Genomic DNA, 57,671 nt, shown 5'->3' with positions numbered 1-57,671 from the left:
AAAATGGATACTACTTCGACCTCTCTGTCTGAATCTCGAAGTAATGATTTTATGCTAGCTACTAATTGAGCAATATCTTCAACTTTTTTTTCTCTTTCTGCTGTTTGTTTAACACCGCTACTAATTGCTAAAAAAATATTTTTAGTTTGTACACCATAATTTTGGTTTGCTATTCTAAACAAACTAAGCACAGCGGCTAATGTAGCATCATGGCTAGATCCAGAAAATTTTATGAAATCAGTATTAATAGTTGAGTCATAGATAACTTTTTGTGCGAGATAGTTCGCTTTTAAGTCATTGTTTAAAATACACATTTTAACGCCTTTTGAACCTACCTCTATTCCTGCATATAAAGTAGGCTCTGGATTTGCGTTTAGTTCAAGATTGATTAGCGCAACAAAAACCAACACCCCAAAAGTCTTTAAATTCATTAATCTTTATTTTGACTACAAAATTATACTTTTTGAGTAAAATATGTGGATAAAATGTTAAAAACATAAAATTCAAAAGTTAGAGATATCTATAAAAGTTCTCAATAGTATTTCCCTAGCTAATTTTTAATCAGAGTAAATTTTAATTGTTTAATTTCGGCAGGTTTTTGAAATTTTACAATAAATGAAGATAGGTGTATTAAAAGAAACAAAGGAATATGAAAAGCGCGTAGCCCTAACTCCTGAAGTTTGTAAGTTACTGGCTGCAAAAGGCTATGAATGTTTTATAGAAGAAAAGGCTGGAGAAGCATCTTCTTTTACAAATCAAAATTATACTGATGTTGGTGCAAAAGTATCAGACAAAAAAAGTATAAGCTCTTCGTGTGATATTGTACTTAAAGTTAATCCATTTACCAAAGAGGAAATAGCAGATTTGCATGCAAAAGCGACTTGTATTTCTCTTATGTATGCCCAGACGCAACCAGAGATTATATCCGCATTGGCGGCCAAAGGTTGTAGCGCATTCTCCGTAGATGCTATTCCAAGAATTTCACGTGCACAGAAAATGGATGTCTTGAGTTCGCAAGCTAATTTAGCTGGATATAAATCTGTTATCATTGGTGCCTATCATCTAGGAAAAATATTTCCATTATTAATGACAGCAGCCGGAACTATCAAGCCTGCCAAAGTAGTCATCATGGGTGCAGGTGTAGCTGGCCTTCAGGCTATAGCCACTGCTAAGCGTTTAGGTGCTATCGTAGAAGTATCTGATATTCGTCCTGAAACAAAAGAACAAGTAGAATCACTCGGTGGAAAATTTATCGAAATGCCAAAAGATGACTCTGTCAAACTAGAGGGTGGATATGTGAAAGGAGTTTCTGATGATTTTTTGAAAAAACAACAGGAGGTATTGACCAAACATTTTTCTGAAGCAGATCTTGTAATAACAACAGCTTTAATACCTGGAAGAAAGGCTCCCGTATTAATATCAGAAGAACAAGTATCGAAAATGAAGAATGGTGCTGTCATTGTAGATATGGCGGTAGAGCAGGGTGGTAATTGCGCATGCAGCGAATACGGAAAAGTTATCATTAAAAATGGCGTAACAATAGTAGGGGAGCCAAATATCCCTTCTATGTTGCCTTTGAACGCTTCGGATTTATTTGCAAAAAATGTTTTGGATTTTATCACTCATCTTACGACCAAGGATGGATTCAAATGGGAAATGGATGAAGAGATAACAAAAGGTTCGCTGATGGTTCATAATGGAAAAGTAGTTCACCCATCATTGGTTCAAGCTAATGCATAGTATATTTTGATGGCAAAGGACATAGAGTAGCGCACAGCTTGCACAGGGATTTTATTAAAAGTTAAACATTCAAAATTTAAAATTAAAAAATGGAAATATTAAATTTTTTAGCACAACACATAGAAATGGTATATATCGTTATACTCTCAGTTTTCGTAGGAGTAGAATTGATAGAGAAAGTGCCAGCGGTGTTGCATACACCATTGATGTCAGGAGCAAATGCGATACATGGAGTGGTTATTGTAGGAGCTATTATCGTCATGATTCACATGGATGTCAATAATACTTTAGGTATGATACTTGGCTTTTTAGCTGTGATTCTTGGCACCCTCAATGTCGTGGGAGGCTTTGTAGTTACAGACCGAATGCTAGAAATGTTTGGAAAGAAAAAAAAGAAATAGTTTTTAACCTATTATATCCATTAAGAAAAGACAACTCGTCATTATAAATATTCAAAATTCATAATTAGATAGATGAACACACCATTAATATTATCCTACCTCATCGGTTCTATCACATTTGTAGTCGGTCTCAAAATGCTTAGCCATCCCGATACTGCTCGCAGAGGAAATCTGCTAGCTGCCTTTGGTATGGTGGTAGCTATTATCGCTACCATTTTCCTAACAGAGCATCATGGTGAAGGATTTCAAACCAAGTTGATGTGGATATTCGCTGGTATAGCTATAGGCACTGTAGCAGGTTGGATAACGGCGAAGCGAGTAGAAATGACCAAAATGCCAGAATTGGTATGTTTATTTAATGGTATGGGCGGCGCTTGTGCTGCATTGATAGGTTTGATGGAGTATGAGCATAATATCGGCAATACGCTCAATTTAGCTACCATTATAGCTGGTATGATTATTGGTTCTATTTCGTTTTCAGGTTCTATCGTGGCCTTTCTCAAGCTCAATGGCACTATGAATAAGCCAATTCGTTTACCATTTTATAATATTATTAACTCTATTGTCATGATAGCAGTCATAGCTTTCTCAATATGGTTAGTAGCCACAGGTCAATCTATGATTATGGTTTATGCCTTGTTTGCCTTAGCTGTTATTTATGGATTATTGTTTGTTTTCCCTATTGGTGGAGCGGATATGCCTGTCGTTATATCTTTATTAAATTCGTTTACAGGTCTAGCTGCAGCTTTTGGAGGATTCTTATATGGCAATCAAGTCATGTTAACAGGAGGTATTCTTGTAGGTTCAGCAGGTACCATTCTGACTTTTGCTATGTGTAAGGCGATGAATCGTCCTTTGTCCAATGTTATTTTTGGAGCATTTGGTGGCGGTGCAGGTGGTGCTGCACAGGAAATAGATGGCAGTATCAAGGATATTTCCATTTATGATACCGCTGTATTATGCAACTATGCCAGTAAAGTAACGATTGTACCAGGATATGGTCTAGCTGTAGCTCAGGCACAACATATCATTCACGAATTGGAGAAGACCTTGGAGGCAGCTGGAGTAGAGGTGAAATATGCGATTCATCCAGTAGCGGGTCGTATGCCAGGCCACATGAATGTACTACTTGCTGAATCCAATGTAGCTTATGAAAAACTAGTAGAGATGGATGATATCAATCCAGAATTTCCGAATACAGATGTCGTCATCGTAGTAGGTGCAAATGACGTAGTCAATCCTGCGGCTAAGACAGACCCAGCTTCTCCAATATTCGGCATGCCTATTCTCGACGTAGAACAAGCCAAGCATATCATAGTCAATAAGCGCTCAATGAATGCAGGTTATGCGGGTATCGATAATCATCTATTCTATAATCCTAAAACTTCTATGCTCTTCGGAGATGCTAAGGACGTACTGACCAAGCTGGTGGCAGAGTTGAAGGCGATGTAGAAGTTATGAATTAATTAGTCTAATATAATATCATGTTTCAAGAAGACATCTCCGACATCAATACCCGAGCTTATCAGCAGATAGGTAAGCTCTTTTTTGCTGTGGCATTTGCAGATAAGAAAGTGCATCCTAATGAAGTAAAAAAACTCCAAGAGACTTATCGTAAGGCATGGCTGCATAAGGATCATACCGCAGATGAATTTGGTGAAGAAGCCACCCATCAGATAGAAATTGTGTTTGACTATCTTATGGAAGAGCATGAAGATTTTGATGCTATGGATATTTTTGATGAGTTTGAAGAATTCAAGAGCGCACATCCTAGCTTTTTTACCAAAAGTCTTAAAAAAAGAATTTTAGATTCTGCTAAAGCTATTGCTGATTCCTATGCAGGCGTCAATAAATCCGAGTTGGTAACTATTGCTAAGATAAGTGAGTTGCTAAACGGTTAGTCAACCTTTTGATTTAGTTTTTAGTGGGTGGTTTCAAATAAAATGGAAAGAACCCAAAGATTGACTCAAAGAGATAAAAGGTTTTTTCAAGAATACTTCTAAACGAATACCCTCATTTTTAAGATATAATTTTTTAGAGAACTTAGCCTGACTTTGTGACAACCTTAGCGAAACTTTGCGGAACAATAAACGTACAAATTAATAGTAGTCCAACACAAAAAAAGCCCATTCTTTCGAACGGGCTTGTTAACCAAAAACTTAAAATACAGTTATGAAAAATCTATTTCTCCACTGATCTTTTCTCTTTAATTCTCATCGCCTTACCTTTAAGGTCTCTGATATAGTATATTTTAGATCTTCTCACTCTACCTGACTTATTGAGTTCTATTTTTTCAATCATAGGAGAGTTTAAAGGAAATACACGCTCTACACCCACACCATTGCTTAGTTTTCTTACGCAAAATGTTTGGCTAAGACCTGTACCAGACTTATAAATGACATCACCTCTATAAATTTGGATTCTTTCCTTGTTTCCTTCTATAATTTTATAGTGAACACTTATGTTATCACCGATATTGAATTCTGGATTTTCTTTCTTAGGAATCAATATTTCCTTTACTTCTGCTATTATATTGCTCATAATCTCGTTCTTAAAAATTGGACTGCAAAGATAATTATATTTTTTCATTCATGAATTGATTTTTTAAAAACTAATCATTATTCTTTGATTATCAACACAAAATGAATCAAGTGCATAAATAATTTCTCCTTTCTTATCTTTGTCCTAAAGACACGTCTACCTTGAATATCCTGTTTTTATGTAAAAAAGTGCCCTATCCGTCGACCGATGGTGAGAGTATAGTTATTCTAAATGACCTTAAGATGTTAAAATCTTTAGGTCATAGCGTAGGTTTGTACTGCCTTAATACCAATAAACATAAGGTAGACACACATTCCTATGAGGATATTCTATTATGGGATAACTTTTATACTTACGATATAGATACGAATAGTATTAAAACACTATTAAAAGCCGCTATAAGTCCTAAACCATTCCAAATTGCTCGGTTTTATTCAGAAGCAGTCGATCAGGAACTAAGCCGCATTGTGCGGCAAAACAAAATTGATCTAATTTTTTATCAAGGATTAGCCATGACGCAATATCAAAGCAATACCGAGTTTAAAAAACTATATCGCGTGCACAATCTCGAATATAAGGTATGGATATCGCTAGCAAATCATACTAATAATGTTGTAAAAAAGTTAATGTGTTATTGGATGTCGAAATCGTTATTAAAATATGAAACCAGAGAATTGAGTGGTCTTTCATGTGCTGTGACAATTTGTGATAGCGAAGAGGTGCAGCTGAAGCATTGGTATTCAGACTTAAAAATAAGAACAATTCCTATAGCTATTGAGTCGAAAAAAAATTTAAACTACTCATCTTCAAAAGAAGGGATGCTTTTTATTGGTAGCCTTGATTGGCAGCCAAATCGAGAAGGTTTAAATTGGTTTTTGAAATACATATATCCCTCTATCAGCCATATCCCGCTGACAATAGCAGGCAAAGGAGAATTTCAATGCAATTTGAAAAATGTCACAATCATATCAAACTATGAAAGCACAGAAGAGTTATTGGCAAGCCATCGTTTGCTTATAGTTCCTCTGCTATCTGGAGCTGGTATCCGAATAAAAATATTGGAAGCGATGAAGTTCGGCCTGCCTTTTATTTCCACAACTATAGGCGCAGAGGGTATAAGACATGAAAATTGCGGACTTGTTTATGACTATTCCGAGGATTGGATAAATAAATTGGGGGATATATATGAAGATAAAATGACTCTCAATGAAATATCAAAAACATTAAAGCACAATTATCAGTCACACTATTCTGATGATGCTATAGGCCATGATTGGTTCGATCTCATGAATAGTATATAAAAAAACCCGCTCCAAATGAAGCGGGTCTTTATTTATAATTTTATCTTTTTCTTACTTAACTCCAAAGGTATGTAATACTTTAAATAAAGCTACCCTGCCTATTGGTGAGGTCAATGGGAAGAATTGATGTCTGTGATCTAAGACGTTATTTACTGTCAGGGAGAACACAGTATTTTGAGAAGATTTTAATCTGTAGGATAAACCTAGGTCTAGCATATTCATGGCATTGACTCTACCAATATAAACTGCAGAGTTGGCATCAAATTTATCCATCCATCTCCAGCCTACACGAGCCGAAAAGTTGTTGTCAAAAGGCATTTTATAGTCTAAACTAAGCGCAGACTTATATTGTGGAGCGTTTAAGCTCACAAAACCACCTGCTGCCCCTAAAAGAGGAATTCTATCTTTATTGACAAATGAGAAAGCACCTTCTATATTCAATAATTTAGAAGCCATATAGCTAAAGTTCAAATCAGCACCAGCTACATCTACTGTACCTAAATTGAGATAGGTAAGTATGATATCTCTATTGGTATTGGTATTATCAGGAGCAATGACGCCACCCGATACGGTTCCTAATTGACCTATCAAAGTAGCATATCCATTAACTATTTCTGCATTGGTAGGATTTGTTTTTCCTGTTAATAAAGATAATAAGGCAGCTCTACTAGAAGCAGGCATAGGCGTTAACATTACATTTGAAACCATTTGTGCTTGTACCGCAGGATTCGCAAAGTAAGCAGGGTTAAATTGTGTATTGAAGGTGGACATTGTCAATGGAGAAGAGAAATTTTCTATTCTTGTATAGTAGAGATCTATACCTACTGACAATTTATCCATTATGAATCCTTTATACCCAGCTTCAAAAGTTTGGGTTACAGTACTTTTTACAGATTCTTTATTCGTGACTCCATTAATATCCATTACAGAATTATTAACTAAATCCTTTAACTGGACATCAGGATTGATTCCATTGAAAAGCAAACTAACAGTAGACGGAATCATAGGAGCAGGAAGTCTAGATGCTAAAGCAGATGTTAGAGCAGCCATAGCACTAGATCTAGCGACATTACCAGCAATAAACTGATTATAAGGCATATTTGTGCCATTCGGCAAGGTTATTAGAGGTGAACTTACACCATTAAATGTACCCATATTATATTGGATACCTGTAGCATTACCGAATGCTCTCACATTTTGTCCAGTAGGAAGCAATCCATTATTTACGTCTAAGAAAAAGTTAAGGGCAGTAGGTGCTGAGAATGCTCTGTTGTAGGTCAATCGGAAAGTGTGATTTTCTTTTGGCTTATATACCAATGCTGCTCTCGGAGAGAACATAGTTTCATCTATGGCATCTTGATAATCTACGCGAAACGCTCCAGTAAATGACCATTGTTTATTAAACTTATAGTCACCTTGTAAATAACCACCATACTGATTAATATCAGCATTGCCATCAAATCTACCATAAACATTACCTGCGGGTCTAGTCATGAATAAATCTACTCCGTAAACCAAGTTCAATTTCTTGTTAGCTAACTGACTAGAGTGCTGAATCTGCGCAGAATGCAATTCTGAAGATTCTTTCAGATAAGTAAAGATGGAGTCATTTGGATTTTGGGGGATAAGGAAAGTATTCCCAGAGTTAGTCATATTAATGAAGTACTGAGCATAGAATCTGTCTTTTTTGAATTGAGCTTGAAAGTAATTAGATGTCCAACCCACAGCCTGAGCTCCACCAAGACCTGTTAACTCCATATTGGTATTATTGGCATATCCAGTTGAGAAGTTGAACTCGGTATTGACTGCTGGTCTCCAGTCAATACGGGCATCACCTGCTAGTTTGCGGATTCTAAAATCTCTGTTGAATGTCACTGGTGCCGATCCATCAGATGCCCATAGTGCTCCAGATGCTCTATTTCCGAAATAAACCTTCTTCCCATTTGGTTCACGAGCATCGAAGAAAGCAAAATCGGATGCAGACATATAATTTCCTGAAACTTTAATGCCTAAGGTTTTTGACAATTTTCCTGCTATTCTGATTTCTGGGTTCAAGATTCCAAGATTTTCTATTGAATTATTAGCCTTAAAACCAAATGCAGCATTGTCGTCATCGCCAGCTCGCATACCTGTAGTTAATCCAAGAGTAACCTCCATTCTATTTTCCATATCGAGAGGAGATTTAGTATATACCGCCATGACACCATTCGCAGCAAAAGGACCATAAAGCGCTGAGGCAGGTCCTCTCACAAGCTCCATAGAACTGATATCAGTATTAGAAGTCGGGACTAATTGAAAAGCGTTTACCCTTAGTGAAGGTACACTTGCTATTCTATTATCTACCATATAAAGGGTAGCTCCAGAGAAGATATTGTTAAAGCCTCTGATAACCATATTGTTTGATACCAACCCTGTGGGCATAGCATCTACTGCAGCTATTCTGCGTACATTATCTACTACAGATAGTGCAGTGTTTTGTTGAATTCTAGCTTCGGATAGAATAGAAACGGAAGCTGGGGCATTTAAAATTTTCTCTGACTTTTTTGAAGCAGAAACTACCACTTCATTGAGTTGTTTACTTCCAGAGCCAACTGAGGGACTGAATGTAACTGAACTTTCTGATCCATCTACAGTAGTTTCAGTAGAACCGAATCCTACTGACCTCACCATTACCGTCGTAGGTAATCTCTTTGCAGGAATAGTGATAGAATAGGAACCATCTGTTTTTGTTTTTACAGCATTGGTAGTGCCTTTTTCGATGACCAAAGCCCCTGGAAGAGGATTGCCATTCGCATCGCTAACGGTACCAGATACAGTGACATCTTGAGCCAAAGCTACTAGTGAAATACTAGCCATAGCAACAAAAGAAAGTAATTTTTTTAACATAATTATTAAGATTTAGTAAAGCAAATATAGTATTAATTAATAATTAATAATGAAAAATTAATTTAAGATACTTTTGGTTAAGCTAAAAAGAATTTTGGACATGAAAATTGAACTATCAAATTATCAATTTAACCTTACACAGCCCATAGATATTTCTATTGGAATGCATAGTGGTTTTGGTCAGGTTAATGCATGGTACGCTCCTCCATTTCGCATTTCACCAGTCAAGATGGGAGATTTTGTAGGTTCCACTAAACTAGGAGGCTCTGTGAATTTTATGAATTTTCAATGTAACCCCCATGGAAATGGTACGCATACAGAGTGTGTAGGACATATCGCAAAAGAGGATTTTTATGTAAATGAATGTATAAAAGAAAGCTTCTATCTCGCAGAACTCATATCGGTATATCCTACACTAATGGATAATGGCGATAAAATAGTAGATAAGCAGCATATTGAAGCTATGGTGTCATATAGTGGAAAAGCGAAAGGAATTATCATTCGTACCTTGCCAAATGACCTAGAAAAAAAGGAAAGACAATATACAGAAACGAATCCACCTTATATCACGATAGAGGCTATGCAAAAAATATTAGAACTTGGGTTTGATCATTTAATGATAGATACTCCTAGTGTCGACAGAGAAAAAGATGATGGAAAACTAGCTTGTCATCATTTATTTTGGAATTATCCAGAAAATACACAATCGCAAAGATCAATTACAGAGCTTATCTATGTGCCTAATGATGTAAAGGATGGTTTATACCTAGTCCAAAATCAAATTATCAATATAAGAATGGATGCTGTTCCTAGCAGACCATTATTATATGCTCCAATTAACCCAAATTTTAAGAAAACATAGGCCTTGCTCACCGGAGCTATGTTAGCTCTGTTTTGTCAAAAGACGATTGTTTTCTTAAAATTTGGGTTTAACTGACATAAAAAAACCAGCCCGAAGGCTGGTCAATCAAAAAACTTTATTATTATATCTTAGTATACGTTTAAAATTTTGTGAGTGAGGTTTTATTTAGGCTACTCTTTTTACATTGACAGCGTTTAAACCTTTTTTTCCTTGTTGAACATCAAAGGTAACTTCATCTTTTTCTTGTATCTCGTGGATAAGTCCAGATACATGTACGAAGAACTCTTCATTTGATTCAACATCTTTAATAAAACCAAAACCTTTGGTAGAATTAAAGAATTTTACGATTCCTTTTTTCATTGTTGTAATTTAAAAATAATATACAAAGCTACAATTAAATAATTAATAACAGGTAATATTCAAAATTTCGATTATATATTAAACCATTTATTGTTCAAATTGTATCTATTGTTCCTTCAAATCTTCAGCACTAAAGGCTAGCGGTAGCAATGTATCTATTCCATTGAATCCATAAATATCTTTATTCCCTGCTAATAAATAATTAAACTTTTTTTTCATTCTCGTTTCATACTCTTTAAAAGATTGGCGGCAATATCCACAAGGTGAAGCAGGTGTATTTGTTGGTGCATGTATGGCCACCTTTTCGATTTTAATGCCAGCGTACTGAGAGGCCACAGCTGCTAGTGCAGTTCCTTCTGCACACAGACACATAGGATAGGAGGCATTTTCCTGATTAGCACCTAATACGATTTGCTCGTTCTCTAATCTTATCGCACATCCTACTTTAAAATTTGAATAGGGAGAATGCGATAACTCCAGAGCTTTTTTGCTTGCCAAAACAAGCTCTTGGTCATCTAGTTTTAATTCTTCAAAACTACACTGGGTAAGTTCAATCCGTATGTCTAACTTATTCAATAGATTTTATTTCTCACAAATAAATGAAAAAAACCGCTAATAAACTTTAAAAAGTGATTTATTAAAAGAAAATAGTATGATTTTTGTCTAAGATTTAATATAAACAACTTATTGCATAATGAAGGCCTTTGCCGTAATAACTTTTTGCTTTCTAGCTTGTTGGTCTAGCATTTATTCGCAGCGTGGAATTGAAATTCAAGTTAGTGGAAAAAAAGTGGAGGCTGGTGAACCTCTTATGGTAACATATTCTCTTTCTAATTATAATGAAAGAGGTCTTGTTAGAAAAGGTTTTGAACCATTTGAACTTGTTGGAGGTCCTCATATAGGTAGAAGAATGACTTCTACTCTTATTAATGGGTCTATGTCTAGTTCTCAAACAAATTCTTATACGGTATACCTTGTAAGTAAAAAAATAGGGAAGAATATCATACCGAAGCAATCATTCCAGCTTTCGGATGGAAGCTTGATAGAAACTCAACCTATTGAAATTGAAGTAGTAAAACCTGGAACTCTTCCTAAACCTCCAGCACAACAGAGACAACCCGATCCTTATGATCCGTTCGCAGCCTTCAATGACCCCTATGATCCCTTTAGTCCGCCTCCTAGTATGGGAAGACAAGCACCAGCACAAAATCAGCAAGCACCTAGCGGAGTTTATAAGGATGAAAAAGATATAAATCTATCCAAGGATATCTTTGCACGGATACATGTTAACAAAAGCAAAGTATATGTAGGAGAGCCAGTGAGTGCTAGTATTAAGATATACACTTCATTGAACAGTAAAGGATTTGAAGCAGAAAAAGTGCCTAATTTCAATGGTTTTTGGACGCAAGACCTCCCACTGCCAGACAAATTAGAAATGAAGAGAGAAGTAATCAACGGCAAAGAATTCGTGAGTGTTGAAATTAAAAAGATTCTCTTATTTCCAACAAAAGCAGGTACTCTTGAAATTACTCCATTAAAAATGAAGACTATAGCATTAGTTCCTATTATGAGACAAAATCAAAATCAAAATAGGCAACCGAGAGATTTGATGGAAGCAATTTTAATGTCGATGGGAATGACTATGAATACTATGGGAGTGCAGTTCAAGGAAATTCCTTATTCATTTTCATCAGGAACGGAGCGAATAACAGTAATGCCTTTGCCAGAAAATGCTCCTGCTTCTTTTTCCGGAGGAGTTGGCAAATTTTCTTTCAATGCCTATGCGGATAAAAAGACACTTAAAACAGATGAGGCCTTGAATTATAAGGTAGAGCTAACTGGTTCAGGGAATCTTCCCTTAATTGAGCCTCCTAAAAATATTTGGAATGAAGAGTTTGAACTTTACGATCCTATTTTAAAAGAAAACTACAATGTACAACCAATCATGTCTGGAACCAAAACTTGGAATTATGTGGCGATTCCTCATTCACCAGGCAATTATTATACTCCGAATATTGAATTTTCATATTTTGATCTCGAACAAAAAAAGTATGTGACACTAACGGCTCCATCTACTGCTTTAACTATTACAGGTAAGCCTACGAGCGCCAAAGAGAAAGGTAAAAAGTACGGTGAATTTAATTTTGCTAAACAAAAAATTAAAGAGAGTAAAGATTATTCTATAGCTGCTAGTTTGCCTACTAGTTTGTTTTTTGGTGCTGGTCTATTGCCACTTATGTTAGCTTTAGGCCTTGGCTTGATACCTAAGCATGAAAGAATTGAGGATAGATTTATTTCTGGAAAGAAAATTTCTGAGAGAGTCATGCAGCAAATGAAGCAAGCAGAAGTATATCTCAAGGATAACAATAAGCAATCCTTTTATCAGGAGTTAACAAGAACCTATTGGAACTATTTAAGTCATAAGTTGAGGTTAGAAACATCCGATTTGACAAGAAGTAATATTGCAGAGAAACTAAGAGAGAAAGGAGTGAGCTATGAACTTATTACTAAGATGATTCACCTCATAGATAATAGTGAAATGGGACTATATACAAATTATGGTACTCAAGGGATGCAGGAAATTTATGATAATAGTCTGGAAATACTCACAGATATTGATAGACAAATAGTTTAAGGTATGCGATATATTGGATTATTATTTTTGATGTTAGTGACTAATGCAGTGCAGGGTCAATACGCTACGAGTGCAATGAAAGCATATGAAACAGGTGATTATGCCAATGCTATTTTGATGTGGGAAAAAGAATTGAAATCTCCCAACTGCAATAAGGCTAAAGCTTATTTTGCCCTAGGCAATGCTCATTATAGAAATAAAAACTTTGCACAAGCGATAGCTAATTATGAAAAATCACTAAGAGAAAATTATAATCAAGAAGATGTCAAATTTAATGTCAAGGTCGTAAGAGCTAAGTTAGGTTTAGATACAGAAAATAAGATTTTATTTACTAATGATATTCTGAAAAAAATCTGTTTCTTCTTTTCTGAGTTTACCTTGAAGTTAATAGTTATCATTTTTTCATTAGTACTATTAGCCTATGGTATTTTTCGATATTTTAAAGGAGATATCAAGCTGGGTTTTCTTAGACCCTATCTTTTTGTTATCACTTTTATTTTTGCCATCTTGTTTTTCTTGCAGCAGTATTTCAAGAATCAGACTGGTTCTGCGGTCATATCCATAGAATCTACAGGCTTTGAAAATGTAAATTTGAAAGGAGAATCGAAAACACTCAGAGAAGGTGAGCTAGTATATGTACTAGACGAGGTAGGTGAAACTATTCAGGTAGAAACCGAGTCAAAAAAGAATTATTGGATTCAGAAATCTAATGTAATTTACATATAGTATTTTGGTATCATTCAATGAAACAATTCGTTTTATTCGAGTCCTTAGCTTTCGAAAGTTAGCTAATTTTTTTCTCTGCTATTTTTCTTATTATCTTTCTTTAATTCTCAAAAAACCTATTGTACTGCATCGACCATTTACTCTGAGTTTCGAACCGACTACAAAATGCAATCTTTCCTGCCCTGAGTGTCCAAGTGGTCTGAAAAGTTTTACTCGTGAGACGGGAAACGCAGTCTTACAAGATTTTGAAACTGTAGTTCAAAAAGTAAAAAATGATTTAATTTTTCTATATCTTTATTTTCAGGGAGAGCCTTTTATTCATAAAGATTTCACTGAGATGATACGCTTAGCAAAAAAACACAAACTCTATACAATTACGAGTACCAATGCACATTATTTAACTCCAGCTAAATGTGAAGAAACCATTCTTAGTGGACTAGATCGCATATTGATTTCTATTGATGGTACTACCCAGCAAGTCTATGAACAATACCGCAGGGACGGAAATCTTTCAAAAGTGATAGAAGGTACTAAAAATTTGGTAGCAGCAAGGAAGCGTTTAAATAAATCAAATCCAGAAATCGTATTTCAAATGCTGGTTGTGAAACCCAATGAACATCAAATAGAAGAAATTTATCAATTTGCTGATGAGCTGGGTGTAGATAAAGTCGTTTTGAAAACGGCTCAGATTTATGATTTTGAAAACGGAAGTGAATTAATACCGAGTATTGATAAATATTCTAGATATAAAAAGACGAGGGATGGAAAATGGGTGATTAAAAATAATCTAAAGAATCAATGCTGGAAACTTTGGCATTCTGCCGTTTCCACCTGGGATGGAAATCTCCTTCCCTGCTGTTTTGATAAAGATGCCAAGTATAAAATGGGCAATCTTTTAGAACAAGATTTAGATACCATCTGGCATAGCGCTCCTTATATAAGATTTAGAACTTCTATTCTAAAATCTCGCAAAGAAATCGATATCTGTAAAAATTGCAGCGAGGGAACTAAGGTGTGGGAAACGGTCTAAGTTTTCTGTAATCTCTATGAGTTAGTTATTAACTTTGTCTTCAATGAAAAAACTAACTGATATATATTTTGATTCGTATTCCTCGACCCTGAGTGTAGATCTAAGAAAGGAATTTAATGAGCTATCAGAAAGGGAATGGACGAGTAAAAATTTTACTTTTGCTACTGCTGTTTCGGTTATGTCTTCATCGAGGATCGAGGGAGAAACTTTAGAAGTAGATAGCTATGTTAAGCACAAAGTGTTGGATATAGAGTATCTGCCAAATCTAATAGAAAAGCCAAATGATTTATATAGCGCCTATGAATTCGCACGAGATCATCCATTGACAGCAAATAATTTTTTACAAGCACATACTATCGCTACAGAACATTTACTGCCAGCATCTCATAGGGGTGTGGTGCGAAAAGTCAATATGCTGGTGATAGAACAAAAAACAAATCGGGTGCAGTATGAAGCGGCAAATAGTTTTATAGTACACAGCGAATATGAATCGTTTTGGCAAGAACTTTCCGAACTTATAGAACAAGACTTGAGTATCGAAGAAGTTTTTTATTATGCATCATTAATTCATCTTGTTTTTGTAAAAATACATCCATTTAATGATGGAAATGGTAGAACCGCTCGACTATTAGAGAAATGGTTCTTAGCGACTAAACTCGGCAATAAGGCTTGGTTCATCGCCAGTGAAAACTACTATTATCAAAATTTAAGTGACTATTATGCTAACCTAGCGCGTGTTGGATTGTATTATGATGAATTGGATTATGAGAAGGGGTTGCCTTTTTTGTTGATGTTGTCGAAGTCTATTGCACAAATAAACAATAAATAAGATAATGAGCAAGGATATAGTTAAAATGAATTGGAATGAGCATATGCGTTTAAGACCAGGTATGTACAACGGCTCTACAAATTATTATGGATATAATAAAATGCTTGAATTTTTATTAGAGTTTCTATTTTGTAATTGTGCAAAGAATCCAATAATTGAGATATTCCTTTATCCTGAAAATAAACTCATTTTTAAGTTGAAGAAGGTAAATGTTGACAACATAGTTTCTTGCCTTCAGAATCTCCCTTCAATTAATGATGAATTAAAAGGAATGGGACTTTCATTAGTTATTGCATTGAGTTCAAAAGTTGAAATAAGAGTATCTAGTAAATTATCTGAGTTAGTTTTAACAGGAGTCGGGGGAAAATACGAAATTAAGAATAGACCACCAATTGGAGTTAAAGAAAATGTAGTATGTGTTGAGTTTGTAGCTGATAAGAATATTTTTAGTGATTTAAAAACTGACTTTGACAGCTTGAATAGATTTTTGAAAAACTTTGCATTTTTGAATCCAAATTGGCAAATAGTAAGCTATGATAGAATTACTTCCTATAGGCAAAAAATAGTGTTTAATTATCCTGAGGGTGTTCTTAATTTGTTTGAAAATGAATTAAATTATAACAGACTGAATACTCCTAGATTTTTGTTAAAAATTAAGGATAAAGTTGAAGATTATGATATTAAAATAGGACTAGCATTTACATGTGATATTAATCAAACATCGATAACATATGCAGGAAATGATCGAACTTATTTAAATGGCTCTCTTTATGATGGAGTGATTAATGGGTTTAAAAAAGTTATCAAAGAGACATCATCTAAGTTTGAAATAGAACTAAGTTCTAGTAGAAAACAGATCACGGATAATTTGTTTATAGTCGCTTCATTAAAAGGTAATGGATATAATTTTTATGGAGCAACACGAAGTAAATTATATCTGCCAATCATTGAGAAAAAGGTATCTAGATTAGTATATGAACGTTTAAGCAGTTATCTTGAAAATGATTTAGATGCATGGAAGTCATTCGTCCATAATTTTGAGGTTGTAAGGTGAAAATTATTGGTTAACTATAGAAAATATAATTAGCAGTGATTAACCCCTAATCCTCCCAATAAACCCTCTGTACTCGATTCGAAATGGAGGTGAGGATTTCATAGGAAATAGTATTCGCTTTGGCGGCTAGGTCAGCAGCGGAGATATGACTGCCGATGAGTTCTACCTCGTCTCCTTCTTCTATATTTTTACAGTCGGTAATATCTATCATCGTCATGTCCATACATATATTGCCTATAGTAGGTGCATACTGACCTTTGATATAAACCTGCGCTAATCCGTTTCCGAAATTTCTAAAATAACCATCCGCATACCCAATATTGAGTATAGCGATTTTGGTTTCACGACTTACCTTACCTTTTCTGGAATAACCTACTGTCTCGGTTGGTAGAACCGTTTTAATTTGTGCTATGCGAGAAATCAACGAGATTGTATTTTGCAGCTGATGTTGCACAGTCCCCGTACTATCAAATCCAAACAAACCTATCCCTAAACGTACCATACCCATCTGATGAGCATTGTGTTTTATAATACCTCCAGTATTCAGTGCGTGGCGAGAAAAAGTATAGCCGAGTTCTTTTTCAATTTGATTAGCTATAGATTGAAACTTACTTATTTGTTCAATTGTAAAATAATCAAATGTAGTATCATCGCTAGCTGCTAGGTGAGTCATAGCGTACTTGACCACAATTTGTCTATGTTCCTTTAGTAGCGATATTACTTCGGACAATTCTTCTGCTGTAACCCCCAGTCGGTGCATACCAGTTTCTATTTTTAAGTGAATAGAAATTGTTTTAGCATCTGATAGTTGATTCAATTCTTCAATCAATTTTTTCAATATCCCTAAACTATAAACCTCAGGTTCGAGTTGATAATCGATGAGTTTAGATAGCGCTCCTACTTCGGGATTTAAAACCATGATGGGTTTTTGAATGCCTATATTTCTGAGTTCAATAGCCTCATCGGTATAAGCTACCGCATAATAATCCACGCGCTCGTTTTCGAGTTGTCTAGCGAGTTCTATGCTGCCTAGTCCATAGCCTGAGGCTTTGAGCATGAGCATCACTTTCGTTTGTGGCTTTAAAAGACTAGTGAAAACTCGCAAATTATTTTTCAAAGCATTGAGATGTACTTTTAAATAGGTACTATGTGTTTTCTTGCGATACTGCTGCACTATTTTCTCTAATTGAAATTTGCGAGCTCCCTTGATGAGTAGCGTATGTTGCTTAAACTGCGAGGCGTCTTGATAGGTTAAAAATTCTTCTGTAGAGGTATAGAATGAAATTTTTTCAGCAGTCAGTTTTTTAAACGTATCTGCATGATCAAAATATGTCTGCCCAATCAAAGCAAGATAAGCAATATTTTTATCTTTGAGAATTTCATAAATTCGAAGATTAGCATTATCCAATGTCTGCTGTATTTCCGAGAGAATAATCGATTTTTTAGTTTGCGGTGTTTGTGCAAATAAATACTGAACCGCTATCAACAATGAATCCATATCGGCATTATAGGTATCATTAATAATAGTCATATCGTGAATACCTTCTATGAGTTCTAGTCGCATTTCTAGGTCAGAGAGTTTGGAAATTTTTGGTATCAGTGCATTTAAATCTTGCTTCAATACCAAAACTGTCAACGAACAATGAACTAAATTCTCAATGTAAGAGTTCTCCAATCGTTTTAATGGAATTTTGTATTGACAGCCCTCAAATTCTAAAATTAATATTTTTAGTGCGCTGTTTACATTTACCTTAACCTGCGCATTGTCCTCTTCTGACCAACTCACTATTTTCAAATCTTTGTTCTGTGAAGTTAATTCATCAAAAGCTTGAGGATAGCTTATTAATAAGTCATGAGGAAGGATTAAAATCTTGGATTTGACAAATAGCTTTAGTTTTTCTATAAGCTTATCTTCGACACTATTGAAATTAGCCTGATGAGCATCACCTATATTGGTTAATATACCTATTGTTGGAACTATCATTTTCTCAAGCTTCTCCATTTCCTTCGGCTTGGAAATACCTGCTTCGAATATGGCTAAATCATTTTTCTCACTTAGATTCCATACCGAAAGTGGTACGCCAATTTGGGAGTTATAACTCTTAGGGCTTTTACAAATAGAAAAATTGGTTGTTAGAATCTGCGACAACCATTCTTTGACTATCGTTTTACCATTAGAGCCAGTGATGCCTATAACAGGAAGCGCGTATTCTCTTCTTTTAAATTCAACTATAGTTTGCCAAGCGGTTAAGGGGTCGCGAACTAAATAGAAATTTGCTTTTAACTGTTCGCATTTGTCCCTATATTTTTCTTCTACGATAAAATGTCTTACACCTCTTTCGATGAGCTCTGGTATAAAATCAATCCCATTTGATTTAGTTCCATCCAAGGCAACAAACAAAGTAGTATCGGGGAAGACAATATTTCTACTATCGATATCTATGCGCTCTATGACCTGCACAGGAATATTTCCTGCCATACTTAGGTTTAAAATATTTGCTAGCTCGTGATTGCTGGTCTGCATATTTGAGATACAAATTTAGACAATTACTACGAACCTTAGCTGATTATTCATTAGCATTCACGAATAGAGAATAAATAATTTCACCGCAAAGGCGCAAAGGATGCAAAGCCTTTTTAAATCATCTCATCGTCATATTTTCACATTATAAAATCAATTACTCATGATGATAAGGCAAATGGTGCAAAATAGCAAAGCCTCGATATAGCTGTTCAAGGAAAATCAAACGTATCATTTGATGAGAAAAAGTCATTGTTGCAAGTGAAATTTTTTCATTAGCTCTTTTATAGATGGAATCATCAAATCCAAACGAGCCTCCAATGATGAAAACGATGCGCTTTATTCCACTCAGTTGTTTCTTATTGATAAATTCTGAAAAGTCATAACTGGACTTGAATGACTTGCCCCGCTCATCTAGCAGAATGACAAAGTCTGTTTCTTCGATATTGTTTAGCAGCAATTCAGCATCTATTTTTTTAGAAATATCAGCCAGTTCACTTTTCTTTTTCGGTACTAATTCCTGCCATTCAAAATCACAAAAATGTTTGATTTTAGTATGAAAAAAAGTGATGCCTTCTTTTATAAAATCAGGATTAGATTTGCCGATGGTGAGGACTTTGATTTTCATTTAAGAAATTTTCTCAAAGATATTTCGAATATTGACTATGAATTCTAAAAAATGTATAACTTTGTCATTAGATGAAGTTTCTAATTAGTTTCATTTTATTTATTTATGTTTTTGCTTCAACACCCTTTTTGGAATTGGTTAAGTTACCGCAGCTATACACACACTATATAGATCATAAAAAAGAGAACCAGCAAATGACCTTCACAGAGTTTCTATATCTTCACTATGGGGATGAAGCTCATGCAGAAGATCACAATAGTTTACCTTTCAAATCTTGTAATTATATCTATTTTCTTATTCTCGAAATGCCAGCAAATGTTATTATCGTGAAATGTCATGAGATTCAGAAAAAGATTGATACTCCACTGAGATATATTTACGAATCACTGTACATTTTCCAGTATCTAAATACCATTTGGCAGCCTCCTAGGTTATAACATTTTTTGTTTTTAATATTTTTTCATGACTCAAATCTTATGGGTCATGAAGATGCTTAACTAAAAAATTCAAATTGAAAAAATGTTGTATAAAATTATTAATTTTTCTGTTCAAAATAAACTCATCATTGCATTGATGACAATAGGTTTGGTGATTTTTGGATTTTACGAAATGACCAAACTACCTATCGACGCAGTACCTGATATAACCAATAATCAAGTACAGATTATTACCCAAGCACCTTCGCATGGGGCACTCGATATTGAAAGACTTGTCACTTTTCCTATAGAACAAAGCTGCGCTAATATTGATGGAATCAAGGAAATGCGAAGTTTCTCTCGTTTTGGCTTATCCTTAGTTACAATAGTATTTGAAGATAATATTGATGTATATTGGGCACGACAGCAAGTGTCGGAACGTTTGATGAATGCTAAGGGCGTCATTCCTTCTTATATAGGAGTACCTGAATTGGGACCGATAACCACTGGATTAGGGGAAATATATCAATACGTCGTGCGACCTCAAAAAGGATATGAAACAAAATATACCATCACCGATTTACGTTCGGTTCAAGATTGGATAATCCGTCGTCAATTACTGAATGTAAAAGGGGTAGCTGAGGTGAGTAGTTTTGGTGGCAAACTAAAACAATATCAGATAAGCATAGTTCCAGAAAAGTTAACTGCTCTCAATCTCTCGATAGAAGAGGTGTATAAAGCTTTGGAAAATAACAATCAAAATACTGGAGGGGGTTATATAGAGAAAGGCCCCAATGTCATATTTATTCGAACAGAGGGCTTATTGAAAAATCTAGATGATATAAAAAAAGTAGCCATCACTCGCAAAGACGGCAGTCAAATCATGATGCATGATATCGCAGAGATTACCATAGGTTATGCAACACGATATGGAGCTATGTGCTATAACGACCATGGAGAGGTGGCAGGAGCTATCGTCATGATGCTCAAAGGAGCGAATAGCAGTGATGTGATAGAGAGAATAAAGGAGAAAGTAACTCAGATACAGAAAACCTTGCCAGATGGATTGGTTATAGAACCCTTTCTTGATAGAACAAAAATGGTCAATAATGCCATTCATACTGTTCAGACTAACTTGATAGAAGGTGCACTTATAGTATTATTTATACTCGTAATTTTTTTAGGAAATTATAGAGCAGGTCTGGTAGTGGCCTCCGTAATACCTTTATCTCTCCTATTCGCCTTTATCATGATGAATTTATTTGGAGTTAGTGGCAATTTGATGAGTCTCGGAGCCCTTGATTTTGGACTCATAGTAGATGGTGCCGTCATTATTGTCGAAGCAGTACTGCACAAACTTTCCCATTATGTTCCCTCTAATTCTTCAAGAAAGGAATACGTAAACAATACTGTAGTTGCATCTAGTCATAGAATGATGAAGGCAGCCATTTTTGGACAATTAATAATACTTATGGTTTACCTGCCTATCTTTTCATTAGAAGGTATAGAAGGAAAAATGTTCAAACCTATGGCGCAGACTGTAGTATTCGCATTACTAGGTGCATTTATATTGTCACTCACTTATGTACCAGCCATGAGTGCATGGATATTGAAAAAAGAAATTAAACCATTCGCGTTTTCAGAAAAATGGATGACAGAGTTAGAGAATAAATACGAGCAAGCGTTAAAAAACTCTTTTATACATAGCAGAAAGATAATTATTTCTGTCCTTGTTCTCTTTCTCATATCTATTGCTATACTAATGCAACTAGGGGGTGAATTTATTCCGACATTGGAAGAGGGCGACTTTGCTGTGGATACGCGTGTACTGACAGGTAGCAATCTTTCTACAACTATCGAATATACTCAAAAAGCTGCTGGAGTGCTAAAAGAAAAATTTCCCGAAGTGGAAAAAGTTGTTACAAAAATAGGAAGTGGAGAAGTTCCTACAGACCCCATGCCAATGGAAGCGAGTGACATGATGGTCATTTTAAAAGATAAAAGTGAATGGACATCCGCTAAAACTTTTGATGAATTAGCAGAAAAGATGGGCAATGCCTTGCATGATATACCCGGTATCTCATATGGTTTTCAATATCCTGTACAAATGCGATTCAATGAACTGATGACTGGGGCTAGACAAGACGTGGTTCTCAAAATTTATGGAGAAAATTTGGATAGTTTGGCTACTCATGCCAATATTTTGGGCAAATTGGCCGCGCCAATAGAAGGAGTTGAGAGCATATATGTCGAGCCGATTGCGGGTATGCCACAACTGGTTATAAACTATGACCGACTACAGTTGGCTTATTTTGGAATAGATATTCATGATGCGAATCAACTTTTAAATGCAGCGTTGGCAGGTAAAAGTACAGGTATGGTCTATGAGGATGAGAAAAGATTTGATCTGGTGGTAAGACTTCACGAAGATAATCGTACTATAGAGCATATTGAAAATCTACTATTGCCCACGAGCCAAGGTGGACGTGTACCTTTGAGACAAGTCGCAGACGTTAAACTGATCAATGGCCCCAATCAAATACAACGAGAAGATGCCAAACGAAGAATTGTAGTGGGTTTTAATGTTCGTAATCGCGATGTGCAGTCTGTGGTATCTGATTTGAAAACAAGTGTAGAAAAGAATTTAAAACTGCCTACAGGCTACTATATACACTATGGTGGTGCTTTTGAAAACTTGGAGAATGCAACCAATCGTTTAATCATTGTAGTGCCGATTGCCCTTTTGATGATATTTGTTATGTTATATTTCGCATTCCATCAAATACGTTTGGCTTTATTAATCTACTCTGCCATTCCGCTATCAGCTATTGGAGGCATTTTGTTTTTAGCACTGCGCGGCATGCCCTTTAGTATCAGTGCTGGTATTGGTTTTATTGCGCTATTTGGCGTAGCTGTTCTCAATGGCATAGTATTAATTTCAGAATATAACAGAATCAAACTGGAAGGAGAAAATGATATTTTGAAAATCGTATTGACAGGTTCAAAATTGAGATTGAGGCCAGTTCTTATGACCGCATTGGTGGCATCGTTAGGTTTTTTTCCTATGGCTTTTAGTCATGGTTCGGGAGCAGAGGTGCAGCGACCTTTGGCTACAGTGGTTATTGGTGGATTGCTTTTAGCTACTTTTCTCACACTTTTTGTATTACCCATTATTTACACTATGATAGAATCTAGATACATGAATAGATCTACAGCTGTTATTTTAATTTTCATAGTGTGGAGCTCAGCAGGAAATGCTCAGTCTCAAATAAAGTTAGAGGCCGCATTGGATACAGCTGCGGTACGTAGCACTATCATACAGAATGCTGATATAAGAATAAGGATGCGCCAAGAATTGATAAAATCAGCAGCTTTAATTCCGAAAACCCAAATTCAGCTTGATTATGGTCAACTAAACTCTAATTATTTAGATAATAAAATTTCTATATCACAGACTCTCCCTTTCCCTACTTCTGCAGGCCGCCATAGACAGTTGAAATCTTCGGACTATCAATTAGCAATATTGGACAAGGAAATCTCATTGATCGAATTAAAAAGAGAAATAGCCTATCATTATACACAATATCTTGTATTCAGAAAGAAGGAAGTATTGTGGCAACAATTAGATAGTGTATTAAGCCAGTTTGTAGATAAAATGGTATTGAAATACCAAAAAGGCGATGCTAATCTGCTCGAAAGAACAGCAGCATTGCAGCAGCGCAATTTAGCTCGTATGGAACTAGATAAAGTGAGACAAGAACTCAAGGTGTCACTTTTGTTTTTCAACTATTTTCTTCAAGGAGGGCAAAACTTTGTGCCAGATGTAAACGATTCTGTTATTACACCAAATACTGCTAATGAGATCGAAAAGGAGCACCCATCATTTTTGTATCAGCGAGAATTAGTGTCCAATTCAAAATGGCAAACCAAAAGCCTACAAGCTCAGAAAATGCCTGATTTAGCTATAGGCTTATCTTCTGGAACTATTCAGGGCATAGGTGCTGATAATATCAGTTATTCTGGTTCCAATAGGTTTCATACAGCAACGATAGGTATTCAGATTCCTATATTTGTTCAAAACATTAATGCTCAAATCAAATCTTCTAAACTCCATCAACGATATGTAGAGAATGAACAGGAGCTTAAAAGGAAGCAATTAGAAACAGAATATTTACAATTAAAATCCCGTTGGGAATCTCAGACAGGTATTGTGCGTAAATATCAAGATATAGAACTCGAGAACGCCAATATTATTATAAACTTAGCTAGCAGACAACTTTTAGCCGGAGAAATCAACTATCTCAATTGGTCACTTCTAGCACAGCAATCCATTCAGTTAAAATTAAACTACCTTGAAGCACTCGCACTGTGGTACGAGACCAGTATTCGACTTAAATTCTTCACCCCTGAAACCAAATAAAATGCAAACTTTAAAATATTTAATCGCTCTTTTACTGATAATTAATATAGGTTGTAAGAATAATGTCCAAGATGAACAACCCATCATTCAATCAGACCCATTTTTACTACAACTAGATGCTTCTCAAGAAAGAAATGCCAAGATAAGTACTGGCAAATTATTGTCAAATACCCAAGCACAAACCATACGTGCATATGGAAAGACATTTTTCCCATCTGAAAGCGTCATTACAGTAACTTCTCCATTTGGAGGAGCTATTCGTTCCATTCATGTTATTCAAGGGCAATACGTTTCCCAAGGTCAAGTAGTCGCAAGTATAGAGGATGCACGTTTTGTAGATCTGCAGCAGGATTATTTATTGACCAAATCCAAGCTCAAATTAACTCAACTAGATTATGAGCGGCAACGCGAACTTAATCAAGCTAAAGCGAGCAGTGATAAAGTATATCAAGTAGCAGAGAATGAATATCGAACACAGCAGATTTTATTAAAATCGCTCTCTGAAAAATTAATGCTTTTGGGAATAAATCCTCACAATCTGAATGAAAAAAACATTACAAGAACCATTGCTATACGAGCAACATCATCAGGATATATCACTAATGTTTATGCTAATAAAGGTCGCTATATTCTACCTTCCGAAAGTCTTGTAGATATTTTAAATCAATCTAAACCTTGTCTCAAATTAAAAATTTATGATAAAGATGTTTCGAATGTACGTATTGGTATGAAAGTAATTGCCTTTTCCTCCAATGATACTTCAGTGAAATATCCATGTCAAGTATTGAGTATCCTTCCACAAATGCAGCAAGATGGAAGCACCGAGGTGCTCTGTAGCTTTATTCACTTGAATAAAACCTTGCCTCAAAATCTTAATTTAATAGCGGATATCGAAGTGTCCAGCAATGCCACTAATAGTTTGCCAGAGTCTGCTGTAGTAGATTTTGAGGGGAAGAAATTCGTGTTCGAAAAACTAGAACAAGGAAAATATAAAATGATTCCAATTCAAATCGGAAACTCACAACATCAACAGGTAGAAATAGTAAATCACAATGAGTTAAATGGAAAGAACATCGTAATGAATGGAGCTTATATTTTGCTTATGGCACTGAAGAATAAGGAGTAACTAGCAGTCTAACGTTTTATTTTTTTCTATTATGTAGAAGATAAACAAGTATATAATGAATTGTGAAATAAAATTGGCAACCAAAACAGCAATAAAGCTACCTCCATAAATAAATAGTATTGAAAATATGAGAAATATTGTATTTATAAAAGCTGCTTTTATAAATGATTTATATTTCAGTATATTCAATTCCTGAGTTTCTACTTTTTCCCTCGAGAATACAATCAATGCAAAACCAATCAAGTAGAGTGCCATAATGATTTCATCGGAGACATTCGTATGAAAAGTTTTAAATAACTTGTGTTCCATAAAGTAGGCGGATATTGCAAAAACCGGAAGATTCAACTGAAAGTCAAATTTCATAAAAACGATGGTAAGGGCTAGAGCCACTGCTACGAGAATGACCCCAACCCACTTCCAATGATAACTTAATGGCATAGATTAATTTGTAGAACTACTATAAATCGGGAAGGTTGCTGAGGTGCCATCATCAAAGCTGATTTTTACTCCTACTAGTCCAAATTTATGATTGGCTATGTAGGTGAAGTTTTTAACGCCTCCGGTATTGACGAAAGTATTCGCATTGGCTTCCACTTGTATTGTCTTAATCATTAGTAAACCATAGGGATAGTCATCGGTAGTACTCTTCTTGATGACCTTTCGAGTTTTACCTGTAGAACCTACTGAATACTCATCGCCTACATTTGAATTATAATTCACGATAACACCTTCTCCACCCCCTGTGATTAATTTGATTCCATTTTTTGTTTGTTGAAATTTAAAATCATTAAAGCTAACTTTATTTCCACTTACGGTGATGCCAGGGTAAGTGGCCATCATATTTCGTATAAGGGCATTGGTCACAGTAAGGCTTCCTGTGTAAGAAGAAATGCCATCCTTGTAGCTTGTTACAGTTGCATCAAAACCACTAACTCCTGAAATAGTCGATGAACTAGATGAGACTGTTTCGCCTACCTGAGCCATAGGCGAAGGATCTCCTTCTACACCAGAACCGCTGTTGTTTGAATCTTTACTGCATGAATTTGTTAATAGAAGTAAGCTTGTACCTAATGCGAATAAAATTGTTTTTTTCATTTTTAAAAATTTAGAGGTTATATACAAGAATAACATTACTCCTAGATAGCGGGTTCTAGAATAGCATAGGTTCTGTGATGGTTGTCACATTCATAAGAATTAGTTATAAAATAGATGTCGACTACTCTTCTATGCTAAACTTCAACTTGCCTTTTGGTATAGTTGTTGGGGGTAGGCTCATTGTTTGAATGGGCTGGGAATGCTTGTCAGAATTTAATTTTCTATTCGTGGAATGATATCCGTATGCTAAAAGAAACTTCATGAGGTCCTTATCAAAACCAAGCTCATTTTTATAAAGCATAGCCAGACGTCTATTCATAGAATAGATGTTAATGACGATATCTCGGTCGAGTCCTTCTGAAAAATCATCTCGTATGATAGATTCCAAATTAGCTTTAAGCATACCTAGTTCGATATTGGAAGATAACGTAGATTGGCCATAAGTGTTTAATATCCGCATAAGTCCACCGGATATAAAGTTTTTTTTGATATTAAAATCTTTAGGTTCAATAATATTCACAGAGTTATTCAAAACGACATCAATCGTATCTACTTTGTGTTTTACTGCGTATTCAATCGCTTGCCTTATCGGCAAAACTTCTATAAGTCCCCCATCAGCAAAATGTCTTTTTCGTTTTTCATCGTAGTAGTAAGTCATAAATACGGGTTGATTGGCAGAGGCCCACATATAGTTAATAAATTCATCATAATCCTTATTTGTATTTTTTATCATCTCAAATTTAGCTTCCTCCATATTCGTAACTCCTACACCAATTTCAAAGTCATAAAGTTTGCATATAGATTGCAATTTATTATATTCTTCCTTTGTAAATTGACTTTGAATCAAGTTTCTTAGATTATAAGATTCTCCCAAGGTTGGTTTACCCAAAATTAAACGCCATAGAGCGTTTAATGGCTTAATATCTGTTTTCATCGTAAATAGTTTTATATTGGTTAAACTATCTATTGCTTGCGTACCATCAATTAATACAGGTTCTTTTTTTACCTTAAATGGATTGCAATTGAAAATACTTTTTTGGGTTACATTGGTATAATTAAATTCCAATTTATCAATGTTTTGAAGCAAAATCATCGGTGCCATTAGGCTACCAGTGCTAGTTCCATAGACAGCTTTATAGCCTTGATGTCTCTCCAATAGTGCCTTGCAGACTCCTACACCCCATGCTCCTCGGGCACCACCACCACTGATGACCAAAACTCTATTATGGGGTGGTTTAAATGAATTAGCCTGTGATTGTAGACTATTCAAAACACTAAGACAGAGTATGACTAAGAAATATCGTTTCATTAAAATATTGTTTAAGTTGACCAAAGATATGCAATTCACATATTCTATCAGTTTCTTAATTTTCCCTAAACTCTGAACCTCTATAGTCAAACTATTGTTATATTTGCGAATCCTATAATTTTAAAACCATTTAATTTATTTCCAATGGCATTCGATATCGATATGATCAAGAAGGTTTACGAAAACATACCTTCAAAACTCCAAAAAGCAAGAGCAGTAGTCAATAGACCATTGACTTTATCTGAAAAAATTCTTTTCTCGCATTTACATGCAGACCAAAAAATTGAAGATTTTCAGCGAGGAGGCTCTTATGTCGATTTCGCACCAGATAGAGTAGCTATGCAGGATGCTACCGCTCAAATGGCACTGCTACAGTTTATGACCAGTGGTCGCAGCAAGGTAGCTGTACCGAGTACAGTACATTGTGATCACTTGATACAGGCAAAAGTGGGCTCTGCTGTAGACTTGGAATTTGCCAACAAAGAAAGTAAAGAAGTTTTTGATTTCTTAGCCTCAGTATCTAATAAATATGGTATCGGTTTCTGGAAGCCGGGTGCAGGAATTATCCACCAAATCGTTTTAGAAAACTATGCTTTCCCAGGTGGTATGATGATAGGTACGGATTCACACACCGTAAATGCAGGCGGTCTAGGTATGGTGGCTATCGGCGTAGGTGGAGCAGATGCTGTCGATGTAATGGCAGGTCTTCCTTGGGAGCTGAAATGGCCAAAGTTGATAGGAATTAAATTGACTGGAAAGTTGAATGGCTGGTGTAGCGCGAAGGATGTGATATTAAAAGTGGCAGGTATCCTAACGGTAAAAGGTGGTACTGGAGCTATTGTAGAATACTTCGGTGAAGGAGTAGAAAATATGTCATGCACAGGCAAAGGTACTATAGCCAATATGGGAGCTGAAATAGGCGCTACTACTTCTACCTTTGGATATGATGAAAGTATGGATAGATACTTACGAGCTACAGGCAGAGCAGACGTCGCTGATTTGGCAAACGGCATTAAAGAACATTTGACCGCTGATGCTGAGTGCTATGCCGATCCTAAAAAATACTTTGACGAAGTATATGAAATAGATTTGAATACGCTAGAGCCATATATCAATGGACCTTTCAGCCCAGATCTCGCTACACCAATCTCTAAAATGAAAGAAGCAGCTGCTGCAAATGGCTGGCCTACCAAGGTAGAGGTGGGATTGATAGGAAGCTGTACGAATTCATCGTATGAAGATATCTCAAGAGCAGTTTCCCTAGCCAAACAAGTGTCAGATAAAAATCTTAAAGCCAAAGCAGAATATACTATCACTCCTGGTTCAGAGCAGATACGCTATACTATTGAGCGCGATGGCTTCTTGGAAATCTTTGATAATATTGGTGCGAAAGTATTTTCTAATGCATGTGGTCCATGTATTGGTATGTGGAGTCGAATGGGTGCAGAGAAAAAAGAAAAAAATACCATTATACATTCATTTAATAGAAACTTCGCAGCTCGTCAGGATGGCAATCCGAATACTTATGCCTTTGTGGGTTCGCCAGAAATCGTTACGGCATTAGCTATAGCGGGCGATTTAACCTTCAATCCATTGACAGATAGCTTGACCAATGAGAAAGGTGAGCAAGTAAAACTAGACCCGCCAGTAGGCGATGAATTGCCAACAAAAGGCTTTGCAGTAGAGGATGCTGGCTATGTAGCTCCGCTAGAAGATGGTAGCAAAGTAGATGTCGTAGTGGAGCCAACATCGAGCAGACTACAGTTACTTTCACCTTTTGAGAAATGGGGTGGAGAGAATTTTTCTGATATGTTTCTTCTCATCAAAGCCAAAGGCAAATGTACGACAGACCATATCTCTATGGCAGGACCTTGGTTGAAATTCAGAGGTCATTTGGACAATATTTCCAATAATATGCTGATAGGTGCTATCAATTTCTATAATGAAACGGCGAATAAGGTAAAAAATCAATTGACAGGTGAGTATGACGAAGTGCCAAAAGTTCAGCGTGCCTACAAAGCTGCCAATATAGGTTCTATCGTAGTAGGCGATGAAAATTATGGTGAAGGTTCATCGAGAGAACATGCGGCTATGGAGCCTCGTCATTTGGGTGTAAAAGCAGTGCTTGTAAAATCCTTTGCTCGTATCCATGAAACCAATTTGAAAAAGCAAGGTATGCTAGCCTTAACCTTTGCAGATAAGTCGGACTATGATAAGATTCAAGAAGATGATAAAATCACGATTTCAGATTTGACATCTTTCACTCCAGGTAAACCTTTGACCCTCGTATTCAAGCACAAAGACGGTTCAGAATCTACTATCCTAGCGAATCATACCTACAATGCTCAGCAAATCGAGTGGTTCAAAGAAGGTGGCGCGCTGAATATTATTCGGAAGCAGTTTGCGGGGTAGAAAGCCACGAATGCACGAATTTATAAAACCTGCTAATGAAATTTTTGGCAGGTTTTTTTGTTTCATTTCTAGCTATTCCCTTAACTTTACCCATCATTTAACTTTTATGAAGAAAATATTTATAGTTGTTTTTTCTTTAGTTGCTTTGTCATTGAGTGCGCAGTATAGCGTAAAAAATAGATTTCAAACGACACTGGGTGTGGGAATCACTAATTACGGACTCCCTTTTCACCTTGGGTTTGAATATGGTCTGTTTCGTGATATTTCTTTAGGGTTTGATTTTAATTATAGGTATTCTAAGGAAACTTTCGACCAGTATAGAATTTTCGGTGGACATGCTAAATTAAATTATCATTTCAACCATTTGCTAAATATTTATGATGAGCGCTGGGATTTATATGCAGGGGCATATTATAATTATTGGTTAGTGACAAATAGTATCAAGAAAATTGAGGCAGATAGCGCGAATATGGGTTACGGATTACAAATCGGTATGCATTATTTTTTCAGCCAACGCTTTGCTATTAATACAGAAATTTCTGGAGGTAGACTAAATACAGATCACTATCTTAGAAATGAGAGTAAGACTTTAGGTGCTTTTAAAATAGGTTTGACCTATCGATTCGGAAGATAAGATGTTGTGAAGATTTATGCCATTTCTGGTTTAGGGGCAAATGAAAAGGTATTTGAAAAGCTAAAAATACCACCTAATTTTGAATGGATGTATATTCCTTGGCTTATCCCAGCAAGAGATGAAGAAGTGAGCAGCTATGCCTTTAGAATGGCTCATACAATAGATGATTCCAAGGAATTCATTTTATTAGGGTTGTCTTTTGGCGGTATAATTGCTCAAGAAATAGCAAAAATTAAGCGGCCGAGAAAGTTGATACTTATAAGTACTATTAAGGCTAATAGTGAAAAGCCATTTTGGATTCAGATAAATAGAGTTATTCCCTTGTATAAAATCTTCCCTTATATCTTATTGAATAAAGGTCCCCTAGTGGGCTGGTTTTCTATGGTGAGGCAATGCTTGAACCCAGACCGACCAAATCTAGCTAGACTATATTCCATGAGAGATGAGTGTTATACTCGTTGGGCATTTAAACAAGTGGTGTATTGGGATAGCAAAGAAAATTTAGAATGTGAGGTTTATCATATTCATGGAACTGGTGATTTTATTTTTCCTATTTGGAATATAAAGAATGCGATCAAAATTAAAGGGGGAGGTCACTTAGCCGTTTATGAAAAAGCAGAGTTGGTTTCTAAGGAGTTAATTGGCATTTTGAAATAATTAGTTGATTTTTTAAATCTCGCTATATTTGATTATTAAAATAAAAATAAAATATGAAAAAATTGTTAAGTGGTTTGGTGTTTATAGGGATATTATTGGTGGCGTCTTGTTATAAGCCTGACGTTCCTGGATCATATAATTCATTAGGGAATGCCAATGCTGTAGGTTCTAACCCTACGAATCCTTCGACTTGCACCTATGCACCATATCGGCTGGGTTCAAAAATGACTCAAAAAGACTCTAATGGAGCTGTGAGAAATTATGAAGTCATTAAGGATACCACAATTGGTACTGAAAAGTATTTTATGTTTTTAAATAAATCTAATAATAATTTCGAAAGTTATATTGGTGTGGATACTGCAGGTAACGTGTGGCAGTATACACCAGCCGTTAATCTTGGTGGAGTATCGATACCAGCGACTAAACTAATTTATCTAAAACCAAAAGAACCAGTGAATGCAACTTGGTCAACAACGTTATCCAATGGCTCTACCTATGAATTTAAAATAGTTCAGAAAGGTATTTCACAAACGATTAATGGAACTAATTATACCAATGGAATTAAAGTTAATTTAAAGTTAAGCACAACGATTGCAGGATCCACCATAACCACATCGGACGCAGATTATCTTTATTTTTGTGGTTTTGGGTATTATTCCTTAACTCAAGGAGGAGTGGAAGTAAGCAAAGTAACAAGTTTTACATATTAATAAATTTTCAATGAGTTCATATCAATCCAAAATCGAGGCTATCTGGAATGATAGATCTTTATTAGCAGTAGATAAACAAGTAGTTTTTGAAGTTGTTGAAAAAGTAGATAAAGGAGAACTGCGGGTTGCGGAAAAAATCAATGGATTATGGCAGGTGAATGATTGGGTCAAGAAGGCAATACTGCTCTACTTTCCTAGTCGTGATATGGAAACTTTTGAAGTAGGCCCTATGGAATTTTATGATAAAATACCATTGAAAAAAAACTATGCCGAACGCGGAGTTCGCGTTGTGCCGCATGCAGTGGCGCGCTATGGCAGCTTTATACAGAAAGGTGTGGTCTTGATGCCATCTTATGTCAATATCGGAGCTTATGTCGATGAGGGCACTATGGTCGATACCTGGGCTACCGTAGGCAGTTGCGCGCAAATAGGCAAGCATGTACATTTGAGTGGTGGTGTAGGAATAGGCGGTGTTTTAGAGCCACCTCAGGCTGCCCCTGTTATCATCGAAGATGGTGCTTTTATCGGGAGTAGATGTATCGTCGTAGAAGGTGTAAGAGTAGAAGAAGAAGCAGTATTAGGTGCCAATGTGGTGCTAACAGCTTCGACTAAAATTATTGATGTATCTGGTAAAGAACCTATTGAGTATAAAGGTGTAGTGCCTGCTAGAAGTGTAGTCATACCAGGTAGTTTACCTAAGCAATTTAATGCAGGAACCTATCACGTGCCTTGCGCATTGATTATAGGTAAGCGAACTGAATCGACCGATAAAAAGACATCTCTTAATCAAGCATTGAGAGATTTTGATGTGGCGGTTTAAATGAATCTTATTGTTACTAAGAGTCTAGTCGAGACATGACAATAAATGTCGATAATACAAAAAGGTTTTTAAACCGCGTGGAAGATTATATAAAATATCGCCCACATTATCCAAGTGAAATTATTGAAGTACTCCATCGCGTGATTGATTTGAATCCAACTAAAATCATAGCTGATATAGGTTCAGGTACTGGTATCTCTTCGGAAATGTTTCTAAAAAATGGAAATTTCGTTTATGGCATCGAGCCCAATAAAGAAATGCGAGAGGCTCAAGAATTGTTGTTGAGCAACTATAATAAATCCGAAAGTATAGAAGGAACAGCAGAGAATACCAATTTACAAAGTAGCAGTGTCGATATTATTGTTTGTGCACAGTCATTTCATTGGTTTGATAAAGATTTATTTAAAAAAGAAATTCAAAGAATTTTAAAACCGACGGGGAATGTGGTGTTGATTTGGAATTCGAGAAGTACGAATACCCCGTTTTCAAATGAATATGAAGAGACTTTGAAAAATAATATCCCTGCTTATCAAAATTCAAATCACAGAGAAATCAAGGATGATGATATTGTTGATTTTTTTTCTCCGCGAACTATGAAAACATATGAGTTAAAAAATTATCAGGAATTTAATTTAGATGGATTGAAAGGTCGGCTGATGTCTTCTTCTTATTGTCCAAAGCAAGGTGGAGAGTATGAGAAATTGATGGAAGCTATCAATCAATTATTTCAAAATTATCAGTCCAATGGTATCGTAACTTTTGAATATGATACGCAAATGTATTGGGTCTAATTTATGCAGCAGCTAGTAAATTCCATTTTAACTTCAAAGGCTAAGATTATCTCCATTGATGGTGTAGATGCTGCAGGGAAAACAACTTTTGCTTATCAGCTTTCAAATGAGCTTAAAAAAATCAATAAAAAGGCAATGGTTATTTCCATAGATCATTTTCATCAACCTAAGGAAATTCGATATCAAAAAGGAGTCGACTCGCCACATGGTTTCTATTTAGACTCCTACGATTACAATACATTCATAAATCGCTGTGTCATGCCATTTCGCTATGGTGATAAGAAAATTTTAACGCAGTCGTTTAATCTTCAAAAGAACATACAAGAAGAAGTGTATTGTGAACTAGATAATGATACAATTATGCTTGTCGAAGGTATTTTTCTTCATCGTGATGAACTATTTGAATTATGGGATTATTCCATTTATCTAGATGTAAAAATTGAAACATCGTGGGCAAGAAATCTAAAACGCTCTTTAGAATCTAATCCGAATTTAGATATAGAAAACTATAAAAGCCGTTTTCACAAAAGGTATAGAGCGGGTCAGGAATTTTATTTTGAGAAATGTAGACCTAAACTAAGAGCCAGTATGGTAATAAATAACAACAATAATTTACTTATTCAAAATTCAGAATTTAAAATTAATATTTAGATGCTACTCGTCCTCTCTCCCGCTAAATCACTAGAATTGTCAAAGCCTATTGATTGCACTATAGTTACACAGCCGCTATTTGAAACTGAAAAAAAGCCGGTAGTAGATATGCTGAAGAAAATGAAATTGAAGGCTATAGCCGATACATTTTCTCTAAGTGAAAAACTGGCAATGCTTAATTATGAACGCTATCAGGCACTTGGCACGAAAGAAAATATCAAAAATTCTCGTCAGGCTATTTTTACTTTCGATGGAGAGGTCTATCTTGGTTTTGATGCCTATAGCCTAGATAAAAAGAAATTCGCTTATACACAAGAGAATGTTCGTATATTATCTGGACTCTATGGCGTGTTGCGTCCATTTGATCTTATGGAGCCCTATCGTCTCGAAATGGGCTCGAAAGTCAGTATCGGTAAGTCGAAAAATCTCTATGCTTTCTGGTCAGAGCGAGTCACTCAATGTATCAATGAAGATTTGAAACCTTCTACACATTTGTTAAATTTGGCTTCACAAGAATACTTCAAAGTAATAAATCAGAGATCATTGATAAAGCCAGTCTTGAATTTTGATTTTTTAGAACTAGATAAGGGACTCTATAAAAATATCTCCTTTTTCTCAAAAAAGGCAAGAGGACTGATGGCGCGCTATGTCGTAGATAACAAAGTCAATAAAATAGCCTTATTAAAAGAATTTGATATCGAAAGGTATCAATTCAATATGGACTTAAGCACTGAAGACAAACTGGTTTTCACCCGTAAATTTCAACCTATCGGCAAAAAGTAAAAAAAAATAAATTAAAAAAAATTTAGTTCTTATTTTTGTTATACGAATATAAAAATGCAATCGTTTAGCTGGAAATTTTGGGGGGCTATTCTTGTCTCTTTTCTTTTGGGTTGGGGTTTGAGCTATATCACCCATACCAAGTCAATCAAAATAGAAGATAAGCGTGTCTTTGAAAATACTGCACAATCCTCACAAGGTTTTAGTACAGCATCAAAGCATGAGTCTAGCCAGACTGGTGCTAATAAATCAGAGGTGCCAGCCTATGTGCTAGAGACGCTCGAGTATATACTAGAGCACAACGAAGCGCCTAGTGGCTATGTAGGAGGTAGAACATTTCAAAATAGAGAACGACTACTGCCCCAAACCAGTAATTCTGGTCAAAAATATACCTATAGAGAATGGGATGTTCATCCTAAGGTTCAAGGACAAAATCGCGGAGCAGAAAGGCTAGTGACCTCCAATGAGCAGGATGCCTACTATACTTCAGACCACTATCGATCATTTCAAAAAATCAAATAACACCCCAACAATTTCTATTTTCGATGACTCAAGATGTACTTTTTTTCATTTACTCTGACGAAAAGAATTTACCAGCGACCTCTTCTTCTTCGTTGCATATAGAGCTAGATGGCGGGCAGTTTCCTACTATAAATAAGCTATATGTTAAGCTCAATAAGGAACTGCTTTTTGGAGGCGACTTTGGGAATAACCTTGATGCTCTTTTTGATTCAATGACCGATTTGAGTTGGTTGAAAGAAAAGAAGTTTCGGTTGATTTTTAAAAATTCTGAATTTCTTCTTAAGGACGAAGATGATGATACCATCTTTGATTTTTTGAATACCTTAAACGACATTGGAATCTCTATCAATGATGAACCTATGTTTTCAGAGCAGAGTAGAAGTATGAAATTTTATTTCGATAGCAATTCTAGAATAGAACAATTGCTGGATGATGCTTATTTGATTTGGGAAACTATATAATAAAAGTATGATTCAAAATTCAAGACGGAGAGAGCGAATTATTGCTGCTTTAATTGATGGACTGGTCCTAATACCTATTATGTTGCCTTTTGTGGGTTTAATCCATTTTGGTTTAAAGTTTCATTTTGTTTCAAATACAGCCAGCTTAGTCATCGGCTTTCTTTATTATGTTTTTTATGTTTATAGCAACCAGACAACCATCGGAAAGAAAAATCAACGATTGATGATCCACAGTCATGATGGATCTAGAATATCCTACCAGTAATGTCTAAAAAGATATTTGGGATATAATGTTTTTAATCTTATACAGTATTTATTTTTAAGTTATTATAGTTTAACCACTCCGAGCGATGGTTATGAAAACATGACATTTTTCAATAAGGTAAAGTTTTTAACTGAACAACATATCGCAGCACTTACATTAATAACTTATGTTAGCCAAGCATGGATGGCTATTAATATACTATTTCTGTTATTTGAAAAAAATAGACGAACTCTCGCTGACTACTTCGCAGGAACTATTGTAGGTAGAAAGGTGGAAGATGATATAGATGCTATAGGGCGAGAGTTTGAATAGTTCTATGCATACTAAATGATATAAATTCTATAAATTGAACTCGTTTTTTAAAAATACCCCCTTTACGGGATAGCATACCCTTTTCATAAAAACTAATTTTGCATTAGATTTTAAATCTAAATGATAAGATTAGTTTGTTTTATTTTCTTTATTGGATTTCGGCTTTTAGTTCATTCTCAGAATAAGGTCTCTGAAGGTATGGTGGATATGGAGTTAGAGGGAATCACGAGTGTGATCTCTGATATTACCTTGAGTCCAGATGGTACTAAGCTATTTCTCTGCGGCAATGCCAATAGGGCTTATTTGTATGATGTCACTTCTAAGGATCAACCGAAGTTAGTATGGAAAACAACAAGTTCACATGGCAATCTCAATGGAGGGATAGCTAAATTTAGCCAAGATGGTAAGTATATAGCTATTCAAGGATACCAAAGTACGACTGCTGTCGTTAGAAATGTCATGTGGTCCCAATATACCAAAGCCTGGCAGCAAGTAGATAAAATGGCAGTTCTCGATGTACAATCTGGAAAAGAACTGTTAGTAGTAAAAAATGCCTATGCAATTAGCATATTAAATAGTACAGCTTTTGTGAGCGATAAAGAGGGCTTTAAATGGTATAACCTGCCTTCTGGAGAATTGGTTAAGGAAGTAAAGCAAGAAGATAATGAATTTGCTGCTATAAGCCCAAGTGGCAAGTATATCGTTATGAGTTGGGATGCTGATAAAGAAGCTATGAAGACAGTAGCATCGGTGAAAAGAAGAAAATCAGAACTGAAAAATGCCTATCGAGCAAAAAAGTTACTAGTCATCTACAATGCCAATGAACTAAGTAAACCAATAGCCTATAGTGATGATGAGATCGATGTGGTAACGAATATTATTTTTAGTAATGATGAAAAGGATGTTTATATTCAATGTCAATTAGGAGGACAAGAAAACAACACTTCATTTACTTCGTATACCTTTCATAAGATAAATCTTTCCTCAGGTCAAATAGATAAAGGCTTTGGAATCCGTGGCAACTTTGCTAAACTTGGCCCTAATGGTAAGATTACAAGCCTATTTGTCGGTGGAAACATAGGATTTTTAAAACAAGTACGCGTTCAAAATCCAATGAATACTGAAGATTTCTCAGAGTTTAAGGCTCGATACAAGCTTTTCAAAAATTCCACTCTATTTTGCCCAATTGTATTAATTCCTAATACGAATCTGGCTTATGTTTATTATGAAAAACATCTTTACCTCTGGGATTATTTAGTGCTAAAGTCTTACTTTAAAAAATCCTCCGAATTGAGCAATGAAGAGTTAGTAGATAAGTTGAAAGATGCCATCGATGAGAGTATCGAAAACGGCGACTTAAAAAAAGAAATCACAAAGAGAAATTTGTCAGGTGCTTATATTATGGATATCACCGTGGTAGGACCTAAATGCACCGTGCAGACTATTTTCTGTGAAAGTGATGAATTGACTGACATCAAAATGCAGAATGAATTGAAAGATGTTTTAAGAAAACTGAAATTTGATATCGAACTTCCCAAAGATAAACGAGTGAAATTTAGACATACTATTCAACTGTAAATATTTATTCATTTTAAAAAATCAAGAACATGAAAAAATGTATCACAATCACACTAAGCCTTCTTTTTTCCATGGCCGCTTTTACGCAGTCGGAAATGAAAAGCGTATGGAAAACAGAAATGGAACATAAGGGAGAAACAAACGAATTTGATGAAAGCACAGAACAACTGATGTGCACTAGCGAGAAAATGATTACCATGATCGATACTAAAACGGGAAAAATTAAGTGGTCAAAAGATTTCAAAACAATTACCAATGGCTTATTAAAAAAAGTAGACGAGCGCATTCCTATGTGGGATGCTAAATGTATCTTTCTCTTCGATAGAAAAGGGGGAAAAGATCAAATGGCAGTGATTGATATAGAAAACGGCAATATGATTTGGAATACGGACAAATATGAAGATGTTACCGAGAGCTCCATTGCATATGTGGCAGAGTTAGGAATGTTTGCTGTAGCCAATAAAAAAGCTTTTACTATGATTAAAGCCCGAACTGGTGAAGAGGTATGGGAGACACAGGGTTTCAAAGGTGCCTTGGCGACATATATTTATAACAAGGCAGATAATACCATAGTGGCGTTGAATTACAATCCGGCTGCAGCTGGTAAAAGTATTTTAGGTGGTATAGGCAAATTGGCTGCGAATCTCGGAGGATTTAAGAGTCAAATATATAAATTGAATGTAAAGAATGGAGAGGTAATATGGCAGACAGATATCAAAGGATCTATTGAAAGAGAGATAGCGACAGGTAAGATTTTGGCAAAAATGAAAATACAAGGCACAAAAATACTTCTAACAATGCAGGGCTTGCAGGCTTATGATTTAAATAATGGGTCTCTCATCTGGTCTGTAACACATAGCGATGAGGTTATGAGAGAAATTAACTCTGGTATTGGTTCAGGATATGTAGGAAGAAAATTTGTGAGAAAAGCTGTATACGGAGCGGTGGCAGAACCTTTGGTCGATGGCAATGATGTTTACGTTTTCGATATGCAAAGTAAGAAGCAACAATATGTAAGCAAATATGATTTGAATACGGGAAAGTTGATTTGGAAAAGTAAGGAGTTGAAAAAACTGACTATAGCGCCAAATCTATACAAAGTAGGTAATAGAATCATCATACAAATCGGCGGATGGGCACAGGTACAAGGCGTAGTCGAAAACAAGCAAAGCTACGGTGGAGGTTTCGGTGCAGGAGGCTTTACTATGTCTACCTATGAAAAAGTCAAATTTTATAAAGAATTTGGACCCTTTGGAGTAGAGGCTTTAGATGCTACTAATGGTGAGCTCGTATGGAGAAGCGAACGATTCGCTAAAGGAGTAACGAACGCATTTGTACATAATGGTCAATTGCTGGTAGCTAGTGGTAAAGAATTATATAATCTCAATCCTAATGATGGTGCTGAAAAGTATGAAGTCAGTGTTAAAGAAGATGATATTAAATTGACAGAGCAAATATTCAGATTAGGTGAAAATACAATTCTCGTTTGTACAAAAGGAGTTAGCAGCCATGTAATTGCTGACGGAAAAAAGAACTGGTCGGTAAGAACGAAGAAAGGAGATTTGACGGAAGTGACCAACGGTATGGCTTTCTATGCGAATGATAATGGCGATAAGGTAGTGATAGATCTTTCCAATGGTAAATATACTATGTATGATGCTAGGAAAGGTTCTGTCGCTATTTCATATGACGATGGGCAGTATATGCTTATCGTGGAGAAGGATGAAGTGTCCAAACTTAAAACTAAAGAATAATATTTTTAACCATTAAATAAATCAATCATGAAAAAAGCAACATTCAAAACAGCAAATGCAATTCTAATCGTAGCATTATCTCTGTCTACACTCTTCTATTCATGTAGCAAAGATAACTCTAACTCGAGCTCAACGCCTACAGCACCAAGTGCCTCTGGCCTTGCAGCTGGAAAATGTAAAATCACTTGTAATTATTCAGGTGCAGTTTCGGGAAGTTATACCTCTATGGAGATCACGAGCGCAGCGGTTAAGACAAGTACCTACGGCACATTAAGTGCAGCAGGAATGAATGGAACGACCCCATTAAACTGTACAATAACGCAACCACTTAGCCAAACGGGTAAGGTAAGTTACAAAACCTTAGGTTCTGGATTGGTAAATACAATAACTTTTTCAGTAGGTGGTAAGGGGTGGATAGCGGTACCGGGAGATGATTTTACGATAGAAATTGCTAAAAATGATGGTAGTGTGTTAGAAGCTACCTTTAGCGGAACTTTGACTAATGATACCGATAAGACTACTATTACCATTACAAATGGTACTATAGCAGGTAAATATTAGTAATCATAGTGAATTATAACCCTCCTCACCCATGAAAAAAATTATTTTATCAATACTCGTTCTTACAGCACTTCTTAGTGCTTGTTCAAAATCAAGTAGTAATTCTACTCCTACAACTCCAACTAACTCTGGCTGCTCAGGATCTGTCAATGGTTTAACCGCTAAAATCAATGGAACTGCTTTTCAAAGTGATTCAGGATTTTATCAATGGTACAACTTTAATGGCCCTCGAATCAGAATCAGCATCAAAAAAGCAGGTGCAGAGAAGTTCGCATTTTATGTGGAAGATACACTAATAGGCACTAAAACTATGGCATTTTCTACCGCTCAAACTAGAGGTTCTGTCAATGGCTATTATCATGAAGGCGGATTGAATCCTTTTATTACAGGAGATAGTATGACGATAACTATCAATTCTGATAAAACTATCTGTGGCTCGTTTAAATGTACTGGACAAAGCTTGTCAGGTGCTAAATATGTAATTACAGAAGGGGAGTTTAAAAATATTCCTGTACGATAATTTTAATTCTAGATATGAAAGGGTGACTAAATATTAGTCATCCTTTTAGTCTAGAAAGCCATGATTTCTCGCAAAGTCCAAAAGTTCCACAACCGAATGAGCTCCAGATTTTCGATAGATATTTTTTCTATGACTATCCACAGTATGTTCGCTTATAATAAGATCATTGGCTATTTGTTTATTGGACTTCCCTAGCGCAAGTTGTTTCATGATTTCTATCTCTCGTGGAGTCAAATTCAAAGATTCTAAATGCTGAAGTTGCTCATTGTATGTTTCTAGTTCTCTCCAGATTTCATCTACAAAATATTTTCCCCCTTGATATACGGTTTCAATCGCCTTGACTAGGTCGACTTTCGAACAGGTTTTGAGCAGATATCCATGAATATGCGCCTCGTCTATCATGGCTTTAATATGTTTGCCATTACCACTCATGGTCAGTACGATTACCTTTAAAGTAGGAAACTGTTCACGAATTATTTTCGCTACTTCGAATCCATTCCTACCTGGCATCATGACATCGGTCAGTAAAATATCAATATTGGTTGCAGATAGTTTTTCTTCAATAGTCATACTGTCATTGCATACAAATTTTACTTCTATGTTTTCGACATTTTTCAACAATGCAATAAGACCATCAATTACAATTTGATGATCGTCTAACAAACCAATATTTATCAATTTTGGCATGAAGGTTTATTTTAATGGAAATCTAAAAGAAAACACGGTCCCGGAATTTAGTTTACTATCGATTTCCATAGTGCCTCTTAAGTATTCTGTTCTCACCTTCATATTATGCAGCCCTATCCCATCGGCATTTTCTGAAGACTTTATTTCAAATCCTTTACCATCATCTTCTACCATGATATTTAAGAAATTTTCATTCAAATCCAAAGATACAAACAGATTTTTAGCTTTGGCATGTTTTATTACATTGCTTACACATTCTTGAATAATACGATATACGACTATCTCTTTGTTATTATCTATGGGGATAGTATTCTGCGTAGAGTGGAAACTAATTTTCAAAGAATGGGAATGAAGACTATCAAGAAATTTCTTTATAGATAATACCAAGCCATTTTTTTTCAAAGTGACAGGCGCCAAACTATGAGAAACTGAGCGAAGCTCTATAGCTGATTCATCTATTAGTCTAATTGCTTTTTCTAAAATATCCTTCCTCTGATTTTCCTCATAAGCATGCAGATTGAGCTTAGCTGCGCCTAACAATTGTCCAATTCCATCATGCAATTCCCGTGAAACTCGATCTCTTTCTTCTTCCTCAGCGTTCAAAATGGCCTGCATTTTTTGCTTTTCAGTTATAGCTTTTTTCCGATGAAAGTAAAAGATCCCTCCAGTTATGAAAAGGAAAAGTGTAAATATAAAAATGGAAGCATAGAGTTGTACTTTTCTTTTACTCTCAGAAATAGCTACATTTTTTTCAAATTCTACTTCAGCATTTTTAAATTTAGCCTCTGCTTCTGCTATACTTTTGTTTAGATTAGTATTATAGCGATCTATTTGTAAACTTTGTAGAATGAGTAAGGTTTGAAATGCGGAATCAACCTTGCCAGCTTGCTTTAAATTTCTGGCATGCATAGAATAGGTTGTGCTTAATGCATCTGGGTCATTGAATGGTTTTGCCATTTGGATAGATTCATGACTAAAATTACATGCTTCTTTATGTTTTCCTTTTCTGCTTAACACCTGAGAATAAAAGCATAGTGTGGTCATTTCATCATAGGGTCTTTTATGCTTTCGTGTGATTTTCAATAACTGCTCATAAATATTTTGAGCCATATCTAGCTTGTTTTGATAGTCGTATAAAGTGGCCAGTAATCTATAATGTCCTATTTGTCTATCAATACGTTGTGGGGTACATAGCTTATTATAATAAATCGCTTTTTTAAGATAGTCTTCCGTTTTAGTATCGGACAAACCTTGTTCCATTCTTGTTCCTGCTATGTTATGAGAGCAATCTTCTGCGAGTTCAAATAGTTGGTGAGATTTAGATATATCTAAGCTTCGATTGAAGTATTCTATTGCTTTCTTTTGATTTTTGAGATAATAATAAGTATTGCCTATCTGTTTGTAGAAGGTCGCTTGTCCCAGAAAACTACCATTTTGTTTTGCAAGAAGCAATTGATTTTCTGCGATACTCAAACAAGTATCAAAATGTTGCAACATACTATATTTATAAAGTATACTGGTATAAATCTTGACATTTTCATGGTCTGTTAGTTTTTTGTTCTTGAGTAAAATCTTTAAGCTATCAATAGCAAGTTTATGATTGGGATTTTCTTCTAATCGTTCACAAATATCTTCGATTTTTATGTTAGCCGAGCTCTGTATGTTTAATATGGTAATTAGAAAAAGAATCTTAATTCGTAACAATAAATTTCTGTTTAATAATTTTACAAGATGGTAATATTTGAACTACGGAATCAAACTATTTCCCAGAAAACCTTTTAAATATTTTCTTAAGATAATTTCTAAAGAAAATAAATTGACCAGTAAATATACTGACCGTAATGACACAAAGTGGCCAGAGAATAGTCATAGCAAGGATATAGGCAGGCCAATAGAAAAAAGTTGTTTTATCACATCCTAGCAATCCAAGTGCTTTTCTGCCTAGAAATCCACACAAGCTACCTCCAATAGCAAAAGTGCATAAAATTAAAATGAGATTGAGGTTATTGACACCCCATTTGGCTTTAAGTTTTTCTAGCATTAAGAATAGGAATAAAGTGTTATCAGTGCCAATCGAATATTGTTATTCCCTAGCATTTCGCTAGCTGCTTTATGAAATTGATTTTTGCGCTCCGCGCCATCGAAGCTCATCAAATATTTATAGGATTCTGTTTTTTGAAAATCGTTGATTTCATCTTCTGAGGGCAGGGTTTGATTGAGAGCCAATTGTCCCAAATTATTTCCTGTAAGCACTTTTGAAAATCGAATATCTTCTGATAAGGCGTCTACGCCTATACCTATCTGCGCTTGAGGTTGTGGGATAGAATACATGCGTTCTGGGTCCGTGTTTACATAATAGCCTAGTCCACAGCGACCCGCTTGATGTATTTTGAGAGGGTCTAGTTTGCCATCTTTCATGACTCTATCGTCGGTATGAATACGAACCACTTGGCAAAGAAAAAGATTACCAGAACCGCCTTGATCTCCCAGTTCTATCACTTGATTCACTTTACATTCAAAATGGACAGGACTTTCTGCTACACGAGGAGCTTTCACGATATCCGATGGGATAGGCGTCAAACCTGCTTTGACAAATTCATTGACTCCTCTAGGGAATTCTGTGCTGGCAAAAGAGATTTGATGCACGAAGGAATATTCTACGATGCTAATACAGCATTCCATGGTTTCTTTGATGTTTTTATAGGTGTCCTTGGTTTCGCCTGTTCTCCCGCTTCTGCTCGCTGAGAATACCAGCAAAGGAGGATTGGTAGAGAAGGCGTTAAAGTTGGAAAATGGAGCTAGATTCACATTTCCATCTTTATCCACTGTGCTCACAAGAGCTATTGGCCTTGGGGCTACAGCGGTAAGTAGAAAGCCATGGGTTTCTTGAAGGGTGAGTTTGGAAGTATCGTATGATTGGTAGGGCATAACTATTTATAAGGTTACAAATTTAATAGCTTTGAATAATTCTGCAGAATTATAATCCAAGCAACTGTCGTGAATGTAAAGCCAAATCAATCTTTCGTTTAAAATTTTTCTTCAATATAGTTTGAAACATAATGGTCAAGTCTTAAGCAAATATTTTAGACATTATAATATGGTAAATCTTTAGGGTTTAATGTCAATAAAATAATACAATTTATGAATAACTGTATTGTACAAAAGTCAATTTTTATCTTTTGAATTTGAGATTTAACAATTGGAGAGTTTTAGTTTTGGGAAGTCATAAAATAATTAACTATTTAGTAATAAAGAAATTATATTTGATAAATTTTTTTCTGTATGAAATATTTTTACTTAAGAAATTTACTAGTATGCTTTGTAGTATTATATGCAATAGTAAACAATATGCAAGCTCAATGCTTTACTCCACCCAGTTATTGTACAGCAATTAGTGCTACGAATGTTGGCGGTTACGGTATGGGAATCCAAAATGTAACATTAAATACAGCAGCAATTCCTGTTCAAATAAACAACACAACATCCCCAGGCTCGGGTTCGCCAATTTATTTTGACTATACTAGTCAAATTTTAACGGCCACCTCAGGAGCCACTGTAAATTATTCTATAAGAGGCGGAACTGGCAATCAGACAAAGATTCGACTTTTTATTGATTTTGACAATGATGGGACTTTTAATACTACTCCTATAGCTACGGCTGGGGGAGAGCTGGTGTTAGACCTAGCTAATATGACTACGCCTAATACGGTTGTATCAGGTACATTTACCTTACCTACTCTATCAGCAGGAATCTATAGAATTAGAGTAGCAAGCGATGGACAGGGCCTAATTCCTCCTCCATGTGGTCCATCATTTTATTCGGCAGATTATGAAGATTATACTTTGATGGTAGCCTCTAGTACCGCAGATGCCATAGTCGCTGGAATTATACAACCTACCGTTCTCGCTGCATCCCCTACCGTCAATTCAGCATCTTTCATGGTGAGAAATTTGACCAATGTAAATATGACCTCTATTAGTGCTGGTTATACGGTGAACGGTGGAGCTGCCACTACGCAAACATTCACCGGATTGTCAATAGCCCCTGGAGCAAGCTATACGGTAAACTTTACTACTGGTTTTACAGCACCCACTTTAGGCAATTATGCCTTGAAGTATTTCTTGTATAATGTAAATGGAACGACTACTCAAAATACTCCTCTTAATGATACCATTTGCCAAACAATTCCTCTACTATGTACTGGACCATTATCAGGAGCTTATACCATTGATCCTGCTGGAGGTATTACCTCGACAAATTTCACCTCCTTTACCAATGCGGTCAATGCGTTAAGAGCATGTGGTATATCGGGACCAGTCAACTTCTCTGTGGCAGCAGGTACCTATACGGATACGTTGTACATCCCTAATATAGCCGGGGTTTCTACTACCAATACCATTACCTTTGATGGGGGAAATGGCAATAAAGCTACACGCATACTCACCTATCCTACATCAGCGAGCGCGAATGCTATTGTCCGATTTAATAATTCGAGGTATATCACCGTGCGAAATATGACCCTGAGATCCACGGGTACAGGTCAAGGGTGGGTAGTGCATTGTATGAATGACTCCAATGACAGAGTGAATAACTGTACCATAGAGTTTACAGGAACAGCCACCACCTCATCTGCTAATACATTCTCAGGGCTAGTGCTTAATAACAGTTTGACAACTATTTCGACCACTTCTGCGAATTGTAGAAATATAATCATTGATAGTAACCTATTTAATTCTGGGTACTATAATATTTATACTGCTATCAATGCCAATACGTTTACGAATACCTTTAATTATAACAATTTGACAAATGCTTTTTATAACGGAATACAACTTAATGGCAATCAAGGGGCACAAGTTAGGTTTAATCAATTTAATTTGAGAAGCACCAATACAAGCGGACAGGGCTTTTTTGCAAATGGTATTAGTCCAACGGGAACCAACGTTTTGGATGTATCTTCCAATCAATTTAACTACTGTGGACAATACGGTATATACATCATCAATAGCAATCCCCCTACAACAAATTCAATTATAGCCAACAATATGATTACCGGATTTGCGAATACAAGTGGTAATTATGGAATTGCCTTTAGCAGTGCTTCAAGGTTTAGAATATATCATAATAGTGTATCGATACCATTCAATGCGACCTCCGGTACCTCAGCAGGAGTGCATCTTAACTCTACATCGTTAATGGATGTTCGAAATAATATCTTGAGTACATCAGGACTCAGTTCTATTAATACCTATCCATTTTTTGCAAGCGCTACAAGCAGTTTTTCTGCTCTGAATTACAATAATTATTACAATTTATCTTCTTCTATTTTGGCTCAGATAGCGGGGGTTAATCTTACCGCTGCAAATTATAAAACTGCTGTTCCAGCCAATGCTGGGGCTAATTCTATATCTGAGAATCCTGGATTTATTTCCAGCATAGATTTACATACCACCAATCCATGTTTTAATGGATTAGGTGGTTTAGGTATTAGTCAAGACATCGATGGGCAAACAAGGGCAGGTGTGCCAGATATGGGTGCCGATGAAATCACTGGAGTGCCAAACAATGAAATAGGTATTATGAGTATTACTACTCCAAATTTTCCTACTACAGTAGGTACTAGTACGGTCTCTATCGTAGTGAAAAACTATGGTGCCAATGCGATCACAAGCGCTAGTTTTGGTTATAGATTAGGCAGTGGGACACCTGTAACGGAAGCGTGGACAGGTAGTTTAGCTCCATGCGATACCATGACCTATACTTTTACAACTTCCGCAACTATCCCATCTGGATCTACTACCTTCAGGGCGTTTTCCTTTAATCCAAACGGCCTTGCTGACCCAATAGTATCCAATGATACTGCTCAGTGGACGCTCTGTCCAGCTTTGTCTGGTACATACACGATCAATCCTTCAGGAAGCGGCCCTACAAACTTTACTACCTTTACTGCTGCAGTGAATAGTTTGATTTGTGGAGGGGTTAGCGGACCCGTGACTTTTAACGTATCTAATGGAACCTATACAGAGCAACTATCCTTAACACCTATATTAGGTGCTTCTGCAGTGAATACCATTACATTCCAATCCCTTTCCGGTGTCGCTGCGAATTGCATTCTTAGTTTTTCAACGCCTAGTTCACAAGCAATCATCGACTTGAATGGAGCAGATTATATCACTTTCGATAAATTGACTATCCGAAATGCCTTTACTTCCACCTGTTATGGTATTTGGATTCGAAATAGTGCACATTTCAACACAATTTCAAATTGTATCATCGATATGAATGCCAGCGGTTTTAATGGCTATGGAGTATTCCAGTCAAATACGAGCGACAACAGAAACACAATCAATGGTAACACCATTAATGGAGCTGGATATGGAGTATTTCTTAGTTCAAACACATCCTTAAATTCGAATAGAAATATTATTAGTAATAATTCAATTAGTGGATCGTATTATTATGGTATATACACTTACTATCAAGATTCTGTAAATATCTCAGGGAATACAATCACTTCCAGTTCCGCAGTAAACAATTATTCCGGCATTTATGCTTATTGGTCACCTAGAGGACCTATTATTACGAAAAATAAAATAGCATTCACATCTACCAGCGCATCTTCAGGAAGCTTTTACGGCCTGAATTTACAGTTTTTCAACGTGAATACCTTTAATCCAACGAGAGGGTTAGTGGCTAATAATATGATACAGGTAGGTGGTACACAATCTACAGCTTATGGAATTTTTATGCAAAACTCTTGTCAATATTCTGATATTGTACATAATTCGGTGAATATGACGAATTCCGTTACAAATGGATCGTATGCTTTGTATATGAGTAATGGTTTGTCCTATGATACGGTGCGAAACAATATTTTCCAAAATATAGGAAATGGAACTACTTCAGGATATGCAGCTTTTGTATATTCAGGAACACAGATGTTTTACAATAACAATGACTTCTTCACTCGAAATTCGAATTTTGCTGCCTACAATGGAACGAATTATGCTAGTTATAGTGCTTGGAAAACAGCTGCTGTGGGTGGTATACCTGGATTTGAATCGGCTGGTGTAAATAGAGAAGTTAGCTTTGTTTCATCGACTGATTTACACACTACCTTACCCTGTATTGGGGACATAGGTTATAATTACTCTTCCTCTTCACCTTCTATTACCAAAGTTTTAGATGACATAGACGGACAAGCTAGGTCTACCACTCCCGATTTAGGTTGTGATGAATTTACAACATCTTCTTTTGATGTAGCTACTCAAGCGATGACCTCTCCTACGGGATCCGTATTTGCATTAGCCACACCTTATACCGTAAGTGTAAGAGTGAGAAATAATGGGAGTACTACCATAACAGCTTTGGATATGAATTATTCTGTCAATGGCGGTGCGGTAAATTCTCAATCTTTCACAGGTTTGAGTCTTTTGCCATGTGATACTGCAATCTTGACTTTCACGACATCGCTTACTTTGACTTCCTCTGGATCCAATGTTTTGCGAATATTTAATGGCTTGATCAATACGAGCAATGCCGATGGAAACAACACCAATGATACCTTATTAATTAATCTTTGCACTCCATACACTGGTACTTATACCATCAATAAAAACCTACCATTTAGCACTACGAATTTCACTTCCGTTTCTCAGGCTGTGAGTTCACTATATTCATGTGGTATGTCAGGTCCGGTGGTTCTACGAATTGATGCAGGATCTGGACCATACAATGAACAAATCACCTTTAATGGTATGATATCAGGATTGAGTAGAACGAATAATTTACGAATTTCCGGAAATACGACCAGAGAGACGATTACCTTTAATCCAACTGTGTCCACACTCCAACATACGATTCGATTGATCACCGTGAAGCATATCACCTTGGATAGCTTGACGATCAATAATACTGGTGCCAATTTTGGTGTGGGAGTTCACCTCGTGACTACTGCAGATAGTAATTTTGTGACGAATTCAAATATTAATATATCGCTTACCAATACAAGCTTTAGCAATTCAGCGGGTATCGCTATTAGTACCAATACTTCTTTTGTGACTGGAACAGGTAACAATGGAAACAATAATGTGTTTAATAACAATACCATCAGAGGTGGCTATTATGGGATATCTGCTGTGGGTACGAGCACTGCTGCACTCTGTACGAGAAATGAAGTGACGAATAACAGATTGATAGGACAAGCCTTTTATGGTATCTTCCATTTATATCAAACGAATACAAAAGTAAATGGAAATAATATAGATAGTATGCTTTCTACCAGTACTAGTTCTTATGGAATGAGATTTGCTAATGTGGATCTTTTTGAAATCAATAGAAACAAAATCAATCGATTTGGGCAGTATGGAATGTATTTTGATGGAACGAATCATCAAGCGGGCACGGGAACTACTCGGGCTCAGATTAACAATAATATGATCGGGGGCATCACTTATAATGCAAGCCCATATGGAGTATTTTTCAATGTAGGAACAGCTCCTGCTACCTACAGGCATGTTGATTTCTGGCATAATACTATTCATATCAGTAATCTAGGTAGTGGATATGCACACTGGTTCCAAAATACATCTGGTTCCACTTCGTTGGTTTCAGTAGATTATAGAAATAATACGTTTACGGGCAGTAGTAATACCAATCAAGTTGGATATTTCTATAATTCTTCATCGCCATTTATGACAGCTTTTGTCAATAATAATATTTATAGTATTTCCAATCCAACTGGTAGTATGGCATTAATGGCGACATCGACTTATAGTGGAAGTAGCTGGATCGGTGCTTCTATTGGCGGCTTAAATACGACTACATGTAGAAATCTTGACCCACAATTCCTCAATAACAATACAGATCTTCACACACTGGGGACATCTTTGAATAATGCAGGAGTGAATACGTCTATTATCACGGATATCGATGGAGATACCAGACCGCTTTCTCCTTCAACCACAGTAGATATAGGTGCGGATGAGTATAATCCACCTGCCGACAATTCAGGTGTCTTGGCTGTTGTCAGTCCTATAGCACCATTGACGACAGGTCTTCAAAATGTGGTCGTTCAGATTAGAAATTATGGAACGAGTACATTAACATCAGCCAATGTAAGGTATAAGGTGGGCGTAAATGGTACAGTGAAAACAGTTGCTTGGACAGGTAGTATTGCATCCAATGGAACTACTAATGTTACCTTCACTACCCCAAACCAACATAATTTCACAGGTTCTTTTGATACCATCATTGCTTGGACGGATGCTCCCAATGGACAACCAGATGGTTTTGCAGCAAATGATACTGTATCTTCTATTGTGTGCAGTCCTCTGAGTGGTGTATATACGATTGATACAACCCTTGCAACAGGTTCTGGTAATTTCAACTCGTGGGCTGCGGCTTTAGCTAGTTTAATAAATTGCGGTGTATCTGGTCCTGTCACCATCAATGTCACTCAGCCAGGCACTTATGTGGGTGCCATTGATATTACGACTATTAATGGTGCTTCTGCTCTGAACACCATTACCTTCAATGGTCTCAATAGCGCTAATAGAATTCTCACAGCTACAACCTCCGCAGGAACACCAGCGGTGTTGAGATTCAACAACTGTAATTTTGTCACCTTTAGAAATTTTACTATTCGAACGACAGATGCCACCAATGGTTGGTGTGCGCATTTCTTTAATGGAACCAATAACCGTGTTACGAATTGTATACTGGATATAGGAGGTGCAGGTGCTGCTAGTGCTAATTCCAATTTAGTTCCAGTAGTCATGAATGGTAGTCTTACTAGTTTAGGTACAAATTCTACAACAGGAAATAACCACATAGTCGATTCCTCAGTTTTGAATGCAGGATATTACAGTGTATATACCAGCAATTCTATGGGGACGAGTACCTATCGTTTCCTAAACAATACCATGAATAATGCTTATCAATATGGGGCATATTTTAATAGTTCACATGCGATAAAATTCAACAATAATGTTGTCAACATGAGGGGAATCAATGCTTCAACTTATGGATTGTATATTATCAACAACAACCCTACTTCTCCTAATTTCCATGAAATCAATGGCAATAAATTTACCAATATAGGACAATATGGAATCTATTTTGCGACTTCGACCAATCCGAGTTCTACCATGGGTCAAGTGTATAACAATATGATTTCAGGGTTTAAAAGCACTTCAACTAATGTGGGGATATATAACTCCTCATCTTCTCGATGGAATATCTGGCATAATAGCATTAATCTGGATTTTGCCTCTACTGGTGGAACCAATAACTGCATCTATTTGCAAAATGGTGGGACTATTGATGTGCGCAATAATATTCTATCTGTGACTAGTCCGACAATAGTTAACGCAACTCCATTATTTATATCCGCTACTTCGGCAGCGAGCGCACTGAATAATAATCTTTACTATAACGCCTCTTCTGCTAATTTAATATCAGGTGCTATCAATGCAACTACATCTAACTTTAAATTGGCTTTCCCTTCTGGGGGTGGTTTAGGGTCAGTCAATGCAGATCCTAGATTTGTAAATAATGCCACAGATTTACACACCTTGAATGGCTGTTATACTGGCGCTAATCTCGGTCTTGCGGTAGATATTGACAATCAAGCAAGAGGTTCTGCGCCGGATATAGGAGCAGATGAGACTGGCGCAGTAGTCAATAATGATATGGGCATCATGAGTCTAAACTCGCCTGCATTCCCATTAGTAGCAGGTAGTACGAATGTCAATGTGACTTTGAGAAACTTTGGCGCGAATACGGTTTCCACAGTGACGGTTTCCTATCGAGTGAATGGTGGAGCATTGACTTCGCAAACTTTGACTGGCTTGAGTTTGGCTCCATGTGATACGATGAATTTTACATTTAGTACACCTTTTACTGTAACAGGTGCTACGAATATCTCCGTGTTTACTTCCAATCCAAACGGAGTCACAGATACTTATTTCAATAACGATACGATTAACTCATCGATGTGTGTATCTATGTCTGGTGTTTATACTATAGGTTCCAGCGGAGATTTTACGACCTTTGCGCAGGCTATTACACAGTTGAGTTGTGCTGGTGTGAGTGGTCCAGTTACGTTTAATGTATTGAGTGGCACATATACAGAGCAAAACTCTATTGGCGAGATTCTAGGAGCTTCTGCCACCAATACGATTACGTTTGATGGAGGAGCGGGCAATGCCTCTACTAGAATTTTGACCTTTGCCGGATCAGCAGCGAATCCGCATACCTTTAGGTTGAATGGTTCTCAGTTTATCAATGTAAGAAATCTCACGATAAGAAGCACAGATGGCACCAATGGATGGCCGGTGAGCATAGTCGATGCTAAAAATTGTATTGTTTCTAATTGTAATATAGAGGTAGCAGGTGCCGGAGCTACGGCTACGGGTTCTAATCTAGCTGCTGTAGTTTTAAATGGTAGTAGAACTGTTATGAATACCGTATCTTCAGCTATTCATAATGTATATATAGATAGCAATAATATAAAGAGCGGTTATTATGGAATTTTTGTGAACGGAAATTTAGTCAATACTAACTATGCATACACTAGGGCTAACATCATAGACAGTGCTTACCTATATGGGATTTACAGCAATCAAATGACTCATAAGTGCAATAACAATCGAATAAGTATGAGAATTAATAGTGCCCCTGCTAACTCTTCGGGTATTTATATCCCTAGTAATTATACACAAACGGTAGATTTTTCTACCTATAACTATAATCAAATATTCAATGCTAGACAATATGGAATTTATATGAATAATTTCTATAGCAATGCAGGCATCAACCAACAAGTAAACAATAATGTCATTGGCCAATTCCAAGGGGTAGGTGTTACGTATGGTATCTATTCAGGTTATTCTACTAATAATGAATACTATCACAATACCATCAATTTGAATAATGCGGCTACAGGAGCGTCTCGAGCTATGTATATTCATTCACAAAGTAGTGTTTTTGTGAGAAATAATATTTTTGCGATAACAAATGCTTCTGCTGCGACAACCTCGATTCCTGTTCAGTTTAATGCTTCAGGTGTTTCATCATTAACTAATAATTGTTACTTTAATGCAGTCAGCACCAATATAATTCAAACGACATCGGGAACATTTACGACTGGAGCCGTTACTACAGCATTCCCATCGGGTGGCGGAGCAGGCAGTATTACGACCAATCCTCAATTCCCTGCAACAGATAATTTAAGATTAGGTGCAGCAGTATCTGCAGCAACGTTTAATAGTACGGTGAGTATATCTACTTTACCTTTTGATATGGACAATAATCCCAGAAACCCACCATTGGGTACCACTACCCCTGATATGGGTGCTTATGATAAAACTGCGAGCAATGTCGGAGTATCTGCAATAATTTCTCCTACTTCGGTCACCGCAGGGTCTACGCATTCTATCACAGTGAGAATAAGAAATTATGGCACTGACGCCGTATCAAATATCCCTTTGAATTATGTATTAAATGGTGGAACCGTAGTAACTGAGACATATACGCCTACTCTGAATGGAAATGATTCCGTGAGCTATACATTTACAGCTACAGCGACTTTTGCAGGTTGCAATCTTCTCAGAAGTTATACTACACTATCAGGAGAAACTTTCCCTGCAAATGATACCACTACAAGAAATATTGGAGCAAATATTGCTGGGATATATACCATAGACCCATCTGGATCGGGGGCTACCAATTTTACATCTTTTGCCAATGCGATTGCATTCTTGAATTGTGGCTTAGTTACTGGTCCTGTGACTTTCCAAGTGGCAGCAGCTACCTATAATGAGCAAGTAACGATACCCTCAACCATTATGGGAGTTAGCTCCACCAATACGATTACCTTTGATGGAGGAAGTGGAAATGCAGCAACGAGGATTCTTTCATTTGCTACGGGTGCTTCTGGCTCAGGATTATCACATGTTCTTCGATTTAATAATTGCAGTTTTATTACTTTTAGGAATATGACTATCCGCAGTTCGGGTACTTCTGAAGCTTGGACAGTGCACTTTATGGATGGGACAAACAATCGTGTCGTAAATTGTGTAGTAGATATGACTGGCAATGGAACAACCTCTGCTTCTACTAATTATTCATCTATAGTCATCAATGGCAGCACGACCTCACGTACCACGTCTTCCACCATTGCGAATAATCATAGGGTTGATTCGTGTACGATTAATTTTGGTTATTATGGGATATTTACCGCATTGAATAATGGCGCCTTGACTAACTTTTTTACCAATAATACATTTGCGAATGTTTATTTTTCTGGAGGCTGGTTCCAGAATCCACAAACTGTTAAGTTCAATAGAAATACCATAAACACAAGGACTACAATAACAAATACATGGCCTATCTACTTCACATCGGCTAATCCTAGTGGTTCCAATTTTAATGAAGTAAATGGAAATACGATAGTGAGAACTGGTATATATGGAATCTACTTTATCAATACTCAAGGAGGTACTAGTAATCAGGGTCAATGTTATAATAATTTTATAAATGGAATGGCTTCCACTAGTCCAACAGTTGGTATTTTCTTGAATAGTGCCTCGAATTGGAATTTGTATCACAATACCGTGAATCATGATATTAATTCAACCTCTGGACCGAATTATGGTATGCAAATTCAAAATGGTAGCAACAATGATGTGCGCAATAATATCTTGAGCACAACAATCCCTACTGCTGTTAACTGGACTCCATTATTCATAACTCCTAGTGGAGCAGCGAGTGGTGTCAATAGTAACAATTATTGGAATCCTTCTTCTGCAAATCTCGTGAATATCGGAGGGGTAAATTATACTGCTAGCAATTTCGCTGCGGCTTATCCTTCTGGTGGTGGATTGAATTCTATCAATAGAAATCCATTCTATGTTTCTTCTTCTAATATTCATGTCACGAGTGTTTGTAACAATGGAGAGAACTTAGGAATAGCAGTTGATATCGATGGGGATGCTAGAAGTTCAACTCCAGATATAGGTGCGGATGAGGTTACAACCCCATTTATAGTTTCTTACACCAGTACTCCCGCATTTACATCTACTGGTGGAGGTGTCGATACGATAGCTGTATCTTCTGGTAGCTCAATTGTACTTTCAGGAACAGGTGCTACCTCTTATAGTTGGTCAGGTCCTCAGTCGATAACCAATGCAGTGAGCTTCTCAGCGACTACTTCTGGTGAATATACGGTGACAGGAACTGCTAGCGGCTGTACGGGCACGAAAAAAGTGTTTGTAAAAGTGACATCGAGCGCTGACTTGGTTCTAGGGACTGGCGCACAGAATGGAGTGAAGCAAACTCGAAGAGGCGTCAGTGGATCGCTCATTTATTATGGCGATGGTGTCAATTATTATTTTGCTATTGATACCTCCGGTATTACTTCTGGGGCATTAACTGGCGATACGGTCATAATAAATGTGCAGACTACTATCGACTCGTTCAAGAGTTCGAATGGTGCGAATCAAGAACATGCTATGTATTTGATGCCACGCTTCTGGGATGCCAAGGGTAGCTTCACAGGTACCGTTAAGGTTCGATTCCCTTACCTTCCGTCAGATACTACTTTAATCTTAGGTTTCCGTGATTCCGCATGGAGTCGTTTAAAAAATATTACCAATGTCAATACACTTGCCGTAAAAACACCATATATTGAGTGGTTTAAGACGGTAGGAGTTCCTTACAATGCTAGTTTCATTTCGGGAATTGTAGGAAATAAGTTTCCATCTACTATTGTTAAACCTACGGTAACTTATGGCACAACGGCTGGTGGGGTGCATTATGTAGAACTCGGAGGCATTACTAGCTTTTCTGGCGGTGGAGCTGGAGTCGGTTTTGGTCCTGGCGGTGGCGGCGGCGGTGTAGGTCTTCCAGTAACCTGGGCAGGCTTTGAAGTACAGACCTTAGAAACAGGCAATAATCTGATTTGGAAAACAGCAAGCGAACAAAATACGGATTATTTCGAAGTTGAATATAGCTACGATGCAAAAGATTTTCAAGTCGCAAGTGATAAGATACCAGCAGCGGGAAATTCAGCTAGTTTGAATACTTATAGCTTTATTCACAGCGATTTTAATTCATTCACCTATTATCGTATCAAGCAAGTGGATATGGATGGACAGTTTGATTATTCAGAGATTAAATTAGCCAAACGAGCAAAAGGAAAAGAATTCCAAGTATCCGTGTTTCCTACTCAGATACCAGAGAATGGACAACTCACTATTGAAGCTAAAAACATCGATAAGAGTAAACTTAGTCTTGTAATAATGGATGTTTCCGGAAAATTCGTGTATTCTAATTCCTATACACCTACTGCAAACACACTGCGTGAGCTTATCGAGCTAAACCAGCTGCAGTCTGGAGTCTATCTTATTGAAATCTCTAATGGACAAGGAAGAGAAGTCGTTAAAATAGTGAAGTAAGACTAATAGGATTTTGTGGTGTAAAAATGTCTTTTACCTATAACCTATAATAGTTTATACTATTTAATATGTTTTCTGTGGTAAATGCCTTTGTCAAAAATGTTTAGTAGAATTGAGAGTATCGACCTGATAGTTATCGGGTGGGCTATTATAGGATTCCAAAAGATATTACTTCCCTTGTACTTTCGCCCAATTGTCTTTAAGCGTTACAGTGCGA

46 protein-coding genes (2 of these 46 running past the window's edge) are annotated in these 57,671 nt (G+C 36.4%); 31 read left to right on the top strand and 15 right to left on the bottom strand.

Annotation, left to right across the window (positions count from 1 at the left end; all coding sequences use genetic code 11):
* Positions 1-431, bottom strand: partial view of a hypothetical protein gene (locus tag JNL75_04170; protein ID MBL7789012.1) — the start only. 682 nt of this gene lie to the left of the window's left edge; the window shows 431 of its 1,113 coding nt (coding positions 1-431); the start codon lies at positions 429-431; the stop codon falls past the left edge of the window.
* A 184-nt stretch (positions 432-615) separates the two neighbouring features.
* On the opposite strand from JNL75_04170, the gene JNL75_04165 reads away from it, so the two are divergent.
* The 4 genes from JNL75_04165 to JNL75_04150 all read left to right on the top strand — a co-directional run bounded on the left by JNL75_04165 (position 616) and on the right by JNL75_04150 (position 4,042).
* Positions 616-1,740, top strand: a complete 1,125-nt coding sequence (locus JNL75_04165) for a Re/Si-specific NAD(P)(+) transhydrogenase subunit alpha (GenBank protein MBL7789011.1) — start codon at positions 616-618, stop codon at positions 1,738-1,740.
* An 89-nt stretch (positions 1,741-1,829) separates the two neighbouring features.
* Entirely contained in the window at positions 1,830-2,141 is a 312-nt protein-coding gene (locus JNL75_04160; protein ID MBL7789010.1) for an NAD(P) transhydrogenase subunit alpha, read from the top strand.
* Between the two features lie 72 nt (positions 2,142-2,213).
* The gene (locus JNL75_04155; GenBank protein MBL7789009.1) at positions 2,214-3,593 is read left to right on the top strand and encodes an NAD(P)(+) transhydrogenase (Re/Si-specific) subunit beta; all 1,380 of its coding nucleotides are present in this window, start codon (positions 2,214-2,216) and stop codon (positions 3,591-3,593) included.
* A gap of 32 nt (positions 3,594-3,625) precedes the next feature.
* Positions 3,626-4,042, top strand: a complete 417-nt coding sequence (locus tag JNL75_04150) for a hypothetical protein (GenBank protein ID MBL7789008.1) — start codon at positions 3,626-3,628, stop codon at positions 4,040-4,042.
* Between the two features lie 280 nt (positions 4,043-4,322).
* Here the strand turns inward: JNL75_04150 and rplS are convergent, their stop codons facing one another.
* Positions 4,323-4,682: a 50S ribosomal protein L19 gene (gene rplS / locus JNL75_04145; protein MBL7789007.1), complete on the bottom strand. Its 360-nt coding sequence runs from the start codon at positions 4,680-4,682 to the stop codon at positions 4,323-4,325.
* Positions 4,683-4,924: 242 nt separating this feature from the next.
* On the opposite strand from rplS, the gene JNL75_04140 reads away from it, so the two are divergent.
* Entirely contained in the window at positions 4,925-5,983 is a 1,059-nt protein-coding gene (locus JNL75_04140) for a glycosyltransferase family 4 protein (protein ID MBL7789006.1), read from the top strand.
* A gap of 51 nt (positions 5,984-6,034) precedes the next feature.
* On the opposite strand, the gene JNL75_04135 is transcribed toward JNL75_04140, so the two are convergent.
* Positions 6,035-8,869, bottom strand: coding sequence for a TonB-dependent receptor (locus JNL75_04135; GenBank protein MBL7789005.1), 2,835 nt, complete (start codon positions 8,867-8,869; stop codon positions 6,035-6,037).
* Between the two features lie 100 nt (positions 8,870-8,969).
* Here JNL75_04135 and JNL75_04130 point away from each other — a divergent pair, with 100 nt between their 5' ends.
* On the top strand, positions 8,970-9,731 hold the full coding sequence (locus tag JNL75_04130) for a cyclase family protein (protein MBL7789004.1): 762 nt from the start codon (positions 8,970-8,972) through the stop codon (positions 9,729-9,731).
* 165 nt (positions 9,732-9,896) lie between these two features.
* Here the strand turns inward: JNL75_04130 and JNL75_04125 are convergent, their stop codons facing one another.
* Together JNL75_04125 and JNL75_04120 are read right to left on the bottom strand one after the other, a co-directional pair.
* Complete coding sequence (locus JNL75_04125) at positions 9,897-10,091, bottom strand: cold shock domain-containing protein (protein MBL7789003.1); 195 nt, start codon at positions 10,089-10,091, stop codon at positions 9,897-9,899.
* Between the two features lie 105 nt (positions 10,092-10,196).
* Positions 10,197-10,667, bottom strand: coding sequence for a cytidine deaminase (locus tag JNL75_04120; GenBank protein MBL7789002.1), 471 nt, complete (start codon positions 10,665-10,667; stop codon positions 10,197-10,199).
* Between the two features lie 118 nt (positions 10,668-10,785).
* On the opposite strand from JNL75_04120, the gene JNL75_04115 reads away from it, so the two are divergent.
* From JNL75_04115 to JNL75_04095, 5 genes are read left to right on the top strand one after another with little or no spacing between them, the layout of a single operon-like run.
* Positions 10,786-12,726 carry a protein BatD gene (locus JNL75_04115; GenBank protein ID MBL7789001.1) on the top strand — a complete coding sequence of 647 codons (1,941 nt, stop codon included), beginning with the start codon at positions 10,786-10,788 and terminating at the stop codon, positions 12,724-12,726.
* A gap of 3 nt (positions 12,727-12,729) precedes the next feature.
* Entirely contained in the window at positions 12,730-13,452 is a 723-nt protein-coding gene (locus JNL75_04110; protein MBL7789000.1) for a tetratricopeptide repeat protein, read from the top strand.
* A gap of 4 nt (positions 13,453-13,456) precedes the next feature.
* On the top strand, positions 13,457-14,482 hold the full coding sequence (locus JNL75_04105; protein ID MBL7788999.1) for an SPASM domain-containing protein: 1,026 nt from the start codon (positions 13,457-13,459) through the stop codon (positions 14,480-14,482).
* 43 nt (positions 14,483-14,525) lie between these two features.
* Positions 14,526-15,311, top strand: coding sequence for a Fic family protein (locus JNL75_04100; GenBank protein ID MBL7788998.1), 786 nt, complete (start codon positions 14,526-14,528; stop codon positions 15,309-15,311).
* Positions 15,312-15,315: 4 nt separating this feature from the next.
* Positions 15,316-16,365 (top strand): hypothetical protein, encoded by a 1,050-nt coding sequence (locus JNL75_04095; protein MBL7788997.1) that lies wholly within the window; start codon positions 15,316-15,318, stop codon positions 16,363-16,365.
* 46 nt (positions 16,366-16,411) lie between these two features.
* On the opposite strand, the gene JNL75_04090 is transcribed toward JNL75_04095, so the two are convergent.
* Positions 16,412-18,844, bottom strand: a complete 2,433-nt coding sequence (locus JNL75_04090; protein MBL7788996.1) for a bifunctional UDP-N-acetylmuramoyl-tripeptide:D-alanyl-D-alanine ligase/alanine racemase — start codon at positions 18,842-18,844, stop codon at positions 16,412-16,414.
* A gap of 199 nt (positions 18,845-19,043) precedes the next feature.
* On the bottom strand, positions 19,044-19,514 hold the full coding sequence (locus JNL75_04085) for a 23S rRNA (pseudouridine(1915)-N(3))-methyltransferase RlmH (GenBank protein ID MBL7788995.1): 471 nt from the start codon (positions 19,512-19,514) through the stop codon (positions 19,044-19,046).
* Between the two features lie 71 nt (positions 19,515-19,585).
* Between JNL75_04085 and JNL75_04080 the strand changes: the two genes are divergently transcribed.
* The 3 genes from JNL75_04080 (at position 19,586) to JNL75_04070 (ending at position 25,476) form a co-directional block, all read left to right on the top strand.
* The gene (locus JNL75_04080) at positions 19,586-19,951 is read left to right on the top strand and encodes a hypothetical protein (protein MBL7788994.1); all 366 of its coding nucleotides are present in this window, start codon (positions 19,586-19,588) and stop codon (positions 19,949-19,951) included.
* Positions 19,952-20,033: 82 nt separating this feature from the next.
* Complete coding sequence (locus tag JNL75_04075) at positions 20,034-24,350, top strand: CusA/CzcA family heavy metal efflux RND transporter (GenBank protein ID MBL7788993.1); 4,317 nt, start codon at positions 20,034-20,036, stop codon at positions 24,348-24,350.
* A gap of 1 nt (position 24,351) precedes the next feature.
* Positions 24,352-25,476: an efflux RND transporter periplasmic adaptor subunit gene (locus tag JNL75_04070; protein ID MBL7788992.1), complete on the top strand. Its 1,125-nt coding sequence runs from the start codon at positions 24,352-24,354 to the stop codon at positions 25,474-25,476.
* Here JNL75_04070 and JNL75_04065 read toward each other — a convergent pair whose 3' ends face one another.
* The 3 genes from JNL75_04065 to JNL75_04055 all read right to left on the bottom strand — a co-directional run bounded on the left by JNL75_04065 (position 25,477) and on the right by JNL75_04055 (position 27,880).
* Positions 25,477-25,914, bottom strand: coding sequence for a hypothetical protein (locus JNL75_04065; protein ID MBL7788991.1), 438 nt, complete (start codon positions 25,912-25,914; stop codon positions 25,477-25,479).
* A 3-nt stretch (positions 25,915-25,917) separates the two neighbouring features.
* On the bottom strand, positions 25,918-26,571 hold the full coding sequence (locus tag JNL75_04060) for a hypothetical protein (GenBank protein MBL7788990.1): 654 nt from the start codon (positions 26,569-26,571) through the stop codon (positions 25,918-25,920).
* Between the two features lie 121 nt (positions 26,572-26,692).
* Positions 26,693-27,880 carry a patatin-like phospholipase family protein gene (locus tag JNL75_04055; GenBank protein MBL7788989.1) on the bottom strand — a complete coding sequence of 396 codons (1,188 nt, stop codon included), beginning with the start codon at positions 27,878-27,880 and terminating at the stop codon, positions 26,693-26,695.
* A gap of 144 nt (positions 27,881-28,024) precedes the next feature.
* Here JNL75_04055 and JNL75_04050 point away from each other — a divergent pair, with 144 nt between their 5' ends.
* The 16 genes from JNL75_04050 to JNL75_03975 all read left to right on the top strand — a co-directional run bounded on the left by JNL75_04050 (position 28,025) and on the right by JNL75_03975 (position 41,308).
* Positions 28,025-30,292, top strand: coding sequence for an aconitate hydratase (locus tag JNL75_04050; protein MBL7788988.1), 2,268 nt, complete (start codon positions 28,025-28,027; stop codon positions 30,290-30,292).
* A 106-nt stretch (positions 30,293-30,398) separates the two neighbouring features.
* The gene (locus JNL75_04045; protein MBL7788987.1) at positions 30,399-30,926 is read left to right on the top strand and encodes an outer membrane beta-barrel protein; all 528 of its coding nucleotides are present in this window, start codon (positions 30,399-30,401) and stop codon (positions 30,924-30,926) included.
* Positions 30,927-30,932: 6 nt separating this feature from the next.
* Positions 30,933-31,583 (top strand): alpha/beta hydrolase, encoded by a 651-nt coding sequence (locus tag JNL75_04040; protein ID MBL7788986.1) that lies wholly within the window; start codon positions 30,933-30,935, stop codon positions 31,581-31,583.
* Positions 31,584-31,636: 53 nt separating this feature from the next.
* The gene (locus JNL75_04035; protein ID MBL7788985.1) at positions 31,637-32,293 is read left to right on the top strand and encodes a hypothetical protein; all 657 of its coding nucleotides are present in this window, start codon (positions 31,637-31,639) and stop codon (positions 32,291-32,293) included.
* Between the two features lie 10 nt (positions 32,294-32,303).
* Entirely contained in the window at positions 32,304-33,113 is an 810-nt protein-coding gene (locus JNL75_04030; protein ID MBL7788984.1) for a 2,3,4,5-tetrahydropyridine-2,6-dicarboxylate N-succinyltransferase, read from the top strand.
* 77 nt (positions 33,114-33,190) lie between these two features.
* The gene (locus JNL75_04025; GenBank protein ID MBL7788983.1) at positions 33,191-33,904 is read left to right on the top strand and encodes a class I SAM-dependent methyltransferase; all 714 of its coding nucleotides are present in this window, start codon (positions 33,191-33,193) and stop codon (positions 33,902-33,904) included.
* 3 nt (positions 33,905-33,907) lie between these two features.
* Entirely contained in the window at positions 33,908-34,555 is a 648-nt protein-coding gene (locus JNL75_04020) for a hypothetical protein (protein ID MBL7788982.1), read from the top strand.
* A complete protein-coding gene (gene yaaA / locus JNL75_04015; protein MBL7788981.1) occupies positions 34,556-35,338 on the top strand; it encodes a peroxide stress protein YaaA in 783 nt (260 codons plus the stop codon).
* A gap of 54 nt (positions 35,339-35,392) precedes the next feature.
* On the top strand, positions 35,393-35,857 hold the full coding sequence (locus JNL75_04010) for a hypothetical protein (protein MBL7788980.1): 465 nt from the start codon (positions 35,393-35,395) through the stop codon (positions 35,855-35,857).
* 23 nt (positions 35,858-35,880) lie between these two features.
* On the top strand, positions 35,881-36,318 hold the full coding sequence (locus JNL75_04005; GenBank protein MBL7788979.1) for a barstar family protein: 438 nt from the start codon (positions 35,881-35,883) through the stop codon (positions 36,316-36,318).
* A gap of 7 nt (positions 36,319-36,325) precedes the next feature.
* Positions 36,326-36,583, top strand: coding sequence for an RDD family protein (locus JNL75_04000; protein ID MBL7788978.1), 258 nt, complete (start codon positions 36,326-36,328; stop codon positions 36,581-36,583).
* A gap of 15 nt (positions 36,584-36,598) precedes the next feature.
* Positions 36,599-36,895, top strand: coding sequence for a hypothetical protein (locus JNL75_03995; protein MBL7788977.1), 297 nt, complete (start codon positions 36,599-36,601; stop codon positions 36,893-36,895).
* 120 nt (positions 36,896-37,015) lie between these two features.
* Positions 37,016-38,473 (top strand): hypothetical protein, encoded by a 1,458-nt coding sequence (locus tag JNL75_03990; protein MBL7788976.1) that lies wholly within the window; start codon positions 37,016-37,018, stop codon positions 38,471-38,473.
* Between the two features lie 29 nt (positions 38,474-38,502).
* Positions 38,503-40,227, top strand: coding sequence for a PQQ-binding-like beta-propeller repeat protein (locus JNL75_03985; GenBank protein ID MBL7788975.1), 1,725 nt, complete (start codon positions 38,503-38,505; stop codon positions 40,225-40,227).
* 27 nt (positions 40,228-40,254) lie between these two features.
* Positions 40,255-40,788, top strand: a complete 534-nt coding sequence (locus JNL75_03980; GenBank protein MBL7788974.1) for a hypothetical protein — start codon at positions 40,255-40,257, stop codon at positions 40,786-40,788.
* A 31-nt stretch (positions 40,789-40,819) separates the two neighbouring features.
* Complete coding sequence (locus JNL75_03975) at positions 40,820-41,308, top strand: hypothetical protein (GenBank protein MBL7788973.1); 489 nt, start codon at positions 40,820-40,822, stop codon at positions 41,306-41,308.
* 45 nt (positions 41,309-41,353) lie between these two features.
* Here JNL75_03975 and JNL75_03970 read toward each other — a convergent pair whose 3' ends face one another.
* Genes JNL75_03970 through JNL75_03955 form a run of 4 tightly spaced genes read right to left on the bottom strand, consistent with a single transcriptional unit; the run spans position 41,354 to position 44,923 of the window.
* Positions 41,354-41,995, bottom strand: a complete 642-nt coding sequence (locus JNL75_03970; protein MBL7788972.1) for a response regulator transcription factor — start codon at positions 41,993-41,995, stop codon at positions 41,354-41,356.
* A gap of 6 nt (positions 41,996-42,001) precedes the next feature.
* A complete protein-coding gene (locus tag JNL75_03965) occupies positions 42,002-43,699 on the bottom strand; it encodes a sensor histidine kinase (protein MBL7788971.1) in 1,698 nt (565 codons plus the stop codon).
* A 55-nt stretch (positions 43,700-43,754) separates the two neighbouring features.
* On the bottom strand, positions 43,755-44,036 hold the full coding sequence (locus JNL75_03960) for a hypothetical protein (GenBank protein ID MBL7788970.1): 282 nt from the start codon (positions 44,034-44,036) through the stop codon (positions 43,755-43,757).
* The gene (locus JNL75_03955) at positions 44,036-44,923 is read right to left on the bottom strand and encodes a flavin reductase family protein (protein ID MBL7788969.1); all 888 of its coding nucleotides are present in this window, start codon (positions 44,921-44,923) and stop codon (positions 44,036-44,038) included. Before JNL75_03955 ends, JNL75_03960 begins: the two co-directional genes overlap by 1 nt.
* A 354-nt stretch (positions 44,924-45,277) precedes the next feature.
* Here JNL75_03955 and JNL75_03950 point away from each other — a divergent pair, with 354 nt between their 5' ends.
* Positions 45,278-57,454, top strand: coding sequence for a T9SS type A sorting domain-containing protein (locus JNL75_03950; protein MBL7788968.1), 12,177 nt, complete (start codon positions 45,278-45,280; stop codon positions 57,452-57,454).
* Between the two features lie 168 nt (positions 57,455-57,622).
* Here the strand turns inward: JNL75_03950 and JNL75_03945 are convergent, their stop codons facing one another.
* A protein-coding gene (locus JNL75_03945; GenBank protein ID MBL7788967.1) for a glutamine--tRNA ligase/YqeY domain fusion protein crosses the window boundary here: on the bottom strand, positions 57,623-57,671 show its 3' end. It continues 1,619 nt past the right edge of the window; only the last 49 of its 1,668 coding nucleotides appear in the window; its start codon lies off the right edge, out of view; its stop codon occupies positions 57,623-57,625.

The sequence above is a fragment of the Chitinophagales bacterium genome (genome assembly GCA_016787225.1).
Taxonomy (GTDB): Bacteria; Bacteroidota; Bacteroidia; order Chitinophagales; family JADJOU01; genus CHPMRC01.
This window is presented reverse-complemented; position numbering and strand designations above follow the sequence as displayed.

Bases quoted from the DNA above. Each gene is read 5' to 3' on its own strand.
- JNL75_04080 (MBL7788994.1), top strand. From the start codon at position 19,586: ATGAAGTTTCTAATTAGTTTCATTTTATTTATTTATGTTTTTGCTTCA.
- JNL75_04135 (MBL7789005.1), bottom strand. From the start codon at position 8,869: ATGTTAAAAAAATTACTTTCTTTTGTTGCTATGGCTAGTATTTCACTA.
- JNL75_04130 (MBL7789004.1), top strand. From the start codon at position 8,970: ATGAAAATTGAACTATCAAATTATCAATTTAACCTTACACAGCCCATA.
- JNL75_04010 (MBL7788980.1), top strand. From the start codon at position 35,393: ATGCAATCGTTTAGCTGGAAATTTTGGGGGGCTATTCTTGTCTCTTTT.
- JNL75_03955 (MBL7788969.1), bottom strand. From the start codon at position 44,923: ATGCCCTACCAATCATACGATACTTCCAAACTCACCCTTCAAGAAACC.
- JNL75_03985 (MBL7788975.1), top strand. From the start codon at position 38,503: ATGAAAAAATGTATCACAATCACACTAAGCCTTCTTTTTTCCATGGCC.
- JNL75_04140 (MBL7789006.1), top strand. From the start codon at position 4,925: ATGTTAAAATCTTTAGGTCATAGCGTAGGTTTGTACTGCCTTAATACC.
- JNL75_03970 (MBL7788972.1), bottom strand. From the start codon at position 41,995: ATGCCAAAATTGATAAATATTGGTTTGTTAGACGATCATCAAATTGTA.
- JNL75_04000 (MBL7788978.1), top strand. From the start codon at position 36,326: ATGATTCAAAATTCAAGACGGAGAGAGCGAATTATTGCTGCTTTAATT.
- JNL75_04055 (MBL7788989.1), bottom strand. From the start codon at position 27,880: ATGAAACGATATTTCTTAGTCATACTCTGTCTTAGTGTTTTGAATAGT.
- JNL75_04085 (MBL7788995.1), bottom strand. From the start codon at position 19,514: ATGAAAATCAAAGTCCTCACCATCGGCAAATCTAATCCTGATTTTATA.
- JNL75_04115 (MBL7789001.1), top strand. From the start codon at position 10,786: ATGAAGGCCTTTGCCGTAATAACTTTTTGCTTTCTAGCTTGTTGGTCT.
- JNL75_04045 (MBL7788987.1), top strand. From the start codon at position 30,399: ATGAAGAAAATATTTATAGTTGTTTTTTCTTTAGTTGCTTTGTCATTG.
- JNL75_04165 (MBL7789011.1), top strand. From the start codon at position 616: ATGAAGATAGGTGTATTAAAAGAAACAAAGGAATATGAAAAGCGCGTA.
- yaaA (MBL7788981.1), top strand. From the start codon at position 34,556: ATGCTACTCGTCCTCTCTCCCGCTAAATCACTAGAATTGTCAAAGCCT.
- JNL75_04035 (MBL7788985.1), top strand. From the start codon at position 31,637: ATGAAAAAATTGTTAAGTGGTTTGGTGTTTATAGGGATATTATTGGTG.
- rplS (MBL7789007.1), bottom strand. From the start codon at position 4,682: ATGAGCAATATAATAGCAGAAGTAAAGGAAATATTGATTCCTAAGAAA.
- JNL75_04060 (MBL7788990.1), bottom strand. From the start codon at position 26,571: ATGAAAAAAACAATTTTATTCGCATTAGGTACAAGCTTACTTCTATTA.
- JNL75_04030 (MBL7788984.1), top strand. From the start codon at position 32,304: ATGAGTTCATATCAATCCAAAATCGAGGCTATCTGGAATGATAGATCT.
- JNL75_03975 (MBL7788973.1), top strand. From the start codon at position 40,820: ATGAAAAAAATTATTTTATCAATACTCGTTCTTACAGCACTTCTTAGT.
- JNL75_04110 (MBL7789000.1), top strand. From the start codon at position 12,730: ATGCGATATATTGGATTATTATTTTTGATGTTAGTGACTAATGCAGTG.
- JNL75_04090 (MBL7788996.1), bottom strand. From the start codon at position 18,844: ATGGCAGGAAATATTCCTGTGCAGGTCATAGAGCGCATAGATATCGAT.
- JNL75_04095 (MBL7788997.1), top strand. From the start codon at position 15,316: ATGAGCAAGGATATAGTTAAAATGAATTGGAATGAGCATATGCGTTTA.
- JNL75_04150 (MBL7789008.1), top strand. From the start codon at position 3,626: ATGTTTCAAGAAGACATCTCCGACATCAATACCCGAGCTTATCAGCAG.
- JNL75_04160 (MBL7789010.1), top strand. From the start codon at position 1,830: ATGGAAATATTAAATTTTTTAGCACAACACATAGAAATGGTATATATC.
- JNL75_03990 (MBL7788976.1), top strand. From the start codon at position 37,016: ATGATAAGATTAGTTTGTTTTATTTTCTTTATTGGATTTCGGCTTTTA.
- JNL75_03950 (MBL7788968.1), top strand. From the start codon at position 45,278: ATGAAATATTTTTACTTAAGAAATTTACTAGTATGCTTTGTAGTATTA.
- JNL75_03980 (MBL7788974.1), top strand. From the start codon at position 40,255: ATGAAAAAAGCAACATTCAAAACAGCAAATGCAATTCTAATCGTAGCA.
- JNL75_04065 (MBL7788991.1), bottom strand. From the start codon at position 25,914: ATGCCATTAAGTTATCATTGGAAGTGGGTTGGGGTCATTCTCGTAGCA.
- JNL75_03960 (MBL7788970.1), bottom strand. From the start codon at position 44,036: ATGCTAGAAAAACTTAAAGCCAAATGGGGTGTCAATAACCTCAATCTC.
- JNL75_04020 (MBL7788982.1), top strand. From the start codon at position 33,908: ATGCAGCAGCTAGTAAATTCCATTTTAACTTCAAAGGCTAAGATTATC.
- JNL75_04125 (MBL7789003.1), bottom strand. From the start codon at position 10,091: ATGAAAAAAGGAATCGTAAAATTCTTTAATTCTACCAAAGGTTTTGGT.
- JNL75_04070 (MBL7788992.1), top strand. From the start codon at position 24,352: ATGCAAACTTTAAAATATTTAATCGCTCTTTTACTGATAATTAATATA.
- JNL75_04005 (MBL7788979.1), top strand. From the start codon at position 35,881: ATGACTCAAGATGTACTTTTTTTCATTTACTCTGACGAAAAGAATTTA.
- JNL75_04050 (MBL7788988.1), top strand. From the start codon at position 28,025: ATGGCATTCGATATCGATATGATCAAGAAGGTTTACGAAAACATACCT.
- JNL75_04075 (MBL7788993.1), top strand. From the start codon at position 20,034: ATGTTGTATAAAATTATTAATTTTTCTGTTCAAAATAAACTCATCATT.
- JNL75_04100 (MBL7788998.1), top strand. From the start codon at position 14,526: ATGAAAAAACTAACTGATATATATTTTGATTCGTATTCCTCGACCCTG.
- JNL75_04155 (MBL7789009.1), top strand. From the start codon at position 2,214: ATGAACACACCATTAATATTATCCTACCTCATCGGTTCTATCACATTT.